Source organism: Shewanella fidelis ATCC BAA-318, from assembly GCF_000518605.1.
GTDB classification, from domain to species: Bacteria; Pseudomonadota; Gammaproteobacteria; order Enterobacterales; family Shewanellaceae; genus Shewanella; species Shewanella fidelis.
The window spans coordinates 1-57,671 of sequence record NZ_JADX01000024.1 but is presented as its reverse complement, the minus strand read 5'-3'; the positions used below and the strand labels follow the sequence as shown (position 1 = coordinate 57,671).

39 protein-coding genes and 5 tRNA genes (1 of these 44 running past the window's edge) are annotated in these 57,671 nt (G+C 42.0%); 37 read left to right on the top strand and 7 right to left on the bottom strand.

The annotated features are described in order from the left end of the window. The 4 genes from L884_RS0112635 to L884_RS0112620 all read left to right on the top strand — a co-directional run. Positions 1 to 900, top strand: the 3' portion of a protein-coding gene (locus L884_RS0112635) for a cation diffusion facilitator family transporter (protein ID WP_028767850.1). Its footprint begins 132 nt before the window's first position; the window shows 900 of its 1,032 coding nt (coding positions 133-1,032); the start codon falls outside the window, past its left edge; the stop codon is at positions 898 to 900. 28 nt (positions 901 to 928) lie between these two features. Beyond that, positions 929 to 1,348 carry a MarR family winged helix-turn-helix transcriptional regulator gene (locus tag L884_RS0112630; RefSeq protein ID WP_028767849.1) on the top strand — a complete coding sequence of 140 codons (420 nt, stop codon included), beginning with the start codon at positions 929 to 931 and terminating at the stop codon, positions 1,346 to 1,348. Positions 1,349 to 1,648: 300 nt separating this feature from the next. Then, entirely contained in the window at positions 1,649 to 3,265 is a 1,617-nt protein-coding gene (locus L884_RS0112625; RefSeq protein ID WP_028767848.1) for a phosphoethanolamine transferase, read from the top strand. A gap of 101 nt (positions 3,266 to 3,366) precedes the next feature. Beyond that, entirely contained in the window at positions 3,367 to 4,419 is a 1,053-nt protein-coding gene (locus L884_RS0112620; RefSeq protein ID WP_028767847.1) for a GGDEF domain-containing protein, read from the top strand. Positions 4,420 to 4,507: 88 nt separating this feature from the next. On the opposite strand, the gene L884_RS0112615 is transcribed toward L884_RS0112620, so the two are convergent. Further along, entirely contained in the window at positions 4,508 to 7,204 is a 2,697-nt protein-coding gene (locus L884_RS0112615; protein ID WP_028767846.1) for a bifunctional acetate--CoA ligase family protein/GNAT family N-acetyltransferase, read from the bottom strand. 1,115 nt (positions 7,205 to 8,319) lie between these two features. Between L884_RS0112615 and L884_RS22060 the strand changes: the two genes are divergently transcribed. Continuing rightward, complete coding sequence (locus L884_RS22060) at positions 8,320 to 8,997, top strand: helix-turn-helix domain-containing protein (RefSeq protein WP_211239200.1); 678 nt, start codon at positions 8,320 to 8,322, stop codon at positions 8,995 to 8,997. A gap of 289 nt (positions 8,998 to 9,286) precedes the next feature. Next, positions 9,287 to 10,495 (top strand): EAL domain-containing protein, encoded by a 1,209-nt coding sequence (locus L884_RS0112605; protein ID WP_028767845.1) that lies wholly within the window; start codon positions 9,287 to 9,289, stop codon positions 10,493 to 10,495. Between the two features lie 41 nt (positions 10,496 to 10,536). Here L884_RS0112605 and L884_RS0112600 read toward each other — a convergent pair whose 3' ends face one another. Beyond that, on the bottom strand, positions 10,537 to 12,783 hold the full coding sequence (locus L884_RS0112600; RefSeq protein WP_051435628.1) for a multiheme c-type cytochrome: 2,247 nt from the start codon (positions 12,781 to 12,783) through the stop codon (positions 10,537 to 10,539). A gap of 382 nt (positions 12,784 to 13,165) precedes the next feature. Between L884_RS0112600 and L884_RS0112595 the strand changes: the two genes are divergently transcribed. The 15 genes from L884_RS0112595 to L884_RS0112525 all read left to right on the top strand — a co-directional run bounded on the left by L884_RS0112595 (position 13,166) and on the right by L884_RS0112525 (position 34,523). After that, complete coding sequence (locus tag L884_RS0112595; RefSeq protein ID WP_028767843.1) at positions 13,166 to 14,056, top strand: LysR family transcriptional regulator; 891 nt, start codon at positions 13,166 to 13,168, stop codon at positions 14,054 to 14,056. An 89-nt stretch (positions 14,057 to 14,145) separates the two neighbouring features. Continuing rightward, positions 14,146 to 15,252, top strand: a complete 1,107-nt coding sequence (locus tag L884_RS22055) for an efflux RND transporter periplasmic adaptor subunit (protein WP_037410882.1) — start codon at positions 14,146 to 14,148, stop codon at positions 15,250 to 15,252. Positions 15,253 to 15,261: 9 nt separating this feature from the next. Further along, the gene (locus L884_RS22050; RefSeq protein WP_211239199.1) at positions 15,262 to 18,342 is read left to right on the top strand and encodes an efflux RND transporter permease subunit; all 3,081 of its coding nucleotides are present in this window, start codon (positions 15,262 to 15,264) and stop codon (positions 18,340 to 18,342) included. 2 nt (positions 18,343 to 18,344) lie between these two features. Continuing rightward, complete coding sequence (locus L884_RS0112580) at positions 18,345 to 19,823, top strand: efflux transporter outer membrane subunit (RefSeq protein ID WP_028767842.1); 1,479 nt, start codon at positions 18,345 to 18,347, stop codon at positions 19,821 to 19,823. A gap of 338 nt (positions 19,824 to 20,161) precedes the next feature. After that, complete coding sequence (locus L884_RS0112575; RefSeq protein WP_028767841.1) at positions 20,162 to 20,830, top strand: GntR family transcriptional regulator; 669 nt, start codon at positions 20,162 to 20,164, stop codon at positions 20,828 to 20,830. Between the two features lie 148 nt (positions 20,831 to 20,978). Beyond that, positions 20,979 to 21,857, top strand: coding sequence for a methylisocitrate lyase (prpB, locus tag L884_RS0112570; protein WP_028767840.1), 879 nt, complete (start codon positions 20,979 to 20,981; stop codon positions 21,855 to 21,857). Positions 21,858 to 22,051: 194 nt separating this feature from the next. Beyond that, positions 22,052 to 23,176: a bifunctional 2-methylcitrate synthase/citrate synthase gene (gene prpC, locus L884_RS0112565; RefSeq protein WP_028767839.1), complete on the top strand. Its 1,125-nt coding sequence runs from the start codon at positions 22,052 to 22,054 to the stop codon at positions 23,174 to 23,176. Between the two features lie 185 nt (positions 23,177 to 23,361). After that, a complete protein-coding gene (acnD, locus tag L884_RS0112560) occupies positions 23,362 to 25,986 on the top strand; it encodes a Fe/S-dependent 2-methylisocitrate dehydratase AcnD (RefSeq protein WP_028767838.1) in 2,625 nt (874 codons plus the stop codon). A gap of 214 nt (positions 25,987 to 26,200) precedes the next feature. After that, complete coding sequence (prpF, locus tag L884_RS0112555) at positions 26,201 to 27,442, top strand: 2-methylaconitate cis-trans isomerase PrpF (protein WP_028767837.1); 1,242 nt, start codon at positions 26,201 to 26,203, stop codon at positions 27,440 to 27,442. A 264-nt stretch (positions 27,443 to 27,706) separates the two neighbouring features. Next, positions 27,707 to 28,480: a class I SAM-dependent methyltransferase gene (locus L884_RS22045; protein WP_051435625.1), complete on the top strand. Its 774-nt coding sequence runs from the start codon at positions 27,707 to 27,709 to the stop codon at positions 28,478 to 28,480. Further along, positions 28,477 to 29,631 (top strand): HNH endonuclease, encoded by a 1,155-nt coding sequence (locus tag L884_RS22040; RefSeq protein ID WP_245603123.1) that lies wholly within the window; start codon positions 28,477 to 28,479, stop codon positions 29,629 to 29,631. The genes L884_RS22045 and L884_RS22040 overlap by 4 nt, the downstream gene beginning before the upstream one ends. A 365-nt stretch (positions 29,632 to 29,996) precedes the next feature. After that, positions 29,997 to 30,716 carry a DUF5677 domain-containing protein gene (locus L884_RS0112540; protein ID WP_028767836.1) on the top strand — a complete coding sequence of 240 codons (720 nt, stop codon included), beginning with the start codon at positions 29,997 to 29,999 and terminating at the stop codon, positions 30,714 to 30,716. 218 nt (positions 30,717 to 30,934) lie between these two features. Next, the gene (locus tag L884_RS0112535; RefSeq protein ID WP_028767835.1) at positions 30,935 to 32,062 is read left to right on the top strand and encodes a hypothetical protein; all 1,128 of its coding nucleotides are present in this window, start codon (positions 30,935 to 30,937) and stop codon (positions 32,060 to 32,062) included. After that, positions 32,059 to 32,511, top strand: a complete 453-nt coding sequence (locus L884_RS0112530; protein ID WP_028767834.1) for a three component ABC system middle component — start codon at positions 32,059 to 32,061, stop codon at positions 32,509 to 32,511. The genes L884_RS0112535 and L884_RS0112530 overlap by 4 nt, the downstream gene beginning before the upstream one ends. Continuing rightward, complete coding sequence (locus tag L884_RS0112525; protein ID WP_028767833.1) at positions 32,508 to 34,523, top strand: DUF3732 domain-containing protein; 2,016 nt, start codon at positions 32,508 to 32,510, stop codon at positions 34,521 to 34,523. The genes L884_RS0112530 and L884_RS0112525 overlap by 4 nt, the downstream gene beginning before the upstream one ends. 260 nt (positions 34,524 to 34,783) lie before the next feature. Here the strand turns inward: L884_RS0112525 and L884_RS0112520 are convergent, their stop codons facing one another. Beyond that, positions 34,784 to 35,875: a fimbrial protein gene (locus tag L884_RS0112520; RefSeq protein WP_156925687.1), complete on the bottom strand. Its 1,092-nt coding sequence runs from the start codon at positions 35,873 to 35,875 to the stop codon at positions 34,784 to 34,786. Between the two features lie 748 nt (positions 35,876 to 36,623). On the opposite strand from L884_RS0112520, the gene L884_RS0112515 reads away from it, so the two are divergent. Then, complete coding sequence (locus L884_RS0112515; protein ID WP_028767831.1) at positions 36,624 to 38,441, top strand: hypothetical protein; 1,818 nt, start codon at positions 36,624 to 36,626, stop codon at positions 38,439 to 38,441. A gap of 78 nt (positions 38,442 to 38,519) precedes the next feature. Here the strand turns inward: L884_RS0112515 and L884_RS0112510 are convergent, their stop codons facing one another. Next, a complete protein-coding gene (locus L884_RS0112510) occupies positions 38,520 to 40,103 on the bottom strand; it encodes a glutathione synthase (protein WP_028767830.1) in 1,584 nt (527 codons plus the stop codon). A 241-nt stretch (positions 40,104 to 40,344) separates the two neighbouring features. Here L884_RS0112510 and L884_RS0112505 point away from each other — a divergent pair, with 241 nt between their 5' ends. After that, on the top strand, positions 40,345 to 40,776 hold the full coding sequence (locus L884_RS0112505) for a DUF1090 domain-containing protein (RefSeq protein WP_028767829.1): 432 nt from the start codon (positions 40,345 to 40,347) through the stop codon (positions 40,774 to 40,776). Positions 40,777 to 40,923: 147 nt separating this feature from the next. Here the strand turns inward: L884_RS0112505 and L884_RS0112500 are convergent, their stop codons facing one another. Next, positions 40,924 to 42,006 (bottom strand): AI-2E family transporter, encoded by a 1,083-nt coding sequence (locus L884_RS0112500; RefSeq protein ID WP_028767828.1) that lies wholly within the window; start codon positions 42,004 to 42,006, stop codon positions 40,924 to 40,926. Positions 42,007 to 42,301: 295 nt separating this feature from the next. On the opposite strand from L884_RS0112500, the gene L884_RS0112495 reads away from it, so the two are divergent. Together L884_RS0112495 and ftsZ are read left to right on the top strand one after the other, a co-directional pair. Beyond that, complete coding sequence (locus L884_RS0112495) at positions 42,302 to 43,321, top strand: helix-turn-helix transcriptional regulator (RefSeq protein ID WP_028767827.1); 1,020 nt, start codon at positions 42,302 to 42,304, stop codon at positions 43,319 to 43,321. 50 nt (positions 43,322 to 43,371) lie between these two features. Next, the gene (gene ftsZ, locus L884_RS0112490; protein ID WP_028767826.1) at positions 43,372 to 44,619 is read left to right on the top strand and encodes a cell division protein FtsZ; all 1,248 of its coding nucleotides are present in this window, start codon (positions 43,372 to 43,374) and stop codon (positions 44,617 to 44,619) included. A gap of 176 nt (positions 44,620 to 44,795) precedes the next feature. Here the strand turns inward: ftsZ and L884_RS0112485 are convergent, their stop codons facing one another. After that, positions 44,796 to 45,146, bottom strand: coding sequence for a hypothetical protein (locus L884_RS0112485; RefSeq protein WP_028767825.1), 351 nt, complete (start codon positions 45,144 to 45,146; stop codon positions 44,796 to 44,798). A 402-nt stretch (positions 45,147 to 45,548) separates the two neighbouring features. Here L884_RS0112485 and L884_RS0112480 point away from each other — a divergent pair, with 402 nt between their 5' ends. From L884_RS0112480 to L884_RS0112465, 4 genes are all read left to right on the top strand, one after another. Beyond that, positions 45,549 to 48,527 carry a UvrD-helicase domain-containing protein gene (locus L884_RS0112480; protein WP_245603122.1) on the top strand — a complete coding sequence of 993 codons (2,979 nt, stop codon included), beginning with the start codon at positions 45,549 to 45,551 and terminating at the stop codon, positions 48,525 to 48,527. A gap of 324 nt (positions 48,528 to 48,851) precedes the next feature. Beyond that, positions 48,852 to 50,852 (top strand): excinuclease ABC subunit UvrB, encoded by a 2,001-nt coding sequence (uvrB, locus tag L884_RS0112475; RefSeq protein WP_028767823.1) that lies wholly within the window; start codon positions 48,852 to 48,854, stop codon positions 50,850 to 50,852. Between the two features lie 197 nt (positions 50,853 to 51,049). After that, positions 51,050 to 51,883, top strand: coding sequence for a phospholipase A (locus L884_RS0112470; protein ID WP_051435624.1), 834 nt, complete (start codon positions 51,050 to 51,052; stop codon positions 51,881 to 51,883). 38 nt (positions 51,884 to 51,921) lie between these two features. Further along, positions 51,922 to 52,572 (top strand): CatB-related O-acetyltransferase, encoded by a 651-nt coding sequence (locus L884_RS0112465; RefSeq protein ID WP_028767821.1) that lies wholly within the window; start codon positions 51,922 to 51,924, stop codon positions 52,570 to 52,572. Positions 52,573 to 52,653: 81 nt separating this feature from the next. On the opposite strand, the gene L884_RS0112460 is transcribed toward L884_RS0112465, so the two are convergent. Then, the gene (locus L884_RS0112460) at positions 52,654 to 54,264 is read right to left on the bottom strand and encodes an ABC-F family ATPase (RefSeq protein WP_028767820.1); all 1,611 of its coding nucleotides are present in this window, start codon (positions 54,262 to 54,264) and stop codon (positions 52,654 to 52,656) included. Between the two features lie 410 nt (positions 54,265 to 54,674). Between L884_RS0112460 and L884_RS0112455 the strand changes: the two genes are divergently transcribed. The 8 genes from L884_RS0112455 to L884_RS0112420 all read left to right on the top strand — a co-directional run bounded on the left by L884_RS0112455 (position 54,675) and on the right by L884_RS0112420 (position 57,653). Further along, a complete protein-coding gene (locus tag L884_RS0112455; RefSeq protein ID WP_028767819.1) occupies positions 54,675 to 55,166 on the top strand; it encodes a VF530 family DNA-binding protein in 492 nt (163 codons plus the stop codon). A gap of 149 nt (positions 55,167 to 55,315) precedes the next feature. After that, positions 55,316 to 55,546, top strand: coding sequence for a hypothetical protein (locus L884_RS0112450; RefSeq protein WP_211239198.1), 231 nt, complete (start codon positions 55,316 to 55,318; stop codon positions 55,544 to 55,546). Beyond that, positions 55,546 to 56,778, top strand: a complete 1,233-nt coding sequence (locus L884_RS22035; protein ID WP_051435623.1) for an MFS transporter — start codon at positions 55,546 to 55,548, stop codon at positions 56,776 to 56,778. Before L884_RS0112450 ends, L884_RS22035 begins: the two co-directional genes overlap by 1 nt. A gap of 400 nt (positions 56,779 to 57,178) precedes the next feature. Next, positions 57,179 to 57,255: transfer RNA gene (locus L884_RS0112440), tRNA-Met, on the top strand. Between the two features lie 13 nt (positions 57,256 to 57,268). Further along, positions 57,269 to 57,345: transfer RNA gene (locus tag L884_RS0112435), tRNA-Val, on the top strand. 37 nt (positions 57,346 to 57,382) lie between these two features. Continuing rightward, positions 57,383 to 57,459, top strand: a tRNA-Met gene (locus L884_RS0112430). Positions 57,460 to 57,461: 2 nt separating this feature from the next. Then, positions 57,462 to 57,538: transfer RNA gene (locus L884_RS0112425), tRNA-Val, on the top strand. Between the two features lie 38 nt (positions 57,539 to 57,576). Beyond that, positions 57,577 to 57,653: transfer RNA gene (locus tag L884_RS0112420), tRNA-Met, on the top strand. Positions 57,654 to 57,671: the final 18 nt, after the last annotated feature.

The window sequence follows — 57,671 nt, the reverse complement described above, 5'->3', positions numbered from 1 at the left end:
GCTGGTACGATATACGGCTCAATGGCGTTGCTCGCTGACGGCTGGCACATGGGGACCCATGCTGCAGCTTTTCTCATCACACTTTTCGCCTATCGTTATGCTCGTAAAAATGCTAACTCTAATAATTTTTCATATGGAACGGGCAAGGTTACTGTATTGGGGGGATACACCAGTGCTATTGCATTAGGATTAGTAGCACTGATTATGCTGGTAGAGTCAGCAACCAGAATATTGAATCCACAAGAAATCTTTTTTAATCAGGCGATACTGGTTGCTTTCATTGGGCTTACGGTAAACGTTGTCAGCGTGTTTCTACTAAAAGACCATCACTCTCATGATCACAGCCACTCCCATGGCCACAGTCATTCTCATGGTCACGCACATAATCATAACCATGATCACGCACATAATCATAACCATGATCACGCACACAATCACGGTCATAGCCATACTCATGAACACGCACATTCCCACGATCACAACTTACGCGCAGCATACTTTCATGTATTAGCAGATGCACTCACCTCACTGTTGGCTATTATTGCACTGCTGATGGGTAAGTATTATGGCTTAAACTGGTTAGATCCTTTGATGGGGATTGTTGGCGGGGTAATTATTAGCCGTTGGGCATGGGGGTTACTAAAGCAAACGGGGCCTGTTTTGCTAGATGCAAGTATCGAGCAAGAGTATATTGAGCAGATAGTTACTGTGCTTGAAGATGAAGGTGCAAAGGTAGCAGATGCTCATATTTGGAAAGTAAGTGCTGATCACTTTGTAGCAAGCTTTGTTGTTGGCTCTACAACAGGTCAAGATGCTGGCTATTATAAAGCCAAAATTGCACATTTTGAGCGCTTATCTCATGTCACTCTTGAAGTTAATCAGCTGCCTGAGGCACAATAAACTTGTTACCCTTTTTAGAGTGAAATAGATGAAAAACCAAGATGATAGTTTAAACCATGCAATGATCGAGTTTTACGAGAAACTATCATCTTGGGAGATGGCCGTTGTGAAAGATAAGGGCTTTAGTTTGCCTCAGGTTCATACGGTAGAGATCTTAGGTCTAAACGGGCCGATGCGCATGAAGGAGTTAGCACAAAAGATAGGCATAACCACGGGCACGTTAACTGTTCAAATAGATAAAATGGTCGATGCTGGACTCGTTGTTCGTGTGCCCCATGCAAATGACAGACGCTCTATACTTATAGAGCTTACTGAAAGTGGTCAGGCGATGTTTGCCGAGCACGACAAGTTGCACATGCAACTGACCCATGACTTGACAGCCAAATTTGATGACAGCGAACGTGCCATGTTGCTGGACTTTTTTGAACGGATTAATAAAGAGTTTTAGCAAGCTTGTAATTTTGCCAGATTCAAATAATCAAACGAAGCAATCAATCTAACCGCTTTACCCTCACAACTTTGTAGCAGAGATAGCCCTAGTCTCTATGTCAAACAGCTCTGCTGTCTTGTTTTCACTTAATCACTGATACATTTGATACATATTTTGCTAACTTGTGGTAAATTTGCCGCGATTATCTTTGTTGATTATCAGTAAAGTGCTAAAATATAAGACAAACAGCTAATCTAAGCTATTGGCAAGGAAGGCCGAACCTTTTATAACTTGTCTAAATTTAAGTGAGCTATCTCAGTGCTATCACGTCTAAAAAACCTTAGTAGTCTCCAATTTACATTTATCTTGGCCCTATATTATGTTTGTGTATTTAACATTCCATTCTTCGCAGTGGTTAAACACGGAATAGATAAGCAAACCGATGTCAACATGTTGTTTGTCGCAACCATTCCACTATTTTTAGTGTTTGCGTTAACGTTTGTGTTTAGCTTGTTTAGCGTTAAATACCTAGCAAAACCCTTCTTTATTGTACTAACGCTAATCTCTGCAAATGTATTTTTTGCCGAATTTCAGTATGGCGCGGTATTTGATTACGGCATGATAGAAAACCTGGTGCAAACTAATCGGGCAGAGGCCTCTACCTACCTTAACTGGGTATCAGTGTTGAGCTTTTGCATTACCGGTGTGATCCCGGCTTTGCTGATTTATAAAGTGAATATTCATTACCAACCTTTTGCTAAAGAGTTATTGCGAAAGGCGTTATTTATGCTCGCTATGTTGGCTGGCATATTGGTAATCGCCGCTTTTTACTATGAAAACTATTTAGCATTTGGGCGTAATAATAATCTTATAAAGCGCTCGATAATCCCGACTTACTTTATTGGTTCTGCGGCTAAATTTATCAACATTAACTACTTACAAACACCGCTTGAGTATCGCCAGCTTGGGCTGGATGCTGAAATTGACGCTAATAAAACCAAGCCGAACCTAGTCGTCATGGTCGTTGGTGAAACGGCGAGGGCGCAAAACTACAGTTATTACGGTTACGCAAAGCCAACCAATTCACATACTAAAGATCAACAGCTTTTGGTTTTTAAAGATACTCATTCTTGTGGCACTGCGACAGCGGTTTCCTTGCCATGCATGTTTTCTCGAATGGATAGAAAAAATTACAATGAGCGCCGAGCTAAAGCACAAGACAGCGTAATCGACGTACTGGATCATGCAGGAGTGCAATTACGTTGGCTTGATAACGACAGTGGTTGCAAAGGGGTATGTAACAATATTCAGCACATTTTGGTTGATAATTCAAAGCTAACTCAATGGTGTAATGGTGAGTCGTGCTTTGATGAAGTGCTTCTACAGGAGCTTGATAGTCAACTTAGCAGCATAAAAACCAAAGATACGCTTATTGTGCTTCACCTTATTGGCTCCCATGGGCCAACTTATTATCAACGTTACCCTGAGCAGCATCGTGTGTTTAAACCCGACTGTCAGCGAAGTGATATCCAAAACTGTACCCAACAAGAGTTATTCAATACTTATGATAATACAATTTTGTACACCGACTATATTCTTTCTAAAGTGGTTGAACGTCTAAAACAAATTGAGCAGTTTGATACTGCTATGATTTACATGTCTGATCATGGTGAATCTCTGGGTGAGCGTGGCTTATATTTGCATGGCGCACCCTATGCGATAGCACCAACACAGCAAACTCGTATTCCTTTCTTAGTTTGGTTGCCTGAAGATTTTGCTGAACAAAACAAATTAAGCTTGAGTTGTTTACAGCAACAAGCCAATAGTGGTGGTTTTTCTCATGACAACCTCTTTGACAGCTTACTGGGGTTAATGAATGTCAAGAGTACAGTATATAAACCGCAGGGTGATATTTTTGCTCGTTGTAAACAATAATAATTTATTTAAGATAGTTTCTATGCAAAGAAGCTGGCAACATTTGTTTTCTTGTTTAAACTATTGATTGGTATGGATATCAATAAGGGATGACTAAATTTATGGATATGGCGAAACATTTATCAGAAACTGAGTTGTCGGCTAAGATATTGCGCCATGCTGTTCCTAGAATGTCGGAGTTAAGCATTCCTGTCACACCCGATAATTATGCAGTGTGGTACGAATACTATAAAGGAATTAACCTTGACTTAAAGCGCGCCATTGATGGTTTATTGGAAAATAAGGTCGAGTTTACTCCAGAGATCTGCAATAGCTTGTATAAAAATTATATTCAGATGAATTATCCGGATGTTATCGAAAGTGTGCAGATTGAAACTCAAGTTTTAATCAATAGCTTGATTTCGAAAATTGCGAACATGAGTAAGGGGACTTCTAAGTTTTCAGCATCACTTAATGAGTTTGATAATGCACTACAAAATAATGCCGATCCCGCACTGTTAAAGCAATTAGTCGAGGGGGTTTCTAGCGAACTTGATGAGATTATCCATACCAACAACCAGATGGATGAAAGCCTTAACAGCATGAATCAAGAGGTAGAAGCGTTAAGAACCGAAATGCTAGAACTACGTTCTGAAGTTTTAACCGACCAGCTTACATCACTCAATAACAGACGAGCTTTTGACCAAGAAGTCATTAGTCATATTGATAGTTTTAATCATGGAAACGTCGAAAGTAGCTTGTTGGTTGTAGATATCGATTATTTTAAAAAATTTAATGATACTCATGGCCATCTAATTGGTGACAAGGTGTTAGCCTATGTTGGGCAAGCACTTAAAAATGGTGTCAAAGGTGACGACTTTGTTGCTCGCTATGGCGGCGAAGAATTCGTTATTTTACTGCCTAATACTGATCATCAAGATGCACATAAAGTTGCCGAAAACCTCAGGCAAAAAATTGCTAATCGCAACTTAACGATAGGTAAAGAGAAAAAAATGCCATTGGGTAATATTACCGTGTCAATTGGAGTAGCGTCGCTGCGACCACACGATGATAAAGACAGCTATTTTATTCGAGCTGATGAAGCCCTATACCGAGCCAAATCCTCAGGACGAAACTGCGTGATGGGTGAAGCGATAGTTGAAACGCCAATTTAAACATTAGCGCAATTGTAAGTACGGATAAGGTCATCGGTTTTACTGGGCGTTATCCGTACTTTAGTATTATTGTTCAAGTTACTCTAAATTATTGCGCTTTTAAATCCATATGCATGTGGATCAAACGTTCTTCCATATCAAAAGTTACAGTAAAGCCCAAACTTTTCGCTAGGCTTGCCATATTGCGGTTTTCAAACATAGTAAAGCCAGTCAGAATCAGGGTATCGTTGTTTTTGTAATAACGTACCAGCTTTTCAAGCAATAACTTACCTAAACCTTGGCCTTGAAAGTTACTGCGCACTGCCATTGCAAACTCAGCTTCGGTGTTATCCGGATCGATTGATGCTCTAATGGCGCCTAATGTGGTTTCTTCGCCATCATCGCCAATCTCGGTGGCTATAAATGCCATCTCGCGTGCGTAATCGATCTGGGTTAATACCGCCATCTCTTCATGGGTCATTTTAGAGCGAACACCAAAGTAACGCTTATACCTATCTTCATCCGACAGTGAGTTATCAAATGCCAGATGTTTTGGTTCATCTTCAGGCAGAATAGGGCGCAACATCACTTGTTTGCCATTTTTAAGTAGCGCGGTTTCTTCTAACTCTTTTGGATAAGGCGAGATAGCAAGGCGAGACGCGTTATCGCTTGGCTCAGGATTTAGGCCGATATTGACATCGAGTAGGGTGATCTCTTCACCGGCGCACAATACCGGATTAAGATCGAGTGTTGCAATTTCGGGGCAATCAATGATGAGGTGCGAGATCTGGGTGAGCATCACACAAAGCGCATTCATATTCAGCCCACGTGGTAAGCGTCTATCGCGAATTTTCTGTGTCTTTAGTGCTTGGATCACCATATAACGCGCTAGCGTCATATTAAGTGGAGGCAATGCAACTACTGCATCTTTAGTCGGTTCCCATTCAGAGCCACCTTCGCCAAGTAAAATAGCGGGGCCAAATACAGGGTCATTGGCAACCGCGACACGGATCTCTTGTGCTCCCGCTGTCAGTGCCATCTTTTGCACGATAAGCCCTTCAATCTTGGCGTCAGGATTGAGCGAGATCACTCGCTCTATCATAGCATTTGCAGCTTGTTTTACTTCACTATCTGACGTGAGGTTAAGCATCACCCCATGGACGTCAGATTTATGATGAATATCAGGAGATTGCACTTTTAAAGCAATGGGGTAACCCGCTTGTTTGGCAAAGTCCACTGCTTGTTCTGCATCAGTTGCAAACCAGGTATCGACGGTATTAAGCCCGTAAGCTTCTAAAATACCCCGAGATTCATGGGTTTCAAGCAAGGTTTTACCATTGGCAATCGCTTGTTGAAGTTTACTTCTTGCTGTATGGCTATCGGCGGGGATATTAACCGGAATAGACTGTGGCACCTCTTGCAGTAATTTTTGGTTACGGCGATATTCAACCATATGCATAAATGCACCAACGGCACCTTCTGGAGTGCGATAGGTTGGAATGCCTGATTTAGAAAAATGTTTACGCGCTTCGTAAGCAGAGTCTTCACCGCTCCAATTAGTTAACACATTGATTTTATGTCTATTAGGATGGTTGGCAATTGTGGTTGCAATGGCCTCGGCTATCTCAACACTTTCGCCTAATGCCGATGGTGAATGCAGCACTAAAATTGCGTCGAGATCATCACTGTCCATCATGATCTCAAGCGCTTTTGCGTAGCGGCTATAATCTGAATCACCACCTATATCTACAGGATTTTGTCCAGACCAGCTTTTCGGCAGTAGTTGGTTTAAGCGTTGATAAATTTCGCTCGATAACGGCTGTAGCTTACCGCCACCTAACATGAGTTCATCCAGCGCAAGTACTGCAGGTCCACCACCGTTACTAATGATCCCCAAACGCTCACCTTGAAGCGGTCTTGAGTGAGCAAGAGTCTCGACTGCAGCAAACAGCTCGATCAAGTCGTTAACTCTCAGCATACCGGCACGCCTAAACGCAGCCTCATACACGGCATCGTTACCAGCTAAACCGCCAGTATGTAGTTTAGCAGCACCCGTTCCCTCAATGCTTCTACCAGACTTAATCACTAAAATGGGTTTATTTCTCGATGCAGCACGAGCCGCTGATAAAAAGTGGCGCTTCTCATTGACCGAATCGATATATAACAAGATCGCATCAGTTTTAGAATCACGGCCTAAATAGTCCAATAGCTCATCGAAGTTAATGTCGTTGGCATCGCCAAGAGAGATAAACGATGAGAAACCAATCCCCTTATTATTTGCCCAATCCAATACAGTGGTGCAAATAGCCGCAGATTGCGACACAAAGGCGATTTTTCCCGGTAGGGCAGCTGTATGGGCAAGACTCGCGTTGAGGCCCAAGTTGGGTAATATCATTCCCAAGCTATTTGGTCCCAGTATACGCATACCATAACGTTGGGCATGTTGCTGAGTTAAACTCAATAAACTGACGCCGTCATCGGTAAACTCATCCGCTAAACCAGAGGCCATAACAATTGCCACCTTACAGCCGAATTGGGCTAAGGTTTCAATGATCGCAGGCACGCTTCGCGCCGCAGTACACACAATGGCTAAATCAGGTTTTAGAGGTAACGACTCAATATTAGGATAAGCCAATACACCCAGAACGGCTTCATATTTGGGGGTTACAGGCATTATAGGCCCAGAAAACCCACCAGATAGTAAATTCTTCATTAACACATTGCCAGCGCGTTTTGGTCGATTTGATGCACCAATAATGGCAACCGAGGTAGGTTTAAAGAGTGTGTGAAGCGTACGTTGGCTCATAAACTTATCCTATAAGTCAGTATGTTATGAGTGTACATGAGGTGTAATGATTTACCACTGAATAATAGTTAAAAAGCCAAAATGCTCAGCGATTGATAGCAACCAAGAATAGACTGAGCCTGAGCTGTAAATATTGAAACAAGTTACTGTAGTGTTTTAAAACTAGAAACCAAATTGCTTCAACTTTCGGTAACTTTAAAGGTGTTGACTGCGTACCAAGGATAGAACCGAAATCAATGTATATCTCATAATAAGAAAAAACATCATTACTATGCTGGTCCTCTCATTGTTTAGGCAAGCCTTTACGCAATCTAAATTGAAGTAAATGTAAACGGAGCAAACTGCTTACAGTAAGCAAACTTTGATTAATTGGGCAAACATATTTCACACAGCTTTGACTCTTAAATTGCTTAATTCAGATTTAGATAAACATGCGTAAAGCTATGATTACAGCTATTGCTGGTCTGATGACTTGTAAATTTTTTAATAAATGACCAATAGAACATTTTCTCGAAATTTTTCATCAACTAAGCAAAATCCTATTAATTTACGAACCTCAATGCAATATTAAAGTTTTGTGACAGGAAAAATACAACCGAATGAATAAAATCGAAAATTGACAAGATGATTCTTTGGGGGGGGCAGAGTTAAATATATTAAAACCTTACAAAAATATACAGTTTTAATTATCAGGGCTAACTTTTAAGTGAAAATGAAATTAATTGTCACTGTTCCATTAGAAATACTTATACCTTATAGGTATATATTATTACTTTCTGAAGTGTTAGCTCCCTCGTTAAATTTAGCTTCATAAGCAACGCCATCAAAAATAAGCCTTAATATATAAATTCTAGGCATAACAAATTAATCAAGTTAAAACACTTGCCGTGTTATTAGCACTGCATTCCATCTAAACTCACAAACTATTAATACTCTATTCAAGAACACCGGTAATTGTTGTGGTATACAGATGAATAACGAAAGAGTAACAGCACTCTATTTTTACGATAACGGCCATAAGATGTGGGTTACATATACTATATTAGAACCCGAGCAAATCAATGGCGTTAGTAGGCAACAATATTTAGGGATATTGCAATATCTAAGAAAAAACAATGGAACAAGATATGACCTGTACAAATTACTGTTACACGAAAAATAAACGAGACCATGTGTTTTCAAGCTTCCTTAAAAAGATACGAGCAAACCGAGTTCTTTCTCAGGAGCAACTCTGCTTGCAACTTAGACAACATAGCAATCTATTTTACAATTTAGACACCATTACTATAAGTAGATGGGAGCGAGGAGTGAATATACCTTCTTTAGCGAAACAAGCAAAAATTGTTGAATTGTATGATAATGAGTTAGCTTGTATTTATGCTTGCGACAAGGAGTTTATTCAAGAATCAAGCTATTTAATTAAGAGTGATTGTGCACAACAAAAGTCCATCCATCCTTACTATCGAAATGATGAATATCAAATACATACCATCGATATTAATGATGATAGGTTTTATCTAGTGTTAAAAATGATCCTGAGATACGAAGGAAATCCAACTTTAGCAATATGCCCCGAACTAGAAGAGTTTGTTAGTTTAAAGAATTTACAAATTTCGATCGCAACAGCCTTTAACGGGCAAATTATTGGCCACAGTCTTTTTCTAAAAACTACTGAAATAGTCATAAAGGAAATCGCAGAGACAAATAAAGATTTAGGAACAATTATTAAATCAAGTAAGAGTAATGACCATGATGCGATGTTAGTATTTTCCTCTTCTGGTGCTACTACATAAGTTGAGAACAGCATTATGTCAATATATCTAAACCAGTTTTCAGAGAAGAAAAAGATGCGCTACTTATGCTTCTATACAAGTGATAGAAACCTAATACGCAAACTAAGAGGTGCTAAATTAAAGACTTGTAGAAATACAAAGGTTAAGCATAAGACAAAAATCATAAATATAAGGTACTACTTCTTAAAACGTTCGGATTTAATGGCGAATCGTTTTTTACTGAAATTAGCAATAATTACACCGCAGAAACTCGGTAACTTGCTAGGAGCATATAAAAAGGAACAGCGAAATGAAGATACTAATTGTTGACGAATGTAGATTTCGAAGGAGAGCAGTAAGGAAACAGTTTACAGATGCCATGACTGGTTTACCTATTACATTTCATCATAGTGAATGCAGTAGGAGTACTATCAACACCTTAGAAAATGCAAAACAATCAATGCTAACAAAAGTAAATTTGATCATCATAGAGCTAAACCTAGTTATTGATAACAATTTAGCGATAATAAATTATATGATTAAACTAAAAGATTGTTTAACTCCCATTATCATTATAGGTTCTGCTGATATCTGGGTTTTGGAACTGGTAAAAAATATAGTGTTAGGCTTCAAGTTAAATTTGCTTGGCAGTCTTCACGTTCCTTTAAAAGACGGGGATATTTATAATATCATTCAAAGTAATAAACAATTATATGGCGATGAGAATACTGCGAGCAGCCCAATAATCCCCAATGATATAGTAGGAGTGATAGGCAATCTAGATGAGGACAAACTATCTCTTTATTATCAGCCAAAGATACATACCACCACAAATGAGATAGTTGGTTTTGAGGCACTATCTAGGATTTATGTTGATGAAAACAACATACTAACGCCAGATTACTTTATGCCTATCATAGAAAGTGATAGTTTAAATTTTAACTTAACTAAACTCGTGTTTGAAAATGCGCTTGAATATTGGGGGGCTCATGAAATTCTCAAAGAATATCAGTTGTCGGTAAACATTAATGCAGAGGACCTACTTTGTGAAGACTTAGTTAGTGATATTATAAGGCAATATGAGGAATATAAAGATATTGATTTAACACTTGAGCTAACTGAGTGTTCGCCTATAGAAGATGAAGATTTAACTCTTGAATCAATAAATAGGATTACAGCCAATGAAATAAAAATATCGATTGATGATTTTGGCAAAAGTTATTCAAGTTTAGACAGGTTAGATTCGATCCCTTTTGACGAGTTAAAAATAGATAAAAGCTTTATTTCAGACATGGATATTAATAGTCGGCATCAAGCAATTGTAGAGGCTATTATAGCGCTTGCAAGTAAACTAAAAGTCAAGGTGACGGCCGAAGGTGTCGAAAGCACCTCAGTTTTAAAAATGTTAGTACAAATGAATTGCGACTATGTACAAGGCTACTATTTTAGTAAACCTATAGCTGGAACAGAACTGCTAGACTGGATTGATAATTATAATAGCCAACTTCATAATATTTGAAAGTTAATGCATTAATATAATTACCATTACCTTATGGGGTTTTACTCAGGTAATTTAGTGATCAAGTTTTGTAAAATAGCCTTAGGGACTAAAGGCTCAAGCTCGTCTATACATTGTAGGCTTTGTGGTGAGTGATTATCTATCATAAGCTCACATAGTGTATAAAGATATTGTGGGTTACCATTAGCTTGATAAGCGCGGTTAAAAGCATCACTAGCCGCGGCAATATTCGTTGGGGTGAGTGCAACACCGTACACATACCAAAAATGCCCGTTATTGGGCTCAAGGTCTGTTGCTTTTTCTAAGCTGATAAGTGCTGGTTGGATTTGTTTCAATCGAACTTGGACAAGTGCTCGACTAAAATATAGTGTGCCTGAGCTCGGTTGTGCAGCAATTCCTTGTTCTAATATTTGTATTGCATTTTTTTCATTACCTTGCGCGCGATAAAGTTCTGCAAGATTAATATAAGCAGGTGCAAAGTTTGGTTGAACTTTAATAGCGTTGAGATAACTTGCTTCTGCTTTATTCATTAGCCCCTGATTTACGTACAAATTACCTAAGTTAGTTTGTGCAAAACCTCTGTCAGCATTAAATGTTAATGTCTCTACATATTCAGCTAATGGATTTTGCAGTAATTCTTGCTGCTTTTTAGTCAGTTCGGGCCAATAATTTGCGAGCGCCGCAGCAGCTTGGATTCTTACTGCTAAAACATTGTCGTTCAACAGTGAAGCAATCATTTGCCAATGTTCGTTGGCTGTGTAAGAGCGACTAGCTTCTATAGCGGCAAGTCGTAACATCTCGTTCTCGTGCTTAACTGCTCGCGTAATGGCTACAACAGAGGTACTTCCAGGGTATTGAGCTAAACGCTCAACAGCAGCTGCACGAATAATATTGGCTTGCTGCTGGTCTTGAGACAGATAAGATAAGCTATCAACAGCTTGTGGTTTGCCGGCCCTAGCACTGGCAAATGCATTGCTAAAATGTTGTGATTGTAAGGTGTTTAACTTCGGGTACCAATTATTTGAATGGGTTACTGCCCAGTCAATAGACTTATCTTGATGGCATTGATTACATGCATTTGGAGAGCCGAACCTTAGTGTATTTGCAGGCTTTGGAATGCTGAAGCTGTGGTCACGCCTATCGTCAATTTGCATATAAGTGGTTTCTGGCATGTGGCAATTAACGCACAGAGCGCCAGCGTTACTATCGTGATTATGATGTTTTTTATTATCAAATTCAGAGGAGTTATGACATTGGCTACAAAGTGCATTACCTTCTAAATTGATTTCGGTTGAATGGGGGTTATGGCAATCACTACACACGACACCATTTTTATGCATTTTTGATTGTAAGAACGAACCGTAAACATAATTTTCATCATACACTTGACCATCATCATAGTATTGAGCTTGTGCGATCAGATTTAGTTGATAGCGATCGCCAAATGGCTGGTCGACAAGTGAATTGCTGTCGTTAATTTGTAAACGACGACTATGGCATTGAGCGCAGGTTTGTAATTGCTGGGTAGCTACAAAACCGTTAGGTTTGGCGGTAGTTGCAGCTCCGCTTGATTGGGTCCAGCTTTGTACGGATTTTGAAAGATCGCGTGTAAAGCCGAATTTTTGTAAGGGGTATAACTTTAGCTCAGCATTGTCTGCAACAGCTACTTGTTTCGTATGTTTTTCGGCCCATACAAGGTGATCGCTTGCTGGGCCATGGCAGGCTTCACAACCCACGTTTATTTCTGAAAATTGCGTACTAAAAGAATCAGTTGCTTGATCGTAATTTTTTTTAACATTGGTTGAATGGCAATCAGCGCACATATAATTCCAATTTTGGCCCACATTAAGCCAATAAAAATCTTGATGCTGCTTACTATTCTCGGGGTAAAGAAAAAACCATTTTTGGCCGCCATCTTTTATTGTTCTATTGTCCCAAGCAAACGGAATAAGTTGAACTCGGCCATCTTCAAATTCAACCATGTATTGCTGCAGAGGATAGTAGCCAAAAGTATAGCTAATTTTATAATCGGTAAGTTTGCCGTTTCGATTCGCTAATTTAACCCAGTAATGCCCATCTTTAATAAAAAATTCTGCCTTCTCATCACCATGATTGATGCTAACTTGATCAAAGTCGCCAAACACGCTTTCCTCGTTTGCATGCTTCATCGCCATGTCGTGATCTGATCCTTTCCAAGCATCAAATACTTGCTGGTGACAGGTTTTGCAGTTAAATGATCCTACAAAGTCAGCAGCATTGGCTACAGGTAAGTAGACCCAAGTTAACATTAAGTTTGTAAGTGCAATGACTACCAATTTATTTTTAAAGGTTTTAATTGTTAAGTCCTTTTTACAGAGTCTAAAAATCCTAGATTGGTCAAACTCTAGTTTTAAATCAGATCTAGCAAAGCCAGAGATAAACGTATTATTAAGTTAGCAATTAAAATGGGCTGTTAATTGTATTTGCAATCGAACTGATGATTAAATCAACAACGTTTTAAAGACTAACATCGCTGATCATTACGCTGTTGTCTATTGGTACAGTGATTAAAGCGTGTTTATTTTGTGCGCTGCAACACAGGCAACTAACTCAAACTATGCTCATAACAATAAAGCGGTTACAGTCTATTGCTTAGTGTTTGCTGCAACAATATCGACAATAGGACCCAAAATGCGCATAGAAGATCTAAAGTTGTTTACCATAGTCGTGGAGTTAGGGAGCTTTACCGCAGCAGCAACGGCACTTGATCTACCGCGTGCAAATGTCAGCCGTCGTATCGGTGAGCTTGAAAAATCATTAAATGCGCAACTGTTTTTTCGTACCACAAGGCAGTTAAGACTGACTCAACATGGTGAAACCTACTATCACGATCTGTTACAAGTGCTTGATGGTTTTGAACAAGCAAAAAATAAGTTACTTGATTTAGATGAAAAGCCTATAGGTAAAGTTAAACTCGGCTTCTTACCTGAAAGCGACGAAGCCTTACAGCCAGTATTGGCAAAGTTCCAGCGCTTGTATCCAGATATTGAGCTTGACCTGCGTTTTACTAATAACTATGTCAACGATATCTACACCCAAGGGCTCGATTTCGTGGTACACGCAGGCAAAATCCAAGACTCTGGTTTTATCGCACGCAAATTATTAAGCCTTGGTCGTGGTATGTATGCTAGCCCAGACTATATTGCCCAACATGGTGCGCCAGCGACTTTGGCAGAACTTACTCAGCATCAAGCGATTTGTTACCGCTGGCCCGATGGCACATTGGATGACAATTGGGACTTAATTTCAGATAGCGTAAAAGTGAACTGCAAGTTGAGTTGTAATCATATGGGCTTTATTCGTCGCGCTATTGTTGGCGGGCAGGGCATTGGCTTTATGCCACCTTTGTTTGCGTTAGGGGCAATTGAAAGCAAAAGCTTAGTGCGGATCTTGCCTGACTATGAGTCTAAAAAAGAAGATGTATGGTTAATCTATCCTGATCGCAAGGGGATCAGTTTACCTACTCGATTATTGATTGATTTTTTATTACAAGAAATTCCTCTATACGCTGGATTGTCATAAAATTCGATACAGTCTGATGCGCTAAGGCTTGATTATCTCTAAAGGCTAAAGCCTTACACTCTCCGCAATCATACTATGTGGAGAGAGAGATGCAGATCTCACGTTCAAGCCTAACTTATCTATCGATAACCCCAATTGCTTTATTAATGCTTAATGGTTGCGGCCAAGCACCAGCAATGACCAGTCAAACCGCAAGCCAAAAAGTGGATCGTCCAGTACAGGTGATGTTATTAGATGATTCACAGCAGTCCAATGTAAGGCATTTTTCAGGGGTACTAGAGTCAAACCATACCGCACATCTGGCATTTAAGGTGGCCGGCACCATTGAACAAATTTTGGTTAATACAGGTGACAGTGTTGAACAGGGGCAAGTGTTAGCCAGACTTGAGCCCCATGATTATCAAGTCAATGTAATAGAGCTTAAGGCACGTAAAGCCGAGGCTGAAGCGGCCCATCAACTTGCCAAAGTAGAGCTTGCCAGAGTTAAACAAGCTATTGCTGATGACGCGATTTCAAAAGTGAATCTAGATCGCGCCCAAAGTGGCTATAACCGCAGTAAAGCCATGCTGCAAGTGGTTGAGCAAAACTTGCAAAAGGCTGAAGATGCACTGGCTTACACGGAATTAAAAGCGCCTTTTAGTGGCGTTATTGGCGCTAAAAACCAGCAAGCATTTGAGCAAACTGCACAGGGTAATCCTTTGTTTTCATTACACCAACTAGGTCAAATGAAAGCGGTGATAGATGTGCCAGAAAATCTAATGCATCTCTTTGAGCTTAATCCTAATGCGTTAGTGAGCTGGCAAGATCAGCCTACAGCGGTCAAGGCAAACCTCACAGCTAAAAACACCTTAGCAGATCCAATAAAGCAGACTTACCAAGTGGAATTTGGACTAAACCAAGCAGTAACAGCGTTGCCGGGGAAAACCGTTAAAGTTGAAGTTGCTTCTGGCACTGATTCCGCAAGCTTTTGTGTGCCATATGGCGCCATTACTGGTGAGCAACAACAGCACAGTGTATTCGTGATCAAACAGCATAGAGCAGTAAAAACTGCGGTTTCGGTTAACTCATTACAAGCCAATAGCGCCTGTGTGACCGGTGAGCTTGCTGTAGGCGATGCGCTTGTTACCGCAGGTGTTGACTATTTAAAAGCTGATCAAGTTGTTAGTCACACAGTAACCAAAGCGTTTAGCTATTAGGAGTAGATGATGAATTTAGCTGAATTTGCCATAAAACAGCGGGTGTTTGTGCTGTTTTTCAGTGTGCTGTGCGTCATAGTGGGTCTGATTTCCTATTTTGAATTAGGCAAACTTGAAGATCCTGCCTTCACCGTCAAAAGCGCGGTGGTGGTGACCCTTTATCCCGGTGCATCAGCCAAAGAGATTGAACAACAAGTAACCGACAAGATTGAGACTAAGCTTCAAGAGATGGGCTCAATGTGGAAACTACGCTCTTTGTCTCGACCAGGCAGCTCGATGATTTTCATTGATCTAAAAGAATCGACAAATTCAAAAGACTTGCCGCAAGAGTGGGATTTACTAAGACGTAAAATTGCCGATGTGAAACTGACTTTACCAGCCACAGCGCAAATAAGCATAGTTCAAGATGAGTTTAGTGAAGTCTACGGCATGCTATTTAGTGTTCATGGTAAAAATGCTCAGCCTGAAGAGCTAAGACAATACGCCAAAGAGCTACAGCGGCGCATCAAAACAGTGGCTGGGATCAAGAAAATTGAGCTTCATGGCGTGCAAAGCCAAGCTGTATATATTGATCTACCCGACGAGCGTCTTGCCCAATATGGTTTGTCTTCGGTGCAGGTTATCAACCAACTGGCCAGCCAAAACTTAACATTTGATAGCGGCAGCTTTGCTGCTGATCAGCAACGGATCCGCATTGATCAAAGTAGTGCGTTTAAGTCAGTAAACGACATTAAAAACCTGATTATAAAAGGCGGTGCAGGTCAGTACAGCACCGGACTTATTCGCTTAGGCGATGTCGCCGACGTCAGCTTAGGTTATAAAACACCGGCAACGAGCTTAAGCCGTTTTAATGGCGAACCGGCTATTACTTTGGCAGTGAGCCCAGTAAATGGCATCAATGTGGTCAGCCTTGGTGAAAGCTTGACGCAGATTATTGCAGATTATCAGGCAGAACTGCCTTTAGGCATAGAGATTGGCACGATTGCATTTCAGCCTGATGAAGTTGAAAAATCCATTGCCGACTTTGTGATTAATTTGCTTGAAAGTGTAGTGATAGTATTTGCTGTACTGCTGATCTTTATGGGCTTTAAAAGCGCAACCATAGTTGGCGGTAGCTTGTTGTTCACTATTTTGCTGACATTGATCTATATGTATATCGCAGGCGTAGATCTGCAGCGAGTGTCACTGGGTACCTTTATTTTGGCCTTAGGCATGCTGGTGGATAACGCAATTGTAATCACAGATCTGTTCGTAGTTAAGTTAAATCAAGGCATTGAGCGCAGCAAAGCGGCAATAGATTCGGTTAAAGAAACGGCTAAACCTTTACTGGCAGCAACTGTAATTGCGATTATGGGTTCAAGTCCAGTTCTATTCTCGCAAACCGATGCCGGTGAGTTTGCTAGCTCAGTGTTTCTGATCATCTGTTCGTCTTTGCTATTTTCATGGTTAGTTGCAGTCACCTTAACGCCATTACTTTGTTGGCTATGGATAAAGCCAACTAGCAAAAAAGAGCAAGCCGTATCTAAACCAAGTCGCTATCAAGCCGCTGTCGTTTGGACAGTGAATCACCCAGTTAAAGCTATCTCTTGGGTGATCCCACTACTGCTTGTGACTGCCTTAGCGGTGCCATATGTCGCTATCAATTTTATTCCAAGCTCAGATAGGCCAATGCTGTTTCTTGACTATTGGTTACCTAATGGTAGCAAGATAGAACAGACTTCATCTGATATGAAAAAAATTGAAGCATGGTTAATAGAACAGCCGGAAGTGACGACGATTTCAAGCTATGTAGGAGCCAGCGCACCGCGTTTTTCTGTCACGGTTGAGCCAGAGCCATTTGACTCAAGTTACGGGCAAATCGTTATCAATGTGACAGATTATGATGCCATTGCTGATTTAACCAAACGCGGTGATCTCTGGCTTGCGCAGCAGTTTCCTAACGCTGAACCGAGATTCAGAGCGCTCAAGCTAGCAACTAAAGATAAATTCAGTATCGAGGCAAGGTTTACTGGTCCAGATCCTAAAGTACTGCATCAGCTAGCCGATGAGGCGAAGCTTATTATGCAAGACAACGCCAACATTAAATATGTGCGAGACGACTGGCGCCAAATGAGCAAAGTCATCACACCTATCATTAACCAAGAACAAGCGCGTCGAGCAGGGTTGAATCGTACTGATATTTCTATGGCGATGAAACGAGCGACCGAAGGCGTGACCATAGGCACCTTAAATCAAGCTGATCAATTGATCCCTATTAGCTTTAGAAGTAGCGATGCCGATCTTAGCTCGCTTGAAACCTTGCCAGTGCGCTCAATGCTTGCAGGTCATAGTGTGCCGCTTGGGCAAGTGGTCGATGGTTTTGAACTTAAAGCCGAAGAAAGCATGATCTGGCGTCGTAACCGCGTGCCGACAATTACCGCCCAAGCTGATGTGTTTGATATCACGCCAGCACAGGCGCGTAATCAAATTAAAGACCAAATTGAAGCCATAAACTTACCGGCAGGATACGCGTTTGAGTGGGGCGGTGAGTACTATGATGAAAACCGCGCAATAAACGACACCCTAAGCCAAATGCCAAAAGCCTTGTTGATGATGGTGGTGATTATGGTGGCAATGTTTAACGGCTTTAAACAACCGGCCATTATCTTAATCACCTTACCGCTAGCGGCTATAGGCGCGACATGGACACTACTGTTACTGGATAAACCATTTGGCTTTATGGCACTGATTGGCGCGATTACGCTTTCAGGCATGATTATTAAAAATGGCATTGTATTGATGGATCAAATTGAGCTGGAACGAAGTCAAAACAAACCGTTAAAACAAGCGGTACAAGAGGCGACATTAAACCGAACCATGGCTATTTCTATGGGCGCTCTCACTACTGCGCTAGGTATGATCCCACTGTTAAGTGACCGACTATTTGATCAAATGGCGGCAACCATTATCGGCGGTCTAGCTGCGGCAACCTTGCTGTCGTTGTTTATTATGCCGGCCTTTTACTGCCTGTTTTATCGAAACTCAGATAAAGCCACAGTAACCGACAACCTTGAATTAACAGCAGAGCAGCAATTAGCTCAGGAGCAATAATTATGAAATCTTTAACACTTGCACCAATCGCTTTTGCAATATTGCTGTCGGGTTGTGCGGTAGGCCCCGACTATCAAGTGCCAACAACTAACCTTGCTAGCGAATATCTGTTTCAAGGAGCTGAAGGAACACAAGCAGGAGAGTTAAACCTTGATAATAACGCGCAGCATAACACCTGGTGGCATGGCTTTAACGATCCGGTACTTAACAAGTTGGTTGTTGATGCACAAAGCCAGTCTATACCGCTAAAAATAGCCGCAGAACGAATAAAAATGGCGCAGTCTTATCAAACCGCTATTGAATCTTTTAAAGTGCCAACGGTGAACTTAGGTGCGGGCTTTGGTAACTATCAGATTAGTGATAATGATCCGTTACTGGGCGGCGCAATCACAGCGACAAACCCCTTAACAGGAAAGGAACTTGGATTAGTCGATGATAATAACAGTGCATTTTTCGCCGGCGCGACCATAGCGTGGCAAGCCGATCTATTTGGCCAGATTGACCGCCAAGCAAATGCCGCGGCTATTCGTAAGCAGCAAGCTGAGATAATGCGTCAAGGCTTAACCACTTTGATTACCTCAGATGTGATCCATAACTATTTGCAAATGCGCGGCGCACAAGAGCGCAAACATATCGCGCTTAGCACCGTCGCAGATCAACAGCGCACCTTAGATTTGGTTAAGCTAGTGGTCAAAAGCGGTTACGGCTCAAAGCTTGATGAGGCGCAAGCCAAAGCTATGTTAGCCGCAACTCAAGCTGTAATTCCACAGCTTGAGATCGCGGAAAACGTTCATAAACAACGACTCGCTATTTTGCTGGGTGAAACACCTAAGCAAGTGATGCAAAGATTTCCCCAAACCAGCACACTGCCAAGCTTTAAAGGGGTGATCCCCACTGGTTTGCCTGCTGACTTATTGACTCGGAGGCCAGATATCAAAATAGCTGAACGGGAGATGGCAGCCCTTAACCAAGAGCATGGCGCTGCGATTGCTGCTAAATATCCTAAAGTGTATTTAACGGGCTCACCGGGAGTATTAGCCAAAGATTTTGACGATCTGTTTAGCAGTGACTCAGTGTCTTGGCTTGCTAGCGTTGGCGTGAGTTGGAACCTATTTGATGGCGGGCGAGGTGATGCCATGGTCGATCTGCAACAGGCGCGCTTCGATGCCAGTGTGCTTAAGTATCAGCATACGGTTATCGCCGCTTTTGGTGAGGTAGAAACCTTGTTACAAGGATATGGCCATAGTCAGCAATATGTCAGACTCGTGACAGAGGCTGAAGCTGAAACCAATAACGCAGTTAATAAAGCAAAATCTCTGTATAAAGCAGGCTTAACTGATTACCTGTCAATTTTAGATGCCCAGCGACAACACAACCTACTCAAAGATCGTGTCGTCGCCGCGAAATTGCAAACGGCTCACCTAACCATAGGGTTACACAAAGCGTTAGGGGGAGATTGGCAACAACCACAGCAAGGCTAGCTTGTTAAATTAGCCATAAAGCTAGTGAGTAAAAGTAGTCTATATACACTGCAACGAGTAGCGGCCTAGGTCGTTGCTCGTTTGCCCCTTCAACCCCAATCACTTAGCCGCATCTATAGCATAATTGCGTCCATAGTCACGTTCAAATAGTACAAATAAATCGCGCAATTTAGTTGCCACACTGTAAACAATTTGCGCCTTTTTGCTGAAAAGGTGCCCATGCTGTCCGTTAGACTTTACTGTAACTTTGTCGACAATTTGTTGGTTTACTGTTGACTATAATGTTTAATCTGGCTAGATTGTCGACAATCTATTAAGCACTAATATTCGAATATTTGATGACATTTTTTAACGAACAGCCTATTACCAGTGCCGATAAAACCTTTTTTCAACTACGTAAAGAGATAGTTGAAGGAGAGATAGTGCAGGGCTCAAAGTTAAGTGAAACAGAGTTGTCGACAAAATACAGTGTTAGCCGCGCGGTGATCCGAGAGGCCATTAACCGCCTCGAGGCTAGCCATTTAGTTGAACGTAAGGCCAATGTCGGCGCCAGAGTGGTGAGTTTAACTGCCGAAGGGTTACTTGAGTTATATCAAGTGCGTGAGTCGCTTGAAGGTATGGCCGCAAGACTTGCCGCATTAAATATGACCGATCAGGAAATAACCGATCTGCAATCGCTGCTAAGCAGTCACTTTAACGAAGTTAAATCCGGTGAGTCATATTATCAAGAGGCGGGCGATGTCGACTTTCATTATCGAATCATTCTGGGTAGCAAAAACAAGCATCTAATTTCAATGTTACTCGATGGCATTTATCACCTAGTGCGTATGTATCGGGTGCAACTGGGCATGAGCGGGCCAAGAGTAACCACTGCCTATGACGAGCATAAGCACATAGTACAAGCCATTTGTAATCGCGATGCTGAATTAGCTGAAATGCTGATGCGTCGCCATATTTTGTACTCAAAATCGAGCATAGAAAACAAACTAGAACACACGATGCAGTGATATTGCAGCCGATTGCTAACGCTACAATCGTTTAAAGCAGAAGGCACAGATAAACAAATTTAGTAACAGATAAAACAATTGTCAGTGAACTTGGAATATCGCCTTTAAAAAGCTGGTATTTCAAGCAAATAACTATAAGGAATACGCCATGAGCGCAGGTAAGAAGTTTCGTGAGGCATTAGCCGCCAACAAGCCGCTACAAATAGTCGGTACCATTAATGCTTATTCAGCCATGATGGCAAAGAAGATCGGTCACCAAGCCATCTATCTTTCTGGCGGCGGCGTAGCAAATGCATCATACGGCTTACCAGACTTAGGCATGACATCGTTAAACGACGTGATTGTTGATGTGCAGCGCATTACTTCAGCTTGTGACTTACCGCTAATGGTTGATATCGACACAGGTTGGGGCGGCGCATTTAATATTGCTAAAACCATTCGCGACATGGAAAAAGCCGGCGCAGCAGCGGTGCATATGGAAGATCAAGTGGCGCAAAAGCGCTGTGGTCACCGTCCAAACAAAGAGATTGTATCTACTGACGAGATGGTCGATCGCATTAAAGCCGCGGTTGATGCTCGCACCGATCCTGATTTTTTCATCATGGCGCGTACCGACTCATTTGCGCAAGAAGGGTTAGCGGCAGCAATCGAGCGTGCCAAAGCGTATGTAGCCGCAGGTGCTGACGGCATTTTTGCAGAAGCGGTGAAAACTGAAGAGCATTACCGTGCCTTTGCTGATGCTTTAGATGTACCTATCCTTGCCAATATTACTGAGTTTGGCCAAACAGAATTATGGAACAAAGAGCAACTGGGCGAGTGGGGCGCATCTATGGTGCTGTATCCGCTAAGTGCCTTCAGAGCCATGAATAAAGCGGCTGAGATGGTGTATAGCTCAATTTTAGAAAACGGCGATCAAAAAGCGGTGGTAGATTCAATGCAAACCCGCATGGAGCTATACGATTACTTGGGTTACCACGATTACGAGCAAAAGCTAGATAAGCTATTTGCTGAAGGCAAAAATCTGTAAACAAGATTGAATAGCTAACAAGTTCAATAAGCTAAAGGTTGGGAATTCAAGGTTAAAGTAAATAGTTAACCCCATAAATTGTAAACAAAAGGCAGTACCTTACAAACGTTAGCGTGATGGATAAGCGCTAACGTAATAAATATAAAAAGCCCACGGTTAACCCTGACGGGCCAACAAATAAAAGGAAGAGAGCAATGGTTGATAAAAAGTTAGGTGGAGCAGGTCTACGCGGACAAAGCGCAGGCGAAACAGCTTTATGTACAGTGGGTAAATCAGGTTCGGGATTAACCTATTGCGGTTATGACGTAGCAGATCTTGCCGATAACGCATCGTTTGAAGAAGTGGCTTATTTACTGTTTAACGGTGAATTACCTAATCAAACTCAACTTGATCACTATAAGACTGAGCTTTTCGCTCAGCGCGATCTTCCACAAGCCTTAAAAGAGGTGTTACAACGTATTCCTGCAGATGCTCACCCAATGGATGTGATGCGTACAGGTTGTTCTTTTTTAGGTAACCTAGAACCTGAAAACGACTTTAGCGAGCAAAACAAAGCGGCTAACCGCTTACTAGCAGCGTTTCCTGCCATCATGTGTTACTGGTACAAGTTCTCTCACGAAGGTGTTGAAATTGACTGTGTGACTGATGAAGATTCAATTGGTGGTCACTTTTTACACCTACTTAATGGCAAAGCGCCATCTGAGCAACACCGCCGCGTAATGGATGTGTCGCTAATTTTGTACGCTGAGCATGAGTTCAACGCATCTACCTTTACCGCTCGTGTGTGTGCATCAACTTTATCTGACATGTTCTCATGTATCACTGGCGCAATTGGTACACTGCGCGGCCCACTACACGGTGGCGCTAACGAAGCAGCAATGGATATGATCCAAAAGTTCACATCGCCAGCGGATGCCAAAGAGCAAATGGCAGGCATGCTTGCACGTAAAGAGAAGATCATGGGTTTTGGCCACGCAATTTACCGCGAGTCTGATCCACGTAACGTGATCATCAAAGCTTGGTCTGAAAAGCTAGCACATGAGTTTGGTGATACCTCACTTTACGATATCTCAGTCGCTTGTGAAGAGTTTATGTGGGACACCAAAAAGCTGTTCTGTAACGCCGACTTCTTCCATGCTTCTGCATATCACTTTATGGGCATTCCAACTAAGTTATTTACGCCTATCTTTGTTTGTTCACGCTTAACAGGCTGGGCTGCCCACGTAATGGAGCAGCGCTCAAACAACCGTATTATCCGCCCAAGCGCAGACTATACCGGTAGCGAGCCACGTCAAGTCACTCCTATCAGTGAAAGATAATCATAGTAGATGATGATAAAGGCAGTTAACACTACCTTTTGTTATCTAAGTTGCTGTAAATATGGTTTTTGTTAGGGTGAAAATATTGCAACGCTCTAGAGCTTAGAGCTCAGGACTTAGAATTTAACCCCTAGGACCTTGAAGCGAAGCGCCCTCGAACAATTACGACAAAATTGGAACGCCTTATGACCCAATTAAATACCCAATACCGCAAAGCATTAGCGGATACCGAGCTTGATTATTTTGACACCGAAGCGGCCGTGAATGCTATTAGCCCAGGTGCTTACGCCAAGCTGCCTTATTGCTCTCGTGTTTATGCCGAGAACCTAGTACGTCGCTGCTCGCCAGACACATTAACCGCTAGCCTAAAACAGATAATCGAACGTAAACGTGATTTAGATTTTCCTTGGTATCCTGCAAGAGTGGTTTGCCACGATATTCTCGGCCAAACCGCACTAGTGGATTTAGCAGGTTTACGTGATGCTATCGCAGAAAAGGGCGGCGACCCTTCAAAAGTAAATCCAGTGGTGCCGACCCAGTTGATTGTGGATCACTCACTTGCGGTAGAACATGCTGGTTTTGAAAAAGACGCATTTGAAAAAAATCGCGCCATTGAAGACAGACGTAACGATGATAGATTCCACTTTATCAATTGGACCAAAACAGCCTTTGAGAACATTGATGTGATCCAGCCGGGTAACGGCATTATGCATCAAATTAACTTAGAGAAAATGTCGCCAGTTGTGCAAGCACGCGACGGCGTAGCCTTTCCAGATACGTTAGTTGGCACCGACAGCCATACACCGCACGTGGATGCCTTAGGCGTAATCGCTATCGGTGTAGGTGGCCTTGAAGCCGAAAGTGTAATGCTAGGTCGACCATCTTATATGCGTTTGCCGGATATTGTAGGCGTAGAGCTGGTGGGCGAGCGTCAAAGCGGCATTACCGCCACTGACATTGTACTGGCAATCACCGAGTTTTTACGTAACGAAAAAGTCGTTTCGACTTATCTTGAGTTCTTTGGCGAAGGTGCAAGCAACTTAACTCTTGGCGATCGCGCAACCATCTCTAACATGACCCCAGAGTTTGGTGCCACAGCAGCCATGTTCTATATCGATGAAAAAACCATTGATTACTTAAAGCTAACTGGCCGTGACGACAAGCAAGTTAAGCTGGTGGAAACCTATGCTAAACAAGCTGGCCTGTGGGCGGATAGCCTAAAAGACGCCGAATATGAGCGTGTGCTGCGTTTTGATTTATCAAGCGTAGGCCGCAACATAGCAGGGCCGTCTAATCCGCATCGCCGTGTATCAACAGCTGACTTAGCAGATAAGGGCATAAGTGCGCCTTACGCCAACAAAGCGGAAGAAGAAGCAGGCTTAATGCCAGATGGCGCGTGTATTATTGCCGCCATTACCAGTTGTACCAATACCTCTAATCCACGAAACGTAATTGCCGCAGGCCTACTTGCCCGTAACGCCAATGCCAAAGGCTTAACCCGTAAGCCTTGGGTGAAAACCTCATTAGCACCCGGCTCAAAAGCAGTGCAACTGTATTTAGAAGATGCCAACTTACTGCCAGAGCTTGAAGCCCTTGGCTTTGGTATCGTCGGCTTTGCATGTACTACCTGTAACGGCATGAGCGGCGCGTTAGATCCGGTTATTCAGCAAGAAGTTATCGATCGCGATCTGTATGCCACCGCGGTACTCAGTGGTAATCGTAACTTCGATGGTCGTATTCATCCATACGCCAAGCAGGCGTTCCTTGCATCGCCGCCTTTAGTGGTTGCCTACGCCATTGCCGGTACGATTCGCTTTGATATTGAAAAAGACGCTTTAGGCCAAGACGAACACGGCAATGATATTTTACTCAAAGATCTGTGGCCATCAGATGAAGAGATTGATGCAGTTATTGCCCAGAGCGTAAAACCAGAGCAGTTCCGCCAAGTGTATGAGCCGATGTTTGATATCAAAGTTGAATATGGCACCAACACTAACCCTCAATATGAATGGCGTCCACAAAGTACTTATATTCGTCGTCCGCCATACTGGGAAGGGGCGTTAGCAGGCGAGCGCACCATGAAAGGCATGCGTCCGTTAGCGGTACTGGGTGACAACATTACCACCGATCATCTTTCACCATCCAATGCCATTATGCTCGACAGTGCAGCAGGTGCCTATTTACATAAAATGGGCTTACCTGAGGTGGACTTTAACTCTTATGCCACCCACCGCGGCGATCACCTAACCGCGCAACGTGCGACTTTTGCTAACCCTAAGTTGTTTAACGAAATGGTGACCCAAACTGGCCGTAATGGTGAAGTTGAAGTCAAACAAGGTTCTTATGCTCGCATAGAACCAGAAGGTGTTGAATCGCGCATGTGGGAAGCGATTGAAACCTACATGGAGCGTAAGCAACCGCTGATCATCATTGCAGGTGCTGATTACGGCCAAGGCTCAAGTCGTGACTGGGCCGCAAAAGGGGTGCGCCTAGCGGGTGTTGAAGTGATTGTAGCCGAAGGTTTTGAGCGTATTCACCGTACTAACCTTGTAGGTATGGGCGTATTACCGCTGGAGTTTACTCAAGGTGACAGCCGCCATACTTATCAAATTGACGGTACCGAAACCTTTGACGTACATGGCGAACGAACGCCGGGCGCATTGCTAACCGTGATCATGACTCGCCGAAATGGTGAAACCGTTGAGATCCCAGTTAAGTGCCGACTCGACACCTTAGATGAAGTCTCTATCTACGAAGCTGGCGGCATACTGCAACGCTTCGCCCAAGATTTTTTAGAGTCTTCAACTTAGTGAGGAGTCTTCAGCTAGCTAGGAGCCTTCAAGAGAGCCATCAGGGGATTAAGAGTAGAGCTTTAATCTTTCATCTTTAATTCTTGCTGTTAAAAATAAGCCTTGCATGGGTTAGCTACCATGCAAGGTTAGCTCCAAAGTCGGTTAACTCTTAAAGAAAACGCAAATATCAAAACTGACTAAGCGGCCAAACCAGCATTCAAACGGAAAAAACATGACCACTACAACGGATCAAAAACCAGTATTCGCCCCACAAATTAAAGTGCCAGCCACCTATATGCGTGGCGGCACCAGTAAAGGGGTGTTTTTTAACTTAACCGACTTGCCAGCTGAAGCGCAGGTTGCTGGCAGCGCACGAGACAACTTGTTACTGAGAGTCATTGGTAGTCCCGATCCCTATGGTAAACACACAGATGGCATGGGCGGCGCAACATCCAGTACCAGTAAAACCGTGATCCTCGCCAAAAGCGAAAAAGCCGATCACGACGTAGATTACTTGTTTGGTCAAGTGGCTATCGACAGACCATTTGTTGACTGGAGCGGTAACTGCGGCAACTTGACCGCAGCAGTCGGCTCGTTTGCGATCAGCAACGGTTTAGTCGACAGTAGCCGCATCCCTCACAACGGCATTGCGGTTGTGCGAATTTGGCAAAAGAACATTCAAAAAACCATCATAGCTCATGTACCTATCACCAATGGTGAAGTGCAAGAAACCGGCGATTTTGAGTTAGATGGCGTCACGTTCCCCGCAGCAGAGGTGCAAGTCGAGTTTGTCGATCCAGCCGATGGCGAAGGGGCTATGTTCCCAACGGGCAACTTAATCGATGATTTAAAAGTACCAACAGAGATTGTGCCAAGCGGCGTATTGCAAGCCACTATGATTAACGCAGGTATTCCAACTGTGTTTATCAATGCCAGCGAGCTAGGTTATACAGGTGCTGAGCTGCAAGAAGCCATAAACGGCGATGACAAGGCGCTTGCCATGTTTGAAACCATTCGCGCTTATGGCGCAGTGCAAATGGGCTTGATTAAACATATCGATGAAGCCGCTACCCGCCAACACACACCAAAAGTAGCGATTGTTGCAGCGCCAATTGATTACACCTCATCAAGTGGCAAAGCAATTGCCAAAACGGATATTGACCTCAATGTTCGCGCGCTATCTATGGGCAAGCTGCACCATGCCATGATGGGCACAGCCGCAGTCGCCATTGGTACTGCAGCCGCAATTCCCGGCACGCTTGTAAGCCTTGCAGCTGCCGAAAGTAAAGCAAGTAAATACACAAGCGGTAAAGCCGATGGCAATGGCTTTGTCACCTTCGGCCATCCATCAGGCACCTTAAAAGTCGGTGCTGAAGCCGAAGAGATTAATGGTGATTGGCAGGTAAACAAAGTGGTTATGAGCCGCAGCGCCCGAGTACTTATGGAAGGTTGGGTGAGAGTGCCGCAAGGCTAAATCAGCGCGTTTGCGTAATATCAGCAAAGCCACAGTTGTTGTGGCTTTTTTTTGTGACTTCCGCTTTTGTCACTCATATTTTTGTAGCTTTTGTTTATGTAAGATAGCCCACAGTTTTATTTATATTTATCATCTAATTATTCCTTTTAAATCAATAGCGTGTTAGGTTGTCGCCAAGCTAACTTTTAGCCATGTAAACTACACGAGCCAAAGCAATGGAACAGACGCATTTGCAACGCAAGTGCTTATCAAAGGAATGAATAGGTGACACCCAAGTTGCAACCCGACCCGAATCTTAGCTTTTATAATCGCAATGCCGAGCAGTTAGCTCAGCAATATGATTCCAAGCCGTTTACTGAGGTTCACCAAAGCTGGTCTCACCATTTGGCCGATATTTTTGTTGCGCTTGCAGCTAACTCTTCAACTAATTTGCTGGCAACTCAAGCCAATGCAATTGCCTACAGCCAACAGCTTCAGATACTCGATATTGGGGCTGGTACTGGCAGAGATGCAAAATATTTAGCCGAGCTTGCCAATGCACAGCAACAAGTCACGGTTTATGCAGTAGAGCCAGCAACAGAGCTTGCGGCTATCGGTAAGCAGCACACCAAAGACTTAGCCGTTATTTGGCTCGAAGATACACTGCCTGAACTTAAACAGGTGACTGCAACCAATATCAAATTTGACCTTATTTTACTCAGCGCTGTGTGGATGCATATTCCTAGCACTGAGCGTTTAACTGCACTGACACAACTCAGTCAGCTATTAGCACCGCAAGGAAAACTCATCATAACGTTGCGCCATGGGCCAAGTGGTGATGAACGGATAATGCATAGCGTCAGTATTCAAGAGCTAGCTTTATTAAGTCAGCAGCTAGGGTTATGCATCATTGACAGTATCAGCGCAGAAACTGACAAACTTGGCCGCGCTGAGGTGAGTTGGGAAACTGTGGTCATACAGTTCAGCGAAGCTAGCACAGTAAAATCCGCTGTGCAGTTCGATACCAGCAGCTTAAAAACAACGGAGCAAGCCAAATGAAGCAAACTCCAAGCCCAGTTATGAACTCAGCAATAAGCCCTGATATAAGCTCAGTAGTAAGCCCTGCTAAAAGTAGCGCCGATATTGATGCGCAAACCCAAGTTAATTTCATCACTTACTTACAACGCTTATTGGTTGAAGGCGAGTTTACCGCGACTTATAAGTTCGCTTTGCTGCACGCGCTAGCAGACATTTGTATTGAGCGGCCATTGCATAGCGATGTCAACGCTAATCTGCACGATGCATTAGACAGTGTGATCACCATAGATGAGTTAGTGGTGAAGTTTATCGAGCTATATTGGCAACACTCTTTGCCCTATAACGGTGTGGCAGATGAAGCATTTGTATTATTGCAAAACTCAGGGAGCCAATCTGCATTAGTACAAGACTTAGCTGCAATGCGGCGGCAGGGCATACGTACTATTGGCCAGTTAAAGCAAAGTCAGCATTGGAAATCGTTGCTGACTAAGACCCGTAACACTTTCAAGCAAGGCCCACTTTGGCGCTTACAGTTACTCGCAGGGAAAGAAGAGTGCTTTTATTATCCCCATGACAAATCGCAAAAGCATATCGTTCTCAACCCTGGTATCGCGTTCTGTTTTCGGCGCTTTTACGATTTAGTGGTCTCGCTTGCAAGAAACCATTGGACGCAAAAAGTCAGTGCATTTCCGGCAAATTTTGCAGTATTGGGCGGCAAAGGTGACTTGTCGCAGTTCCTGTTTGGCAGTGACAGAAATTCCATTATCAGTGCTAGACCACTACTGACTGAGATCCAACAAGGCAAATGTTTTTACTGTAATAAACCGCTAAAAAACGATGGCAACAATGCAGCCGAGGTGGATCACTTTATACCATGGGCACGATACCCAAACGATCTCGGCCACAACTTTGTATTGGCACATCGCAGTTGTAATAACGCCAAGCGTGATCACCTTGCCGCTCAACGCCATAAAGAGCGCTGGTATGAGCAAAACATCATAAATAACGCTGCACAAATCACATCGGAACTCAGCCAGTATTTTATTTGCGATAGTTCTCGCTCAGAAGCGATTACCGCTTGGGCGTATCAGCTTGCACTTCAAGGCGATTCGCCATTGTGGGTAGCGGGGAGGGAGTTTGAGACTATAAAAGTGGCGGTGAGGTTGAGTTGATTTAGTGAGTTTTAGATATTAATTGGAATGTTGAGAAGATGGTGATTGGGGAAATTAGTTTTAACGAATTTCTGCTCCTTTGTTAGTTACAGGCGATAAGCAGTGTAAAACAATGACGAGCCTGTTGACCTACTTTTGCTAATCGATAAGTAACAATCACTGATTACTTCCGTTTCAACATCAATACCAATGCTCAAGTTTCGACTTTTCGTGCTCGTTTATTCAACGCCACTCTGGTAAAGTCCTATAAATCAATAGCTTTTATTTAGCAAAGCTTAAATAATAGGTTTATTAAATGCGCATGCGCGTTTTGCCAAATACTTGCGCATGCGCACTATAAAAATGTTAAATGTTTAAGGTGGAAAATGAATAAACTATTGATTGATTCTATTAATTTCTCTAATGAGAAAGCGGTATTATTTAAGTTTGAATCAAGAAGTAAGCTAGCAGCTTATTCAATGGGTATATATTGTACGTTGATTGAATTATCGGAGTCTTTTAGCAAGCTGGTAGAATCTCAGTGTTACTCGGGATCACTATCTGTTTATAGAACATTTTTAGAAAATTATGTAGATTTACAAAATTTAGTTAATAATGAGCATTATGTAAATCAACTTGATTATGATAATTGTCGCCAAAAAAAGCGTAATCTAGAATCCGCCCAAAATGATAATCCTTATCTAAAATCAATAAAAAAGTATGCTATTGACGCTCTTCCTAAATTAGATGTTGAAATAGCAGAATTGAAAGAAAATTCAGACTTTAAGGTGCTAAGTTCAATTAAAAGTAAATTTCAATTAGCGGGAATGGATAAAGAGTATTCTGGTTTATACCCATTATTAAGTGCTGAATCACACTGTAGTTTAGAGGCAATATTTTCTCGACATTTTGAAAAGTGTACAGAAAGTGATGAAGTGAAAATTAGTATCAATAACAAAGATAATTTACCTGATTATGATTTTTATCTGATAACAATGACTCGGTATCTAATATTTTCAGGGCAATTGATATCCGATTTATTAGGTGGGCAGCAGAGAATTGACTTCTTAGAGAAAAGGGAAGAAATAGCGTTATCTGTGAAATAAACATTTAACAAATGTATTAGCACGATTTGCTACATTCGGCATTCTAGGTTTCTTTAGGTTTACCGCATTAAGTGGTAAATTTTGGTTTAATCTGCATGGTAGCAAACGTGTTATGCAGGCGTTATACGTAAATGAAACTATTCTGCATATTTGTATTAGAAAATAGATTCGTTTTATTACTCTCGATTTATATAAAGGGATATTAGGAACTGAAAAGTATGAGTGGAGGACACACTAAGAATGCAGCGTTAACAACCGCCTTAGCCTTTCATTACCAAGTGCTGATTGGCTTAGATAAGTGCTTTTCACTTGAAGAAGGTCAATCTGTATGGTTTGAAAAAGACGGAGATGTAAGCCTAATGTCGCCTGATGCTTTGGCTTCTACTCAAACAGAAGTAAAGAATTATACTGACCGGCTCACTGACCACCACGAAAACCTTTGGAAAACTCTCAAGAACTGGTTGGCATCAGAGTTTGACCATATTCAATATGGTGTTTTAGTACTGCATACCACTCAGGCTTTTGGTGCAAAAACCCAGCTGAAGGATTGGAACACACAAACCGCCGAGCAACGCTTACAAGTGTTGAAATATATTTATGCAGCACGTAGCGAAGAGCAACTTAATGCTGAAAAGCCGACAGACATCATCAAATTGCAAAAAGCCGTGATGGATTATGATGACGCTTTGCTGAAAATTGTATTAGGCAAAGTAACTTTATTTACTGATGCCGATAATGAGCAAGATTTAGAAAAGCGTATTTTAGCTAAACCAGTAGGCATCCCCAAAAGTAACTTAAGTACTTACCTTCATGGCTTAATTGGTTTTGTGTATGCACAGGCTACGCGACAATCATGGAGTATTAGCCAGCAGGCATTTAGGGCTAAGTGTGAAGAGTTGACAACTCTTCTATGTAAAAAGGAATTCACTTTTCCGACCTTTGTCGGATATGAAGCATCAGAGCGTGAAGTGGAACTACACCAAGATAAACTTTTTGTACAAAAAATAGCTGACATAGAGCATCACGAAATGATCCCCGATGCGATAGGCAATTGGCTAGAGTTGCAAAACTCTTTTTTGGAGCAACTGGATGAATACCCTTTATACAAAAATAAAACGGTAACTTATCAGAATCAGTTGGTTAGAAAATACAAGCTTGCGCACTCAAGTGCTCAACTTGAGGCAATTGATGCAATTAAAAGCTCAAAGTTAATATACAACAAGACAATGCAAGAGCAGCCACTAAACATGGGTAATGATATTCCACCGATTGAATATAGAAATGGCCTTATTCATGACGCAATGGACGATGACGAGCGAGATTTGAAATGGAGGGTTGAGCCATGAGTAGCATTATCGATGCCCTATACGAATTAAAGTATAACCCATTTCATTATGGGCCTTACTTGTCCTCTTTTTATACTAGCTTAGAAGAATCTGAAAACAATTTATTACTCGCCCAGTTGGTGATTCCGCTTTGTAGCCACCCTATATATTGCCATAAGCTGTTGAACTCGAATAAGCGAAGCTCTATATGGTCTGTTTTTGACGACAGAACAAAACTTTACGACCTTCAAGAACGCATTGACGGTTTTCAAGCCTTAACAGAACAGTGCATTCAATATTGTTTAGTCAACGACTGGCTATCCGTTAATCAGCTGCAGCTATCCCTAACTAAATGTGACGAGGTTGCCTCAAACTATACCACTCAAAAAAGTGCAGAAAAGTTAGGTAGGCTATTTAGTGGTCACTCAGTGATCGAGATTTATGCGTTTTTAGGAGTGAAACCACGATGAAAACCCTTATTCATGAAATTGGTGTGATAGACAAGCAAGGGCTCAAACATCCTGTTAATTTTCAAGCGGGACTCAATGTTGTTACTGGTAAATCATCAACAGGTAAAAGCGCCTTAATTGAAATTTTTGATTATTGCTTTGGTAGCGATGAGAACACGATTCCAAAAGGTGTGATTACAAATAGTGCTGCTATTTACTATGTTGCGCTTGCTGTTAATGAACAAGATATGGTGATTGCGCGCGATCCTGATGTTGCTACAAAAGCATTTTTTCGTCGTGTAGAGATATTCGATTCGGCAGAAATTGATCGTGAATACTTTAATACCAGCTATTTTCGCCCTTTAAGCGAGTTTAAGAAGCATTTAAGGGACTTTTTCTTAGATATTGATGATGTCGATGAATCTTTGGTAGCGAGAGCCAACAGGAGATTTAATCAAAAAGCCCCTACACCATCGGTGCGTAGTTTTTCTTCGTTCATGCTCCAACATCAAAACTTGGTTGCCAATAAGCATGCTTTGTTTTATCGATTCGACGAAAAGCAAAAACGCGATCAGGCAATTGAGCATACAAAGATATTCTTAGGGCTTGTAGATCAAAAGTTCTTTCACCTATCACAAGAAAAAGAGCGGGTAAGCACAGACGTAAAACGTTTAGAACGGCAAAGAGAAACAAATAAACGCACATCAGACAGCTATAAACAAAAAGTCGCTCCCGTATTAAGTCAGCTTTACGCATTGATGGGATTTAAAGATGAGCCATTATCATTAGCTAAGATACTCCAGCACCCTCAAGACGCCAAAGGCCTGCTTGAGGATATTATAGTTGCCGAGAAAATAGATCATAATTCCAATGCATTGACGCAACGATATGAGCAGTTGAAATTGGCGCGCAATCAAAAAACTGCTGAGTTACGAAAGTTGCAGCGTCAAGCAACATCTATTAATAAACATATCCAGGAAGAAGAACGATTTGTTGATAATGTAAAACAGTTTAGCTCGCCTCAGCATGTACATATTTCGGCCTTGGTATGCCCATTCTGCCATACTGAAAAAGACAACTTGAGTCAAAGTGCAGAGAAACTTCAGCAGGCCATTACGAAAGTATCAGGTAATCTTGCTCAAGCTCGCCCAATGAAAGCAAAGTTTGAATCATCTCTGCTCGAAGTGCAGCGTGATACAGAAACTGTTAGTAAGTCGTTAACCGAGTTCAATCATCAAATAACTGAAATTGAGAAAGCAAATCAGCAGTTAACAGAACGGAAAAGCTTATACGAAAGCATTGTTATGCAAAAAGCAAAGTTGTTTGTACTTCTTGATACCTTAAATATGGCTGATGATGCTGAACTTGAAACAGAACTCAAAGAGTTAAAAAAGAAGCTCAATAAGATTACTAATGCACTCAAAGAGTACGATGTCCAAAAAGGTTTGACAGCTGCGTCGGATAAGGTAAACGAATATATGGCTAGGATAGGTAGCCATTTTGAATTTGAGAAAAGCTATAAACCAATTAACCTCCATTTCTCATTTGAGACATTCGACCTTTATCATTTAACGCCTGAAAAAGAAAGAATTTACCTACGTTCAATGGGTAGTGGTGCAAACTGGCTTTACTGTCATGTAACGTTATTTTTGGCATTGCATAAGTATTTTGCTGGATTAGGTGAAAAATGTGCTATCCCGTCGGTACTTTTTTTGGATCAGCCAACGCAGGTGTATTTCCCTAATTTTAACCGTGATAACTCTGAGTCTTTTGAAGTTCAGAAGGCTAAGGAAAACGAACAGCGCGCTGCCAATGAACGAGCTGTTGATGAGGATATTGTTGCTGTAGAAAATTTGTTTAGTCAGTTATCGACCTATTGTAACGAGGTAGAAGAGACTAATGGTTTCAGCCCCCAAATTATCGTCACTGACCACGCGGATGATTTGACATTAACCAATAACGTGTTGTTTGAGTCTTTAGTCAATGGTAATCGATGGAGAACGCGTGGCTTGATTCATCCTGTTCAACAATAAAAGGAAGAATCAATCGTATATGAAGGCACTAACCGGATAAAGGGGTCGAAGCGAATAAGATAAATTGAGATACTTTGCCTCATCTAAGTCACTCGCGATAGATCTGATACTCAAACGCATTTCTGTCCAAAAATGCGTTAGAACACAAAAATAGCCAACTTTTGTTGGCTATTCTCTCTTAAAGCTTCAACCAGCTGCTAATCACTAAACACCAGCGAATCCTACACGCCCATGCAGCTGTAAACGCCTTTCACCAGTGGCTATTTAACCTTTAGCAATATGGTGATGCTGACATCAATTATGCCTCCTGTAGCTGTTTCAGTATCTATAAAAGCATCAAATTGAAACTCAAATGGGATCATTGGATTAGCAAAACCTTGAGTGCTTAACGCATATTCTCTACCAACACCTTCTCCGGCTATTATAGGATTACCTTGCCAATCTTTAAGTCTAATAAAAACATTTTCAGCGCACTCATCTCTGTCACAATTTCCGATGCGCCCATCCATCGTTACTTCAGCATTGTTGGGAATAAAGCTTAACGTTGCTTTAGTTTTAAATTCTTCGACATCTTCTCTGGCTGAACAATCATTAAGGAAAATTTTAAATGGTTGTATTGCTGCATTATCTTGCTTTTCTAATGTGCCTAAATCAAAAGTTTCATTAAGTGGCATTAAACTACAGGTCGTTTCTGACACAGTTATAAATCTTCCGCTATCAATCTGATGGATATAACCAGATGTTCCGCCTTTCACCCACATACTTCTACCAGTATTAAAAGTACCCCATTGCGCTAAATTTTGTACTCTGTTTAATGTGTACGTACCAGGGGTGATGTCTCCTATACGCACTAGTTCAGCTAGTACTTGATCTCCATAGTCAACTGTATAGTTTCGGTGCTGCCTCACTAAATCTGCAAAAATTAAGTTGGTATTTGCTGAACCGGAACTTGGTGGCTGACTTCCGCAAGGTAATGCATTTCCATTAGGGTGGTATAAGCGCATGCCAACTCCCGGAAACTCCGGAATAACACATACTGTAGGGTCTCCTCCAGGAGCAACGGTAGGGTAATAACTCGGAACGAGATAATACCTAAATCGTCCGCCTCTAGTTGAATTATGCTGATCACAAGTTATCTCTATGGGAGATGTGGTTATTGTTGTGATGACTCCCCCCACAAGTGGTAAATTCGATAGGGAAATGTCGCTCTGCGTTACTTGAACATATGCATGATTAGCCCCATCGCTACAGCGATATGGTCCTCCGAATTCAGCGCTTTTACCATTGGCTATGCAAAATATAAATACAATAGCACTCTTAAAAAAGAAACCAATCCACTGCTTTATCTCCATTTGTTGCACCTCGCCATTTCCTTTTAGCCGATAGCTGTTAAGTCAAAAGTTTCAGCCTTTTTACACTTCCAACTGGTTTTATAGAAATGAAATGTTATTAACAGTTTTATTAAGCCCGTAATAGACGGCTTTGTTTGTTGAATCGAATGAATTCATGATGTGCTTAGCTGTTTAATAACAAGAAAGGTTACTAGAAAATATTAAAGATGGAGGGGGGATATTCCCCTCTGTTTGCTTAGTGAAACAGTTATAATTTTTACTTCGGCTTAGACCATTTTTTACTTGAGGCTTGAATTGCTCACTTAGCTGAAGGGCTTGGTTATTAACTACTCAATACCCAAAATCATTTTCACAGATAAAAGTGGTAGATAGCTGAATTAGAGTTTTGCGCTTATAAAAGCTAATGCGGGACGTAAGATACAAGAACTGCCCGGAATTATTCTATAGGCCTGAGCCTCGTGACTTTTCTTCCTGCGTGAACATTGCACTTTATGCAATGTCAGAGGTTCTTTGTCTCACTCAGGCAAAGAAACAGGTAATCAGTTCTGGCTATGCTATAACCCATTGTTAATAATCTGGTTTACTGTTAGTCTCGATTGATTAAAGAATCGGCGACCTGTTCTTACTAAGACCGTTTTGATTCGGAATTCAGCCTAACTTTATGTTGTTTTTATGTTGAATGTGTTGGTTGGATGAGTGATTCTTCACTATTACATGGAGTTGCAGTCCGTCGTGACAAGGAGGCTAGGTGGAAAGTAATACTATCGCAGTTGAAAAACATAATGTTGCACCATATTTATCTGTTTTATTGGGCGCAAAATCGACTAAAGAAGAATCATGTTCGGTTCATGAAGTTATTCTTCAATTATTGAATGAAGAGTCTTCCGATGAAATGGTGGTAGGAGCAACTATTAATGATGAAGTTGGAAAACTCGGAACAGTAAAAATCACATCATACACAATCACAAAGAAACCTAGCTGGGCTAAAGATCTACCCATTAAAGACGTAGAACACCACGTCTTCGTTAGCTTTAATGTTAGGGAGCACTTAGCTTTCTATTTCTCAGAAAAAGGTAAAAAAGATACCATCCGTGAACTTTTTGGCAAAAAACGATTGTCTAACTTGTTCCCTATTCCAATAAGTAAACTGAATGGCAACTTCATTAATGAAGATGAAATCAAAATGTTGTGGTTGTCAGGAATTCACGGTAGGGACAACTTTAAAGCTGACTCTAAAGTTTTAGGTGGAAAAAGTGTTGCTGACACACTTGATCCACTGATTGATCAATCGTACATGATGTCAGCTGTACGTACTCAAGTTTGGGGAACAAAATCAAAAAGTTCTGTCGGAATTAACCCGTTTAAATCGTCAATATGGCGAGGACCATGCAAAGATTGGAGCACCTTTGAGAATAGAGTGTTAGAGATTTTAGACAGACTGTCTATCAATAGTGTTGAATCAGAGAGTCCAATAGGGATATTGTCTTATCCAATATCTAAGCCCGATGACTTAAGAAAACCATATGACTTTTCTCTTGTAGATTATGATTTTCTACCTGAAGAGAATGGGCAGGTCCGTAAAGATCTATTAATGAAATTACAATATAATTTTCATGTTGAACTAGTTAGTAGCTTTGTGGAAAGCGATATTTCACTCGATATTTTTCATGCAGGAAAAAAGGCGGGAAATATATGTGTCGAAGTTGAAGTGGATGACTATAAAGTTGCCTTTAAAGTCAAAAGTGAAACTCCTATAGTTAAAAGTAAGAAACACTTTGACTTATATAAAAGAGTCTTTTTATATCCAGAACTTATTAAATGTTGGTTCGAGTCAGGTCATGCAGTAGTGAATGGCATGGTTTTCAGAACTGGATATCAAGATGTAGAATATGACAAGTTCTTGTGGGCTGACTTTGAAAAATATGATATCAAAAAAGAAAAGCCTGGAGCAAATGTCCAAAAACCATCATTAAAGGACATTGGCAAAGAAAAGTCTTTATTTTGCTGGGTTCAAAAACGCTGGAGTGGAAATTGGCTAACATCAGATGAATTTAACACCACAGAAAAACCAAAAGGGTGGCTTTATTGTGATGATGGCGCTGGTGAAAAAGCTGACTTCATTCATTATGTTCAGCATGGTTCTCTTCATCTAATATCCTTAATTCACGTCAAAGCATCAAAGTCTAGCGAGGCGTCCCGACGAATATCTGTTGGTGCTCACGATGTGGTACTAAATCAAGCTGTTAAGAATCTTAGATATACAGCAAGGAAAGTTCTCGTTGAAGATCTAAAAGCGAGACATGACAATGCGGCTCATAAGGGATGTTGGTGCAATGGAGTCAAAGCAATAGCTGAAGATTTCTTTGATGTGTTATTGGCTTTAAAAGATAACAAACATGTTAAGACTCGCGTTATTGTCGTCCAACCACACACACAAAAAAGTGTTTATCAAAAAAGTACAGGCAGCAAAATTAAAACTCAGCTAGATGTATTGTTAGTTAGTGCCGAAAATGCAATTAGGTCTTCAGGAGCAGATTTTCATATTATAGGCCTTGCGGACAAATAAACATAACAAAGCATCTGAGAGTGATTCCTATCCCGAATAGCCAACTTCTGTTGGCTATTTTTATTTAAACTATCCAACTCAATCACTGAACACCAACGAGTCCAACACGCCCATACCGCTATGAACGCCGCCTTCGGTGGTTCGGGCCGACTTACTTCTGATCAAGTATCCAGCGTAAGCTTGTTGCTCGCCATTGGCGTCATTAATCGCTGGTTTACCGTCAATATGTACGGTGAACATGCCGATTTCACTGATAAGATCCTCGACTTGTTGCAGCTCGCCTTTACGAACTGTCAGTGCAGGCGTGGGTCTTGGCGTTGGCTGTAGTCGGCGCATTAACGACCAAGCTTGGTATTCGTCTGGTTTAAGTGATAACAGTTTTGGCAAAATATCGTCGTCAAATATACAGTGGCCGCCACCTTCGCCTTGGTTTTTTAGTACCCATTGCTCGGGGCTGGTTTGGCTAATTAAAGCTGCGCTGTCTGTAGTCACGGGGCGCATTTCGCCGAGGAGTTGTTTAACGCTTGAGGCTTCATCTATGGTTAAACCAAAAGTTGTTAACTGCTCGGCTGTCATTGATGACAGTAACATTTGCACGCGCTTGCTGGTGGCCAGTTGTTGGCTAACAGTGGCATTAATAGCAACTCGGTGTTTCTCAATAAATATGCGGGTTTGCATTAAGCTTTCGCAGCACACTTTGCTGATGAGATCGTGAGCATGGTAGTCACAATATTGATATCCTGCGCGCAGGTAAACGCTGTCGATACTGCCAACACCTTCTAAAATCAGTCTGTCGTTAGCGCCTGTCGATAATTTGCCGTGTAACTCTCTAAAGGTGCGCCTAATTGTACGAATACCTTTGGCTTGTAATGCCTGTTCTAAAAGGTGCTGATCGTATACGTTGTCCTCATTGGCTTGCACAATCATTAAAAAAGTGGCGCTATTGCTTAGCTTGTTATTAATGGGTTGAGTTAATAAAGCCGAGGTTTTAACTGGGTTAGTTTTTAAGTCGCGATCGTGCTGGTTTTGCGCAGTTGTCGTTGCCTCTATTGCTGCAAATTCGGCGTTTATCTTAAATGTTGCCTTGGCAATACCTTGAGCCAAATTCGCTAGCGCATGGTTAGCAACCAGCTTGGAATGTGTAGATGCTGATGTTGCGGTTGTTGTAGTAACTAGTGCTGACCATTCATTAAACGCTTCAGGCGCTTGCAGTTGCAAAAATTTATGTAGCTCATGTATTCGTTGTCCAAATGGCCCCATACCTGCGGCAATGCCGTTAAATTCAATAAGTTTTGGCCCTAATGCGGCATCATCCATAAAGTCGCTGCGCATAATTAATAACGGCAAGCGTTTAGCGCGTTCTGGAGCTTGGTGAATCGCCTGATGCATCTCTAATAGTGCATTAAAAAAAGGATCGCCCTTGGTGATGGGGGCAATCGCTTGGCTAAGAAAGTCATGATCTTCTGATACAAAGTGAATGAGTTTACCTAGCAGGCCTACAGATGCGGTTAACTTGTTATAGCGCGCTGTTGATATCGCTGTCGGAGTTAGGCTAAAGGCAGTATGCACAGCAGAATAGGGCGTGGTTTTTAATGCCATGCCATGGGTTAACGCCCACTCAATCGCATCTTGTGCTGCTTGTTTGCTTGTGTGGTTAATCATGATGTCACCCTTAATAGCTGCGTTTATCCGAGCTTGTTTTAAGTTATTTCTGTAAAAATCGAAATATAGGTCTACTGTTGACTGTTGTCAATTCATATTTCGAATTAAACCGAAATGTTGACGCAGAGCAAGAGAGAGGTTTTGTTGTTAAATGGACGTTTGATGATCCAGTGACTATATAACCTATAGCGAGAGCTGTTTTGCGGTATGAGCTCATTAATAATCAAACGGAGATATTTAGATGAAAAACACCTCATTTGCGTTAGCGGCTATGTCAGCTTGTTTATTGAGCTTTGCTCTGCCTACCAAGCTTGTGTTTGCCGATCACCATCAAGACTGCAGCACTATGGTTGGCTGTGACAAAAAGCGATGTGAGATCTCAAAGCAGATTGTTATGGCAAAGGCTCATGGCAATACTCATAAGGTGGCGGGATTAGAAACAGCACTGAAAAATGTTGATACCCATTGCACCACAAACGTCCTTAAGCAAGATCTCACTGCTGAGATTGCTGATGTAAAACAGCAAATAGATAAGTATCAAGCCTCTTTGAAAGAAGCAGAGGAGGAGAGTAACTTAGATAAAACTTATAAATACAAGCAAAAATTATTGAGTGAAAACACTAAGCTGGCAGAGCTTGAGCAAGAGTTAGCAAGCTTGGAGGACGATAAATAGTTGTTGCCACATCTGCAATAAGTTAACGGCTAACAGCCCGTTATGGATGGGGCTTAGCTTTATTTTGGCTTTTTAGTTTTAGGTTGGCTTTTGCTTTGACTTAGCTGAGCCGCACTCACATAGCGGCTCACTTACTTTAGGTTTGTTTTAGCTGTTATCTTGCTGCTCAATAAAATCTTTAAACTCGATTTCATACAGGCGAGCTAATACTAAAGTTACGGCAAAGATAATTGGGCCGTAAATTAGGCCGATTAAGCCAAACAGTTGTAGGCCACCTAACAATGAGAAAAACAGCAGTAGAGTGCTCATGCCTGTACTGCCTTGCATTAGCCAAGGTCTTAGAAAGTTATCAATCGAGCCAATAACCAACACTCCCCATGCGATTAAAAACAGCGCCCATTGCCAGTCACCGGTAATGAATAGATAAATTGAGGCGGGTAGCCAGATCATGGCGGTGCCTACAAAGGGGATAAATGATGCAAAGGCCATCATGCTGCCCCAAAACAAACCAGAAAAGCCCGCCATGGCCATAGCGATACCGCCCAGGGCACCTTGGGCCAGCGCCGTTAAAAACGCGCCAAAAACCGCTGACTTAGCTACAACTTTGACCTCGTTAAAAATCATCTCTTCTTGAGAGCGCGACAATGGAATGATGTGCCGGATACTACTTACAATAGTTTGTTGATCTCTAAGGAAGAAAAACAGCACAAATAGCATTAGAGAAAAGCTCAAAACCGTATTTGCCACATCGCCCAGTAGTCCGGTACTGGCCGACAAAAAGCTGCTGCTGAGCTGGGTGACTTTTACTGCCGCTTGCTGTACCAGTTCATCTACTTTCAAGCTTTCAAAAGGTAGCCATTTATTGAGTAAGCTGATGCCACTTTGAATATAAGGATGAGATAAAAAAGCTTTGGCGCCGCCATTAGTTAACCAGTCATAGGCGTGACCCATAAAGTTGATGCCTTCATTCATTATCGCAATAGTGACAAATAGCAAAGGTAGCAGCACTACCACAGTGACTAAGGTACAAGACACCACTGATGCCAGATTGGGTTTTGCCGGCATATAGCTTTCAATTTTTGCATGCAGTGGCAACACCAATAACGCAACAATGGCCGCCAGAATAATAGAGCCTAAATACGGTGAAACGAGCAGGTAGCATGCGTAAAACGCAATGGCCAAAGCAAGAAGTAGAATGGCGTGGTGGGGTTTTAGCTTAAAGCTGTCCATCAAATAGCGCTCCAAAATAGATGTGGTAATCAACCTCAAATGCTTGGCATGTCTGCGGCGTAAAGCTAAAAACTGACACTTATGGCCACAATTTAAGATGATAAAGTACTGTAACTATAGCTAAAGCTAACAATAACTTCTGTGACAAATCTATAGCTATTTTTTGTTTGCTTGCCAATTGCTCAATGCTTTGCTGTTGCTAAATTGCTAATTTATACCTGATCGGTTTTGCTGCGACAGTATTTGTCGCAGCATGATATTATGCTAACGGCTCAGCACTTTAAGAGACGAATAAATGCAAACCAATATTCAGCGCCAAATAACCTTGCTGGAACATATTCCCCGTGAGCCTTTTCGTATTACCGCTAATGAACTAACAGACAAACTGCTTGAACGTGGCTATGAAGTTGGCTTACGCACTGTTCAGCGTGAGCTTAAAAGCATGCATGATATGGGCTTGTTTGGCATGGTGATGGACGACCGCTGCAAACCCTTTGGTTGGTCAATTGCTAAGTGTTGGCGCGGGCTAAATCTAACTTTGATGGACCATCATATGGCGCTGGCGTTTTACACCTTAAAGCACAGTGCTAATCAGCTAATGCCCGCCAGCACCTTAAAGCAGCTTACTCCCTATTTTGACCGCGCCGATGAGGTGTTGAGTAAAGATGCCAATAAACCGTGGCTCTATTGGGCGTGTAGAGTGGCGCAGTTACCGCAGCCGTTACCTATCAGTTATCGAACTCCCGACTCAAAGGCGTTAGAAACTGTGCAAAAAGCCTTGCTTGAAAATCGTCAAATTGCTTGCCAAATTCAACGGGTCATTAAAGGTCAGCGTTATTGGATTGATTACCGACCGATTAACTTAGAGGGTATTAAAATTGAGGATGGGGTAGTGTTGCTCGCTTTCACTCTAGGTCGTGAGCATCCAAGGCGATATGCTAAGCCGCTGAATCAAATGCGCAATATCGAGTTGTTAGACACTAAAGCTATTACTCGTAATGACTTTGATATTAATCGTGTGGGTAACGCGCCTGCATCTGCTTCGATTGTGCTGGAACTTGTATGCGATCCTGCTGCGAACTTTATTATGCGAGATGCTAAATTTAGTGACGATCAAACGATAGAACGCCTTGCAGATGGTCGATATTTAGTCAAGGCGACTGTGATGGACTCTGCCAGATTGCGGGAATATTTATGGGGCATGGCAGATAGCGTCGAGGTTATCGCGCCGCTAAAACTACGAGCACACTTTATGCGGCTCGCAAGTAAAATAACCAATAAGTATCAAATCGCTGCGACCGAGTCTGTCGCATAGTTGCATTAATCTCCTTGCTACATCATCTAATTAGATCCAAGGAGATCGCCATGTTTGATCTGCTGCCAAATAACAGCCATGCCCCCAAAATTAGTGTGTTGGGTGTAGGTGGATGCGGCTGTAACACCATTAACCAGCTAAGCAAGGCACAGCTTGCTGATAACGTGCAATTGATTGCGGTTAATACCGATGCACAGTCACTTACTATGTGCGAGTGCAGTGTGCGTTTGCAAATTGGCACTGAGATCACCAAAGGCCTAGGGGCGGGCGCGAAACCGCACAAAGGCTTTGAGGCGGCTAAAGAGTCTGAAGCTGAATTAAAGCAACATATCGAGGCGGCTGATATCGTGTTTATCACCGGCGGCATGGGCGGTGGAACCGGCACTGGTGCAATGCCATTTATCGCAAGCCTTGCTAAAGAGCTGAGTAAACCGCTGGTTGCGGTAGTGACCACACCATTCAGCCTTGAGGGGCAAAAGCGGGCGCAACAGGCAAAGAATGGGGTTGATGAATTAATTAACGCTGCAGATGCGGTGATTGTATTGCCCAACGACAAACTCATTGACGCGCTGGATAAGAAAATCTCCATGGTGAACGCGTTTTATGAAAGTAACCGTATTTTACAAGACGTACTGCAAGGTTTAACGACGACCATTAGCCAGTCTGGTTTAATCAATATCGATCTTAATGATTTTATTGAAGTAATTAGCCATCAAGGTCGCGCTGCTATGGGCGTAGCACGGCAACAAGCAAACGATGATTTACAGCAAACCATTGCCAATGCTTTACAAAATCCGTTGCTTGAACAAATTGAGTTAACTCAGGCGAAAGGGGCGATTGTCAGTGTTATTGCCACCGACAATATTGAACTAAGCCAGTACAATCTCATTGGCGCGTGTTTACAGCAACAGCTTAATGCTGACGCTATGGTGATTATTGGCTTAACCATAGTGCCAGAGCTTGATTGTGAACTTGAGCTAATGGTAATCGCCACCGGAATTGAAACGCCAGCCCATTTACAGCAGACACCGGCAAATGAGCTAATAACAAGTCATTCCTCAAAAGAGGTCGCGGCTATTGAGCGAGATCTTCATTCTGTGCCGAGTGCCAAGGGGATAGATAGCAACATCAGGGCTGTAGTGATTGATACTCAAGTGGATAAAAAGCCCCGTTTTGAGCCATCTGAGTTACTTAATCTACATGACTTTTTAAGGCAAAAATCAGCAGTAGCTATTACTGAAGAAGATGAGTTGGAGATCCCTGCGTATTCTAGAAGGGCAAAATTGAGTGGGGTCTAGCTGCTTGTAACGACATTACTATAATTGGCATCAACAAATAAGGCTTAGCATACTTGCTAAGCCTTATGGTTTTTGCACTCAGGTTTATCTTGTTGGTTATTGTGCCAAAGCCAAGAGCTGAGTGAATTGTAGCGAGTATTGTTGCTTAACCTGTTAATCGCTGGCGGTTTAGCAAATTACTCAGCTACTTTTACAAATGTACTTTCACGGGCAAACTTAATTGCTTCGTCACAGATCTTAATTTGTTGTTCTTTGTTAGCCGCTTGGAATCGTTGCATGTATTCGTCTAATGCTTGGCTGGTTTCTTTAGACATAATCATCTCTTCAATGCCGGCATTTTTATGGGACATCATAGATTGGCCAACAATAACGCCTTCAATTTGCATGTCTTGCTCGGCATAGAAGGTAGTACAAATCATCAAACTGGCCATACCTACTGCTGTTTCTGTATCTAGGGTTTCAGCGCTTGCATGTGCTTGACCGAATGCTGCACAACTTAATAGACCCGCAATTAGTAGTTTTTTCATAATATGGTAAACCCTTATCTCATCCATCTTTGGTCAGTGTTCTAAATGATCTTGTATGGCATTTGTTTTATTTGTCTGCCGCCATACTTTGTGAGATTAGGCTAGCATGGAGCTATTTTAAGGTGTGTGATGCTGCGCTTACAAAAAGTCGATTCAATGCGTTTTTGTGTGGTTTATCACGCTTGAAAAGCCGATTTTATATGTGAAAAAAGCTAAAAAGGTATTTATTAGGCAATTTGTTGGTTTTATGGCCTTTTTGTGGCGGTTTTACAATGTGTTAGTTTGCAACGTTAAATAAAATTATCGCTACTTGAAGGCGGTTTTACTTGCTAATATGGCGCGGCATTTTGTGGTATTGAGGTTGTTGTGGAGCTTAGGCGATATTCTGTAAAGTTCGGTTTTTTGCAAGGCATATTTTTTTGTAATAGTGCCCATTTGTGTGACCAAGGGTTAACCATCAATGGCAAGCTTTATCCTTACCCTGAGTTAGCACAAACCGTAGAAGTTAGGCGAGGTTGGTTTACCTTGTCACTTTTATGGGGCGAGCAGCGGTTTCGATTTTTTCACTGGGCTAACTGTAAACCGTTATTACGTTTGGCGCTTGATAACCGTTTAGCATCCCATAAGACGCAGTTACAGCAAGCGTTTGATGATTTGCTACAGGCAAGCAATGAATTTGAGCAAGCATTTAGTGGCCACCAGCGCTATTTACGCGACTCTGATCTACAGTGCTTACAACAGCAATATGCCAGTACGCTTAAGCAGTTTGCATTAACCGAGCACTTTAGTGCCTTAGGTTTTGATGTTGAACGTCTAAAATGCCGTTTAGCCAAGTTTATTAAGCAACCTCAGCTGTTTACCGATAAATACAATCAATGGTGGCAAACTCAGCAGCTTAATGCCCATAAAGGCTTATTTGATGGGTTAGAAGCGCATCCGCTTACCGAATTACAAAGGCTGGCTTGTGTTATTGATGAAGATAACACCTTAGTTATTGCCGGTGCTGGTACTGGAAAAACCAGTACCATGGCAGCAAAGGCGGCGTATTTGGTTAATCAAGGTCTAGCTAAACCTGAGCAAATTTTAATGCTGGCCTATGGCAAAGATGCCCGACTAGAACTGGCGCAGCGAGTACAATCAAGCAGCCAACTGAGTGGCGTTAATGTCAGCACCTTTCACGCATTAGGTAAAGAGATCATTCAGCATTATGTTGGCCGCTCAACTCAAGTGTCTGTGCTTGCCAGCGATGAGAAACAATTTACCCAGTTTATCGATAGCCAAATAGATTGCATTGTTGCTGATCCTGATATGGCAGATCCCGTTGCCGAGTATTTTGGCCGTTATCTGTATCCCCAGCGTAACGCGCTGGATTTTAAAACCGAAGGTCAATACCGTAGTTACCTTAAAAATAACGAAATTAGGGCGTTATCTGGTGATTTGGTTAAAAGCTTTCAAGAGCTAATTATCTGCAATTATCTTTATACTCACGGTATTGCATTTGAGTATGAGCCAACCTATCCAGGAGAATATACTGAGCCGGGGAAAAGTGTTTATCAGCCGGACTTTTATATTCCTGTCTTAGATGCTTACCTTGAGCATTTTGGCATTGATAAACAGGGCAATACTCGCGCTGATATTTGTAAACAAGCCTACAACCAAAGTCGTGATTGGAAAATCGCTTTGCATCAAGCAAATGGCACTCATCTGATGCAAACCTTTAGCTGGCAAGCGGATGCAGGAAAACTCGAAGCCAGTTTAGAAACCCAGCTATGCGCCCGTGCTGAAGCGCTAGGCTTAAGCCAAAGTGAGTTATTTAAGCCGATTTCGCCGCAAATGCTTTTTAGTCAAGTTAAAGCGTTAGGCGTTTATCGTAATGTAAGTCGTTTAATGGCGAGTTTTGTTAGTTTGTTTAAAGCCTCGGGCATGAGCATTGCCGAGCTTAAGCGGATAAAACTTGGCAAATTTGCAGAGTCACAACAAGCGCTTGGGCAAACATCCACTGCCAGCAAAAAACAAACTAAGCAGTTAGCCAGTTATAATCAGTTGCGCTGGCAGGCCTTTTTGCACCTATTTAGCTGGGTAATAAAGCAATATGATGCTTTTCTTGCGCAGCAAAACTGTATTGATTTTGCAGATATGATCAATCAAGCGCGTGACTATGCTGCCGCAAAGGATTTTCAACAGCGAACGGCTAATCGTTTTGCTTATAAATACATCATGGTCGATGAGTTTCAGGATATCTCAATGGCGCGGGCCGAGCTGATCAATGCCCTTAAAGCTGCTAATCCTGATTGCGCGCTGTTTTGTGTGGGCGATGACTGGCAGGCGATTTACCGTTTTGCGGGGAGCGATTTGAATTTAACCACCGATTTTACCGCAACTTTTGGCACTGTGAAAACGGTTTCATTAGATAAAACCTTTAGATTCAATAACCAAATTGAAAAAGTGGCATCACGTTTTGTACAGGCTAACCCCGCTCAATTAGCTAAGCAGTTAACGACTCATCATTGCAGTGATAAACCTGAGGTTAAAGTAGTTATCGATCTGCGTGAAGCTGCACTGCAGCAAGCTTTAGCTGAAATTGTGCAATGCTCGCAACTGGCTGCTGACAAGCAATCGCGAACAACTTTAGCGGCAAATAAACCCAGTGTGATGCTTATTAGCCGCTTTAATAGCTCTGTTAAAGATGTGGCGATTTGGCAACAGCGTTATCCGCAATTGGCTATTAGTGCAATGTCAGCCCATGCGTCTAAAGGTAAACAAGCTGACTTTGTGATAGTGCTGGATGTGAATGATGATAAATATGGCTTCCCGAGCAAAATAGATAACGATCCAATACTCGATGTTATGCTACCAAAGCTAGATAACTTCAAGGATACCGAGGAACGCCGCCTGTTTTATGTGGCTCTATCGCGCGCTAAGCAAAGGGTATTTGTGCAAGCCGAGTTAGGTAAGGCATCAAGCTTTGTTAAAGAGCTACTGAGTTATGGTAATGACGTAGTGTGTGAGGCGAGTGATCTAGCAGACTTGTACCATGATGCTGCTTGCTGTCCAAACTGTAATGAAGGTAAGCTGATCCCAAGACAAGGACGCTTTGGTCTTTTTTATATTTGTTCGTTAGGCAAGGATTATTGCGATACCAAAGTTGATGCATGTAAAGAGTGCAAGTCAGCGCCAATGTTGCACAATCAAACTGAGTACTATTGTGTAGCTGACGATTGTAGTAACAAGCTTAAACGTTGTCCTGAATGCTTTAATGGTAAGCTTTTACTGCGTAAGAACTCCAAAACAGGTCAGTCTTTCTTAGCTTGTGATCAGTTTAGAAAGGGGGATGCGACTCGGTGCAAATACACCAGTATTGCTATGAGTACAGATCATTGAGCTCTATTTAAGTTGAAAGTTATTGATTTAAAAACTTGTTTTAAATGTCTGATATTTATAGTCAATATTCTGCTTTTCGTTTCTTTGCATTAATGGTTCACAATATGAGTGAAATTTATTGATGCATTAAGGTGGTGTTTTTGTAGAGGTTAACGGCAGCCTTCAAGCTAAGGACATTTACTTTAAAGGACGTTTGTAAATTAGCTTGGTGAACAATTAAGAAAGCGGCTAATAATTGAACTAAGATAGATACTTATATTAACTGCCAATAGGTGCTGTTAATTCGGGTACCTAATTTACTTAGTTCAATTAAAGGCGTTTTCTATGTCTCATTCACAGCACTTGAAATCAAAATTTATACTTCATTCTAATTATCCGCCGTCAGGTGATCAGCCCGAGGCCATCGCCCGCTTGATAGATGGGATAGAGAAAGGCGCAACTCATCAAACCTTAAAGGGGGTTACGGGCTCAGGTAAAACCTTTACCGTTGCTAATATCATTCACCGCCTAAAACGGCCGACAATTATCTTAGCGCACAACAAAACGCTCGCGGCGCAGTTGTATAGTGAGATGAAGCACTTCTTTCCTGAAAATGCAGTGGAATTTTTTGTCTCTTATTATGATTACTACCAACCTGAGGTTTACCTGCCGGGTAGTGACCGATTTATTCGTAAAGACTCAGCAATTAACGAGCAGCTTGAACGCTTACGCTTGTCTACCACTAAAGCATTAATAGAACGGCGAGATGTGATAGTTGTTGCATCTGTGTCATCTGTATACGGCTTAGGTGATCCTGAGGCATATCGGTCGTTACAAGTCCACTTACAGTTAGGTCAAGAAGTTGATGTAGCGAATTTAATCGCCCAACTTGAATGCCTGCAATACAGCCGTTGTACTCGTACTGTTAAGCGGGCCACTTTTTTAGTCCGACAGCATGCGATAGATATTTTTCCTGCTGACTCTGAACATAGGTCGCTCACGGTCGAGTTTTCTGGAAGCCATATTGCTAAGCTTTATTGGGTTGATGCAATAAGCGGTGACAAGTTAGATGATATTGAACAATATTTGGTGTCTCCAAAGACATTGTATTCAGTATCGGTAGAGCAGGTTGAGTTAGCATGTAAGCAAATCATGGCAGACATGGAGCGCCAAGTTGAACAACTTAATAGCGAGAATAGATTCACCGAGGCGGCACGTTTATATGAAAGAACACTGGCCGATGTTGAACAGTTAACGACTCAAGGTTATTGCTCAGGCATTGAAAATTATGCCTCTTATCTTAGTCAACGTGACCCAAGTTTACCGCCAACGACGTTATTCGATTATCTGCCTAAAGACGGTTTGTTATTTATAGATGAATCCCATGTGATGATCCCGCAGATCTCGGCCATGTATAAAAGTGACCAAAGCCGGAAGAGTACACTTATCGATTTTGGTTTTCGTTTGCCGTCTGCTAAGAACAATCGACCATTGAGTTTTGCTGAATTTGAAGGGATCAAACCACAAACTATATTCGTGTCTGCAACACCTGGTCACTATGAGCTTGAGAAGTCACAATCTCGGGTATTTAAGCAAATTATTCGCCCAACAGGTCTACTTGATCCAGAAATTGAAGTTAGGCCATCAGCTAATAGTATTGAGGACCTATTTAATGAAATTAAGCTAAGAAACCAGCGTAACGAAAGAACGTTAATTACGACATTAACTAAAAAAAGTGCAGAGAACTTAAATAACCACCTGGCAGCAAAAGGAATTAAAGTTAGCTATTTGCATTCTGATGTGAAAACTAACGATCGAATTGAGACTGTTAACGCGCTTCGCGCTGGTACTTATGATGTATTGATCGGGATTAACCTGTTACGTGAAGGATTAGATATCCCCGAAGCGTCGCTCGTAGCCGTGCTTGATGCCGATCACGCTGGTTTTTTACGTTCGGAGCAAGCCCTGATTCAAATCATCGGCAGGGCTGCTCGTAATCAGCACGGTATGGCTATTTTGTATGCTGACAAAATGACTGCTGCGATGACAAGAGCCATAGATGACTCAGAAAGTCGCCGAGCAGATCAAATGGAGTACAACCGTTTAAATGCCATTGTACCTAGCTCATCGGGGCGTAAGCTTGAGAAGACACATACAGATGGTCTAGATGACAGTGTGAGAGGTCAAGACAGAGTTGGCTTTTGTGAAAGTTTGGCTGAGCTTTGCCAATTAATTACTGCCAAAGAGAAAGAGCTAATAAGTCTAGTAGACTCATCAAACATTGAGGATGCCAAACGAGTACGAGAACAGTTAGTGCTACTTTATCGTCAGTTTATTTATATGTAGTTAATTGGCCGAAGCTAACGATACTTAATTCTAAAAAATTAACTTTTATAGAATTATTACCGATTTAAACACTTGGTAAGTGCTATAAAAACTAAAATTATTCAAATATATTAAGACATTGAGGTGAGCTTTGTTAAAACACCTCAGTGCGCCTTTTTTATTATTGGATGGTACGGATCTATAGGGAGATTACTAACTTGAACTATCAAGTCACCATTGTTTTGTTAACAAGTACATTGGCTGCAACTATACAGGCTGAAGAGCTAACTTACCTAAGCAAAGAAATCACAGGTGTTGCAGGTTTAGTACCTGAGCAAGATCTTTATAGTTTGAAAGTGTTTGACAATAACTTCATACTGCCCGTTTACCAGACTCAATCTGCAAACCAAGCTTATTACGCGCCGCAAAACCCTAACAAGGGGGAGATCAGCGAAACTAATATACAGTTTCAGTTCAGTTTAAAATATGGCATCGCCAGAGACTTATTCACTGATAATGACAGTTTTTATATTGCTTATAGTCAAATATCAAATTGGCAGGCTTATGATGATTCAGCATATTTTCGTGACTCACAATATCAGCCACAGGTGTTTTGGTTTTGGCAACACGCTGATGAGAACGCGACTTGGCAGAGTACAAGCATTGGTTTTGAGCACCAGTCTAACGGTAAAGGCGGTATTTATGAACGTAGTTGGAATCGAGCTTATGCCGAGTTCTCTTTAGAATTTGACGATATTGAGCTAAGCATTAAACCGTGGATAAGTTCAGGAACAGATTACAATCCAGATATCGATGATTATATGGGGTACGGCGCGATTAAAGCCGATTGGTATATTGGTGAACATCAGATTAGCCTAACCGTACGCAACTTGTTAGAAAGTGGATTTTCTAATGGCTATGAGGAACTTAGTTGGCGTTTCCCGATTTACAAAGGATTAAAAGGTTACATGAAATTGCAAAGTGGCTATGGGTTAACGATTTCTGATTACAATCATTTTGATAATGCGGTGGGGATTGGCATCGCTTTTTAAGAATAGATAATGCTATTCAGAATATTTAGGTAGTAAAAATGAACGAATTTTCGAGTTGGCTTGACTCTAAAAAACTTAAAGAACAGGTCGTTAATCCGAATATTGAAGTGGGAGAATACTCCTACTATTCAGGTTTTTATCATGGTAAGTCATTTGAAGATCAAGCAGTGCGTTACCTTTTAGGTGACGGTTCAACGATTGATGTGTGGGAGGCCGGTGTTTTCGGTGAGGTTGATAAGCTGATTATTGGCAAGTTCTGCTCAATCGCCTCGGGGGCGTGTTTTATGCTTGCAGGCAACCAAGGTCACCGCATGGACTGGATCTCTACTTATCCATTTGCACCAGAAGAGTTTGGCGACGGGGTTAAAAGCGGCTTTGAGCGTGCCGGTAACACCGTAATTGGCAATGATGTATGGATTGGTAGTGAAGCGATGATCATGCCCGGCGTGACCATAGGTGATGGCGCTGTGATTGGATCAAGAGCAGTGATCACCAAAGATGTTGCTCCTTACAGCGTGGTGGTAGGAAGCAATAAATTGGTTAAGCAACGTTTTACGGCTGATGAGATTGAAAAGCTATTACAGATGCAGTGGTGGCATTGGCCACTTGATAAGCTAAAGGGCGCAATGCCATTGATGTGTAGTGCTGATATTGCAGGTTTATATCAGTACCATCTTGAAAATCAGTAATAGTCGAATTAACCGATACAAAAAATGGCGCTAATCGATGAGATTAACGCCATTTTTATACATATTAGTGCCGTTAAAAGCTTAAGCGCTTTTGTTTGCTCCATTTTCAGCTTGGCTTGCCATGTACTCGTTGAAAGTACCGTGGAAATTAATCAACTTTTTATCTTTTACATCGATAATACGTGTTGCTAAAGATGAAACAAACTCACGGTCATGGCTGACGAACACCAGTGTGCCTTGATAAACCTTAAGTGCATTATTGAGCGCTTCAATCGCTTCCATGTCCATGTGGTTAGTTGGCTCATCCATTACCAATACGTTGATGTCCATCATCATTAACTTACCGAATAATAGTCGGTTTTTCTCACCACCCGAGCAGTTGCGGGCTTTTTTGTTAATGTCGTCTTCAGTAAATAGTAAACGACCTAACATGCCGCGAACCATTAGGTCGTTATGCTTTGGTTGACGCCACTGTGACATCCAGTCGAATAGATTAAGGTCGTTGTCAAAGTCTTTGCTGCTATCTTGTGGGCAGTAGCCGATAGCGGCATTTTCAGACCATTTGATTTCACCTACATTGTTGCTAAGTTCACCAACTAAACAGCGTAGGAATGTTGACTTACCGACACCGTTTTCACCAATAACGGCAAGCTTGGCACCCGCTTCAAGAATTAGCTCACCGCCTTCAAATAACATTTCACCATCAAAACCATGGCCGACGTTTTCCATGACCAGTGCTTGGCGATGCATTTTTTTGCCATCTTCAAAGCGTAATGAAGGGGCAACACGGCTCGATGCTTTCACCTCATCTAAGGTGATTTTCTCAAGCTTTTTAGCCCGAGAACTGGCTTGCTTAGCTTTAGATGCGTTAGCGCCAAAGCGGTTAACGAAGTCTTGTAATTCGTTAATCTCTGCACTTTTCTTAGCATTACCCGCCAATAACTGCTCTTGGATCAGCGCCGACGCTTGCATGAAGTATTCGTAGTTACCTGGGTAGATGCGCAATTCACCATAATCTATGTCTGCCATATGGGTACAAACAGTGTTTAAGAAGTGGCGATCGTGGGAAATGATGATCATGGTACACTTGCGCTTATTCAGCTCTTCTGCCAACCAGTTAATGGTGTGAATGTCCAAGTTGTTGGTTGGTTCATCAAGTAGCAAAATATCAGGATTTGAGAATAAGGCTTGCGCCAACAGCACTCGTAGTTTTTTACCCGGTGCAACTTGGCTCATTAGGCCAAAATGCAGTTCTTCTTCGATCCCTGCCTCAATTAAGATTTCGCCTGCACGGCTTTCAGCGCTGTAACCGTCCATTTCTGCAAACTCGCTTTCAAGTTCGCCGACGTACATACCATCTTCTTCACTCATTTCTGGTAGTGAATAGATGCGCTCACGCTCTTGTTTGACATGCCACAGTCTTGTATCACCTTGAATAACGGCATCAATGACACTGAACTCTTCAAATGCGAACTGGTTCTGGCTCAAGGTACCAATTTTTTGACCAGGCGTAATAGAAACGTTACCTGAAGTAGGGGCAAGCTCACCACTTAAGATCTTCATAAAGGTGGATTTACCACAACCATTTGCGCCTATTAGGCCGTAACGATTGCCGTTACCAAATTTTGCGCAAATGTTTTCAAATAATGGCTCGGGGCCAAACTGCATCGTGATGTTGTTTGAAGTGATCAAGGCTTTTCCTAAAAGGGCGAATTGGGTTAATTAATGGCTTGCCATTCTGCTATATATAAAGCGTGCTCAGTGGTGATTTTGCTTAGCAGTGTTGTATCTGCTTAGAGATAATGGCGCTAGCGAAGTATTTATCACAGGCAAAACAGCGGCGGATTATACAGAGATGAATGTTTAGATGTCGAGCGATCTTGTTCAGGTAAACAGTCTAATACTGCTACGTATAAGCTGCAGCATAAGGTACAAATATAAAAAATTGCATTATCATCGACGATTTAGTGGGTGATAACCCCAATTTATTGTTATTATTACGCCATTGTTTGCGTCACTCTCTGAGTGACAGAGTATTCATTAATTGAATATTTGTTTTAGATGCATGTTGCGACACATGTTTCTCGATATTTGGACTCCCCATGATTGAACATCAACAGAATAATCCACTCCACGGCTTAAATTTAGAAACTATGCTGACCGAGCTAGTCAAGTTCTATGACTATAAAGTGCTTTATGCTGCACTTAAGTTGGAATGCTTTAACCTTAATCCTAACATGGCTGGCTGCATTAAATTTTTAAAGAAGACTGAGTGGGCAAGGGAGCGTGTAGAGGCTTTCTATCTTTATCGCTTTAAACGTATGCCTAAAGGCACGCAACAGCAGATGGCATTAAAGCCGCGCGAACGCGGTTATGCTGACGGTATTGTGCCACGTAAGCCTGAAAAACTAACCGTAGAGCTTGTAGAAGAGATGCGTGCCAAGGCTGAGGCAAACTACAAGGCGATGAAAAAAAGCGGGGCGCGTCCGCGTTTCGGTAAAGATAAGCCAAGAGCGCAAGATGGCTACGCACAAAACCGTGGCACTAAACGTCCACCGGCTTCACAAGATCCTAAGAACCCTTGGGGTAAGTAATTCGCTTTTAGTGTCAACGCCTTTATTAATATATAAGGACCTTAACCGGTCCTTTTTGTTATCTATTCTATTGTCGCTTTTACATATGCATACTGTGCATAGTATTGTTTCAATTTATTCATTTGTTTCATGACTTACTAGTCAGTAGCATGCGCTTCCTTTTAAATAACCCCTGTAAAGTAATGCGTTCTCAATCTATCTCTGCTCAGTTGCTACGTATGACCGCGGTATTAGGTCTAACCTTAGCTTTAGTTAATCACTTTCCCCCTTTACTCAACGCCTTTAGCGACAATGGTGCAGAAGTTGGCTGCCACCAAATACCTAAAAGCGATAAAACAGCTAACGTGTCTGAGACGCCGGAAAAGGGAGCGTTTAACTGATGAGTATTTTTCGTTTTCCACTATTAGTGTGGCTTGGGATTGGCATACTTATTATTAGTCTTGGGATCCGCCAATCGTTTGGGATCTTTATGATGCCTATTTCGATGACCTTTGATGCTGGACGCGAGTTCTTTAGTTTTGCTATTGCGTTGCAGAATCTTTTGTTTGGTGTTTTTCAGCCATTTGTTGGAATGGCTGCAGATCGATTTGGCTCAAAAAAGATCATTATCGGCGGCGCGGTAACTTATGGCTTAGGTTTATTGCTGACATCGATTTCGACCAGCCATGAGTTGTTTTATTTTTCAATTAGCATGCTTATTGGCCTTGGTTTAAGCGCTACAAGTTATGTCGTGGTTTTGGGCGCCGTCGCAAAAGTTGTACCTGCTGAGCATACTGCTAAAGCGTTTGGTTTAACCACTGCTGCAGGTTCGTTTGGTATGTTCGCTGTTATTCCCGGTGCGCAAAGTCTATTGACTCATTTTGATTGGCAAACCGCGCTGCAGGTGTTTGCTTTACTTTGCTGTGTAATGCTTGCCTTTGCTTCTTTTATGAAGGCGACTAAAACGAACACTGTTGTTAGTGAAGTCACAAACGAACAAACGCTTAAGCAAGCGTTAGTAGAAGCGTGTACTAATCGTAACTACTGGCTGATCCACATGGGCTTTTTTGTGTGTGGTTTTCATGTCATGTTTATTGCTACCCATCTACCTAGTTATCTTGCGGATAAAAACCTAGATGCATCGACAGCAGCGCTGGCTTTAGCCTATGTGGGCATTTTTAATATCTTTGGCTCTTACTTCTGGGGAGTCATGGGAGACAGGTTTAATAAGCGCTATGTGATGAGTGCGCTTTACTTTGTTAGAACAGCGGTAATCGCTGCTTTTGTTACATTACCAGTAACCGATAATACAGCGGCTTTATTTGGGGCGGCCATTGGCTTTTGTTGGTTGGGTACTGTGCCTCTGACGTCTGGCTTAGTGAGACAGATATTTGGCGCTCGATATTTATCGACTCTCTATGGTTTAGTGTTTTTTACCCATCAAGTCGGTAGTTTTCTTGGTGCTTGGGTTGGCGGCCGAATTTATGACTATTATGGTAGTTATGAACCAATTTGGTGGTCAACGGTTGTATTAGCTTTTGTTGCTGCGTTATTGCATTTACCGATTGATGACCGACCTATAGCGCAAATAAGCAAATGCTGGAAGAAAGAATGCCAGAAGAGGGCACTGTAGGCACTGTTCACTAATGTAAGCAAATTTACAAGTGTTTTTCTTAGCGCTTATAAAGCAAAAGCCGCCATTATGGTGGCTTTTTGTTTGTTGGTGGTTGTGCATTGTCTGGTTTTGCTTGTTTTTAAACTGATATAAATAGACGAAATTGCCGATTTCTTTACTAAACCCGTTGAAGCTATATTAATGCACTAGCCCAAGCTGCTTAAATTTTGTCTTTAAATATTCTTGTTTGTAATTGTTTTACTTAAAAAATGCGATAAAATGCCTAAACAGCACCCAAGTTGACCATCAAATCACCGCTTAGCATCTAATTGTGTTTTTTTACTTGCAACGCGGACGCTATCGCCATACTATAGCGCTCGTTCCAAGGCAGCAGCCAAACGAACAGCAAGAACATAGTCGCGGGATGGAGCAGTTTGGTAGCTCGTCGGGCTCATAACCCGAAGGTCGTCGGTTCAAATCCGGCTCCCGCAACCAGTTCATGTACGATACAACCGTAGCTCAGTTGGTTAGAGCACTACCTTGACATGGTAGGGGTCGGTGGTTCGAATCCACTCGGTTGTACCAATTCTTTAATAGCAGAATTAAAAAGCTATTATCCTGTCGCGGGATGGAGCAGTTTGGTAGCTCGTCGGGCTCATAACCCGAAGGTCGTTGGTTCAAATCCGGCTCCCGCAACCAATACAACCGTAGCTCAGTTGGTTAGAGCACTACCTTGACATGGTAGGGGTCGGTGGTTCGAATCCACTCGGTTGTACCAATTCTTTAGTAGAAGAATCTAAAAATCTATTACCCTGGCGCGGGATGGAGCAGTTTGGTAGCTCGTCGGGCTCATAACCCGAAGGTCGTCGGTTCAAATCCGGCTCCCGCAACCAATTCTTTTATAGCAGAAT

What these genes read in the sequence shown, in the direction of transcription:
- L884_RS0112630 (WP_028767849.1), top strand. Translation starts at nt 929, where the DNA reads ATGAAAAACCAAGATGATAGTTTAAACCATGCAATGATCGAGTTTTAC.
- L884_RS0112620 (WP_028767847.1), top strand. Translation starts at nt 3,367, where the DNA reads ATGGATATGGCGAAACATTTATCAGAAACTGAGTTGTCGGCTAAGATA.
- L884_RS0112615 (WP_028767846.1), bottom strand. Translation starts at nt 7,204, where the DNA reads ATGAGCCAACGTACGCTTCACACACTCTTTAAACCTACCTCGGTTGCC.
- L884_RS22060 (WP_211239200.1), top strand. Translation starts at nt 8,320, where the DNA reads ATGGAACAAGATATGACCTGTACAAATTACTGTTACACGAAAAATAAA.
- L884_RS0112605 (WP_028767845.1), top strand. Translation starts at nt 9,287, where the DNA reads ATGAAGATACTAATTGTTGACGAATGTAGATTTCGAAGGAGAGCAGTA.
- L884_RS0112600 (WP_051435628.1), bottom strand. Translation starts at nt 12,783, where the DNA reads ATGTTAACTTGGGTCTACTTACCTGTAGCCAATGCTGCTGACTTTGTA.
- L884_RS0112595 (WP_028767843.1), top strand. Translation starts at nt 13,166, where the DNA reads ATGCGCATAGAAGATCTAAAGTTGTTTACCATAGTCGTGGAGTTAGGG.
- L884_RS22055 (WP_037410882.1), top strand. Translation starts at nt 14,146, where the DNA reads ATGCAGATCTCACGTTCAAGCCTAACTTATCTATCGATAACCCCAATT.
- L884_RS22050 (WP_211239199.1), top strand. Translation starts at nt 15,262, where the DNA reads ATGAATTTAGCTGAATTTGCCATAAAACAGCGGGTGTTTGTGCTGTTT.
- L884_RS0112580 (WP_028767842.1), top strand. Translation starts at nt 18,345, where the DNA reads ATGAAATCTTTAACACTTGCACCAATCGCTTTTGCAATATTGCTGTCG.
- L884_RS0112575 (WP_028767841.1), top strand. Translation starts at nt 20,162, where the DNA reads ATGACATTTTTTAACGAACAGCCTATTACCAGTGCCGATAAAACCTTT.
- prpB (WP_028767840.1), top strand. Translation starts at nt 20,979, where the DNA reads ATGAGCGCAGGTAAGAAGTTTCGTGAGGCATTAGCCGCCAACAAGCCG.
- prpC (WP_028767839.1), top strand. Translation starts at nt 22,052, where the DNA reads ATGGTTGATAAAAAGTTAGGTGGAGCAGGTCTACGCGGACAAAGCGCA.
- acnD (WP_028767838.1), top strand. Translation starts at nt 23,362, where the DNA reads ATGACCCAATTAAATACCCAATACCGCAAAGCATTAGCGGATACCGAG.
- prpF (WP_028767837.1), top strand. Translation starts at nt 26,201, where the DNA reads ATGACCACTACAACGGATCAAAAACCAGTATTCGCCCCACAAATTAAA.
- L884_RS22040 (WP_245603123.1), top strand. Translation starts at nt 28,477, where the DNA reads ATGAAGCAAACTCCAAGCCCAGTTATGAACTCAGCAATAAGCCCTGAT.
- L884_RS0112540 (WP_028767836.1), top strand. Translation starts at nt 29,997, where the DNA reads ATGAATAAACTATTGATTGATTCTATTAATTTCTCTAATGAGAAAGCG.
- L884_RS0112535 (WP_028767835.1), top strand. Translation starts at nt 30,935, where the DNA reads ATGAGTGGAGGACACACTAAGAATGCAGCGTTAACAACCGCCTTAGCC.
- L884_RS0112530 (WP_028767834.1), top strand. Translation starts at nt 32,059, where the DNA reads ATGAGTAGCATTATCGATGCCCTATACGAATTAAAGTATAACCCATTT.
- L884_RS0112525 (WP_028767833.1), top strand. Translation starts at nt 32,508, where the DNA reads ATGAAAACCCTTATTCATGAAATTGGTGTGATAGACAAGCAAGGGCTC.
- L884_RS0112520 (WP_156925687.1), bottom strand. Translation starts at nt 35,875, where the DNA reads ATGGAGATAAAGCAGTGGATTGGTTTCTTTTTTAAGAGTGCTATTGTA.
- L884_RS0112510 (WP_028767830.1), bottom strand. Translation starts at nt 40,103, where the DNA reads ATGATTAACCACACAAGCAAACAAGCAGCACAAGATGCGATTGAGTGG.
- L884_RS0112505 (WP_028767829.1), top strand. Translation starts at nt 40,345, where the DNA reads ATGAAAAACACCTCATTTGCGTTAGCGGCTATGTCAGCTTGTTTATTG.
- L884_RS0112500 (WP_028767828.1), bottom strand. Translation starts at nt 42,006, where the DNA reads ATGGACAGCTTTAAGCTAAAACCCCACCACGCCATTCTACTTCTTGCT.
- L884_RS0112495 (WP_028767827.1), top strand. Translation starts at nt 42,302, where the DNA reads ATGCAAACCAATATTCAGCGCCAAATAACCTTGCTGGAACATATTCCC.
- ftsZ (WP_028767826.1), top strand. Translation starts at nt 43,372, where the DNA reads ATGTTTGATCTGCTGCCAAATAACAGCCATGCCCCCAAAATTAGTGTG.
- L884_RS0112485 (WP_028767825.1), bottom strand. Translation starts at nt 45,146, where the DNA reads ATGAAAAAACTACTAATTGCGGGTCTATTAAGTTGTGCAGCATTCGGT.
- uvrB (WP_028767823.1), top strand. Translation starts at nt 48,852, where the DNA reads ATGTCTCATTCACAGCACTTGAAATCAAAATTTATACTTCATTCTAAT.
- L884_RS0112465 (WP_028767821.1), top strand. Translation starts at nt 51,922, where the DNA reads ATGAACGAATTTTCGAGTTGGCTTGACTCTAAAAAACTTAAAGAACAG.
- L884_RS0112455 (WP_028767819.1), top strand. Translation starts at nt 54,675, where the DNA reads ATGATTGAACATCAACAGAATAATCCACTCCACGGCTTAAATTTAGAA.
- L884_RS0112450 (WP_211239198.1), top strand. Translation starts at nt 55,316, where the DNA reads ATGCGCTTCCTTTTAAATAACCCCTGTAAAGTAATGCGTTCTCAATCT.
- L884_RS22035 (WP_051435623.1), top strand. Translation starts at nt 55,546, where the DNA reads ATGAGTATTTTTCGTTTTCCACTATTAGTGTGGCTTGGGATTGGCATA.